This is a genomic window from Tateyamaria armeniaca, assembly GCF_045797845.1.
Taxonomy (GTDB): domain Bacteria; phylum Pseudomonadota; class Alphaproteobacteria; order Rhodobacterales; family Rhodobacteraceae; genus Tateyamaria; species Tateyamaria armeniaca.
Genome location: NZ_JBHDIY010000002.1, coordinates 1919580 through 1977064 on the forward strand (window position 1 = coordinate 1919580; position 57485 = coordinate 1977064).

Annotated in this window: 52 protein-coding genes and 1 pseudogene (2 of these 53 cut by a window edge); 21 read left to right on the forward strand and 32 right to left on the reverse strand. The window is 60.3% G+C overall.

Annotated elements, in window-relative coordinates; translation table 11 throughout:
• Positions 1-1848 carry the 3' portion of an HNH/ENDO VII family nuclease gene (locus tag ACERZ8_RS09720; RefSeq protein ID WP_407594227.1) on the forward strand. Its footprint begins 846 nt before the window's first position, so 1848 of the gene's 2694 nt are visible here — the last part of the coding sequence; its start codon lies beyond the left edge, outside the window; it ends in the stop codon at positions 1846-1848.
• Positions 1835-2290, forward strand: coding sequence for an SMI1/KNR4 family protein (locus tag ACERZ8_RS09725; RefSeq protein WP_407592006.1), 456 nt, complete (start codon positions 1835-1837; stop codon positions 2288-2290). The genes ACERZ8_RS09720 and ACERZ8_RS09725 overlap by 14 nt, the downstream gene beginning before the upstream one ends.
• 1 nt (position 2291) lies before the next feature.
• On the opposite strand, the gene ACERZ8_RS09730 is transcribed toward ACERZ8_RS09725, so the two are convergent.
• Both ACERZ8_RS09730 and ACERZ8_RS09735 read right to left on the reverse strand, forming a co-directional pair.
• Positions 2292-2963 (reverse strand): ChaN family lipoprotein, encoded by a 672-nt coding sequence (locus ACERZ8_RS09730; RefSeq protein ID WP_407592007.1) that lies wholly within the window; start codon positions 2961-2963, stop codon positions 2292-2294.
• A 128-nt stretch (positions 2964-3091) separates the two neighbouring features.
• Positions 3092-3589 (reverse strand): invasion associated locus B family protein, encoded by a 498-nt coding sequence (locus ACERZ8_RS09735; protein WP_407592008.1) that lies wholly within the window; start codon positions 3587-3589, stop codon positions 3092-3094.
• A gap of 154 nt (positions 3590-3743) precedes the next feature.
• On the opposite strand from ACERZ8_RS09735, the gene ACERZ8_RS09740 reads away from it, so the two are divergent.
• Genes ACERZ8_RS09740 through ACERZ8_RS09750 form a run of 3 tightly spaced genes read left to right on the forward strand, consistent with a single transcriptional unit; the run spans position 3744 to position 8037 of the window.
• Entirely contained in the window at positions 3744-5537 is a 1794-nt protein-coding gene (locus ACERZ8_RS09740; RefSeq protein ID WP_407592009.1) for a two-partner secretion domain-containing protein, read from the forward strand.
• Between the two features lies 1 nt (position 5538).
• The gene (locus ACERZ8_RS09745) at positions 5539-7173 is read left to right on the forward strand and encodes a ShlB/FhaC/HecB family hemolysin secretion/activation protein (protein WP_407592010.1); all 1635 of its coding nucleotides are present in this window, start codon (positions 5539-5541) and stop codon (positions 7171-7173) included.
• Positions 7174-7215: 42 nt separating this feature from the next.
• The gene (locus ACERZ8_RS09750) at positions 7216-8037 is read left to right on the forward strand and encodes a tetratricopeptide repeat protein (protein ID WP_407592011.1); all 822 of its coding nucleotides are present in this window, start codon (positions 7216-7218) and stop codon (positions 8035-8037) included.
• A 126-nt stretch (positions 8038-8163) separates the two neighbouring features.
• Here ACERZ8_RS09750 and ACERZ8_RS09755 read toward each other — a convergent pair whose 3' ends face one another.
• From ACERZ8_RS09755 to gspG, 8 genes are read right to left on the reverse strand one after another with little or no spacing between them, the layout of a single operon-like run.
• Complete coding sequence (locus tag ACERZ8_RS09755) at positions 8164-8907, reverse strand: DUF4198 domain-containing protein (RefSeq protein ID WP_407592012.1); 744 nt, start codon at positions 8905-8907, stop codon at positions 8164-8166.
• Positions 8900-9559, reverse strand: coding sequence for an anti-sigma factor (locus ACERZ8_RS09760; protein ID WP_407592013.1), 660 nt, complete (start codon positions 9557-9559; stop codon positions 8900-8902). Before ACERZ8_RS09760 ends, ACERZ8_RS09755 begins: the two co-directional genes overlap by 8 nt.
• Entirely contained in the window at positions 9537-10136 is a 600-nt protein-coding gene (locus tag ACERZ8_RS09765; RefSeq protein ID WP_407592014.1) for a sigma-70 family RNA polymerase sigma factor, read from the reverse strand. Before ACERZ8_RS09765 ends, ACERZ8_RS09760 begins: the two co-directional genes overlap by 23 nt.
• Complete coding sequence (gspD, locus tag ACERZ8_RS09770) at positions 10137-12053, reverse strand: type II secretion system secretin GspD (RefSeq protein ID WP_407592015.1); 1917 nt, start codon at positions 12051-12053, stop codon at positions 10137-10139. It lies immediately after the preceding gene.
• 3 nt (positions 12054-12056) lie between these two features.
• Positions 12057-12914, reverse strand: a complete 858-nt coding sequence (locus tag ACERZ8_RS09775) for a type II secretion system protein N (RefSeq protein ID WP_407592016.1) — start codon at positions 12912-12914, stop codon at positions 12057-12059.
• Positions 12911-13279, reverse strand: a complete 369-nt coding sequence (gene gspI, locus ACERZ8_RS09780; protein ID WP_407592017.1) for a type II secretion system minor pseudopilin GspI — start codon at positions 13277-13279, stop codon at positions 12911-12913. The genes ACERZ8_RS09775 and gspI overlap by 4 nt, the downstream gene beginning before the upstream one ends.
• A gap of 2 nt (positions 13280-13281) precedes the next feature.
• The gene (locus ACERZ8_RS09785; protein ID WP_407592018.1) at positions 13282-13752 is read right to left on the reverse strand and encodes a prepilin-type N-terminal cleavage/methylation domain-containing protein; all 471 of its coding nucleotides are present in this window, start codon (positions 13750-13752) and stop codon (positions 13282-13284) included.
• Positions 13749-14225, reverse strand: coding sequence for a type II secretion system major pseudopilin GspG (gene gspG, locus ACERZ8_RS09790; RefSeq protein WP_407592019.1), 477 nt, complete (start codon positions 14223-14225; stop codon positions 13749-13751). The genes ACERZ8_RS09785 and gspG overlap by 4 nt, the downstream gene beginning before the upstream one ends.
• Positions 14226-14299: 74 nt before the next feature.
• Here gspG and gspL point away from each other — a divergent pair, with 74 nt between their 5' ends.
• From gspL to ACERZ8_RS09825, 7 genes are read left to right on the forward strand one after another with little or no spacing between them, the layout of a single operon-like run.
• Positions 14300-15454 (forward strand): type II secretion system protein GspL, encoded by a 1155-nt coding sequence (gene gspL / locus ACERZ8_RS09795; RefSeq protein WP_407592020.1) that lies wholly within the window; start codon positions 14300-14302, stop codon positions 15452-15454.
• On the forward strand, positions 15454-15897 hold the full coding sequence (gene gspM, locus ACERZ8_RS09800; RefSeq protein ID WP_407592021.1) for a type II secretion system protein GspM: 444 nt from the start codon (positions 15454-15456) through the stop codon (positions 15895-15897). The genes gspL and gspM overlap by 1 nt, the downstream gene beginning before the upstream one ends.
• Positions 15894-17369 (forward strand): GspE/PulE family protein, encoded by a 1476-nt coding sequence (locus ACERZ8_RS09805; protein ID WP_407592022.1) that lies wholly within the window; start codon positions 15894-15896, stop codon positions 17367-17369. Before gspM ends, ACERZ8_RS09805 begins: the two co-directional genes overlap by 4 nt.
• Positions 17366-18571, forward strand: coding sequence for a type II secretion system F family protein (locus tag ACERZ8_RS09810; RefSeq protein WP_407592023.1), 1206 nt, complete (start codon positions 17366-17368; stop codon positions 18569-18571). The genes ACERZ8_RS09805 and ACERZ8_RS09810 overlap by 4 nt, the downstream gene beginning before the upstream one ends.
• A 35-nt stretch (positions 18572-18606) precedes the next feature.
• Positions 18607-19668 (forward strand): penicillin-binding protein activator, encoded by a 1062-nt coding sequence (locus ACERZ8_RS09815; RefSeq protein WP_407592024.1) that lies wholly within the window; start codon positions 18607-18609, stop codon positions 19666-19668.
• Positions 19665-20108, forward strand: a complete 444-nt coding sequence (locus ACERZ8_RS09820; protein ID WP_407592025.1) for a PulJ/GspJ family protein — start codon at positions 19665-19667, stop codon at positions 20106-20108. Before ACERZ8_RS09815 ends, ACERZ8_RS09820 begins: the two co-directional genes overlap by 4 nt.
• Complete coding sequence (locus ACERZ8_RS09825) at positions 20105-20920, forward strand: type II secretion system minor pseudopilin (RefSeq protein ID WP_407592026.1); 816 nt, start codon at positions 20105-20107, stop codon at positions 20918-20920. Before ACERZ8_RS09820 ends, ACERZ8_RS09825 begins: the two co-directional genes overlap by 4 nt.
• A 51-nt stretch (positions 20921-20971) precedes the next feature.
• Here ACERZ8_RS09825 and ACERZ8_RS09830 read toward each other — a convergent pair whose 3' ends face one another.
• Complete coding sequence (locus tag ACERZ8_RS09830) at positions 20972-21100, reverse strand: hypothetical protein (protein WP_407592027.1); 129 nt, start codon at positions 21098-21100, stop codon at positions 20972-20974.
• A gap of 105 nt (positions 21101-21205) precedes the next feature.
• The gene (locus ACERZ8_RS09835) at positions 21206-22834 is read right to left on the reverse strand and encodes a DUF4331 domain-containing protein (RefSeq protein WP_407592028.1); all 1629 of its coding nucleotides are present in this window, start codon (positions 22832-22834) and stop codon (positions 21206-21208) included.
• Positions 22835-23064: 230 nt separating this feature from the next.
• On the opposite strand from ACERZ8_RS09835, the gene ACERZ8_RS09840 reads away from it, so the two are divergent.
• Positions 23065-23526, forward strand: coding sequence for a prepilin peptidase (locus ACERZ8_RS09840; protein WP_407592029.1), 462 nt, complete (start codon positions 23065-23067; stop codon positions 23524-23526).
• On the opposite strand, the gene ACERZ8_RS09845 is transcribed toward ACERZ8_RS09840, so the two are convergent.
• The 3 genes from ACERZ8_RS09845 to ACERZ8_RS09855 all read right to left on the reverse strand — a co-directional run bounded on the left by ACERZ8_RS09845 (position 23523) and on the right by ACERZ8_RS09855 (position 25165).
• Positions 23523-24038 (reverse strand): cupin domain-containing protein, encoded by a 516-nt coding sequence (locus ACERZ8_RS09845; RefSeq protein WP_407592030.1) that lies wholly within the window; start codon positions 24036-24038, stop codon positions 23523-23525. The two genes, ACERZ8_RS09840 and ACERZ8_RS09845, sit on opposite strands and share 4 nt — an antisense overlap.
• The gene (locus ACERZ8_RS09850) at positions 24035-24577 is read right to left on the reverse strand and encodes an RNA polymerase sigma factor (RefSeq protein WP_407592031.1); all 543 of its coding nucleotides are present in this window, start codon (positions 24575-24577) and stop codon (positions 24035-24037) included. Before ACERZ8_RS09850 ends, ACERZ8_RS09845 begins: the two co-directional genes overlap by 4 nt.
• A gap of 105 nt (positions 24578-24682) precedes the next feature.
• The gene (locus ACERZ8_RS09855; RefSeq protein ID WP_407592032.1) at positions 24683-25165 is read right to left on the reverse strand and encodes a hypothetical protein; all 483 of its coding nucleotides are present in this window, start codon (positions 25163-25165) and stop codon (positions 24683-24685) included.
• 196 nt (positions 25166-25361) lie between these two features.
• On the opposite strand from ACERZ8_RS09855, the pseudogene ACERZ8_RS09860 reads away from it, so the two are divergent.
• Positions 25362-25568, forward strand: a pseudogene (locus tag ACERZ8_RS09860) (fasciclin domain-containing protein); the annotation flags it as partial.
• Between the two features lie 48 nt (positions 25569-25616).
• Here ACERZ8_RS09860 and ACERZ8_RS09865 read toward each other — a convergent pair.
• The 4 genes from ACERZ8_RS09865 to ACERZ8_RS09880 all read right to left on the reverse strand — a co-directional run bounded on the left by ACERZ8_RS09865 (position 25617) and on the right by ACERZ8_RS09880 (position 29132).
• Complete coding sequence (locus ACERZ8_RS09865; RefSeq protein WP_407592033.1) at positions 25617-26423, reverse strand: isocitrate lyase/PEP mutase family protein; 807 nt, start codon at positions 26421-26423, stop codon at positions 25617-25619.
• 69 nt (positions 26424-26492) lie between these two features.
• Positions 26493-26903 carry a hypothetical protein gene (locus ACERZ8_RS09870; RefSeq protein ID WP_407592034.1) on the reverse strand — a complete coding sequence of 137 codons (411 nt, stop codon included), beginning with the start codon at positions 26901-26903 and terminating at the stop codon, positions 26493-26495.
• A 10-nt stretch (positions 26904-26913) separates the two neighbouring features.
• On the reverse strand, positions 26914-27564 hold the full coding sequence (locus ACERZ8_RS09875) for a hypothetical protein (RefSeq protein WP_407592035.1): 651 nt from the start codon (positions 27562-27564) through the stop codon (positions 26914-26916).
• 23 nt (positions 27565-27587) lie between these two features.
• On the reverse strand, positions 27588-29132 hold the full coding sequence (locus ACERZ8_RS09880) for a caspase family protein (protein WP_407592036.1): 1545 nt from the start codon (positions 29130-29132) through the stop codon (positions 27588-27590).
• A 185-nt stretch (positions 29133-29317) separates the two neighbouring features.
• Here ACERZ8_RS09880 and ACERZ8_RS09885 point away from each other — a divergent pair, with 185 nt between their 5' ends.
• From ACERZ8_RS09885 to ACERZ8_RS09895, 3 genes are all read left to right on the forward strand, one after another.
• Positions 29318-29893: an OmpA family protein gene (locus ACERZ8_RS09885; RefSeq protein WP_407592037.1), complete on the forward strand. Its 576-nt coding sequence runs from the start codon at positions 29318-29320 to the stop codon at positions 29891-29893.
• A gap of 54 nt (positions 29894-29947) precedes the next feature.
• Entirely contained in the window at positions 29948-32140 is a 2193-nt protein-coding gene (locus ACERZ8_RS09890; protein WP_407592038.1) for a serine/threonine-protein kinase, read from the forward strand.
• A 78-nt stretch (positions 32141-32218) separates the two neighbouring features.
• On the forward strand, positions 32219-34009 hold the full coding sequence (locus ACERZ8_RS09895) for a caspase family protein (RefSeq protein ID WP_407592039.1): 1791 nt from the start codon (positions 32219-32221) through the stop codon (positions 34007-34009).
• Positions 34010-34027: 18 nt separating this feature from the next.
• Here the strand turns inward: ACERZ8_RS09895 and ACERZ8_RS09900 are convergent, their stop codons facing one another.
• The 3 genes from ACERZ8_RS09900 to ACERZ8_RS09910 are packed head-to-tail and all read right to left on the reverse strand — an operon-like array spanning position 34028 to position 36497.
• Positions 34028-34954: a hypothetical protein gene (locus tag ACERZ8_RS09900; RefSeq protein WP_407592040.1), complete on the reverse strand. Its 927-nt coding sequence runs from the start codon at positions 34952-34954 to the stop codon at positions 34028-34030.
• Positions 34951-35415 carry a hypothetical protein gene (locus ACERZ8_RS09905; RefSeq protein ID WP_407592041.1) on the reverse strand — a complete coding sequence of 155 codons (465 nt, stop codon included), beginning with the start codon at positions 35413-35415 and terminating at the stop codon, positions 34951-34953. Before ACERZ8_RS09905 ends, ACERZ8_RS09900 begins: the two co-directional genes overlap by 4 nt.
• Positions 35412-36497 carry a glycosyltransferase gene (locus ACERZ8_RS09910; protein WP_407592042.1) on the reverse strand — a complete coding sequence of 362 codons (1086 nt, stop codon included), beginning with the start codon at positions 36495-36497 and terminating at the stop codon, positions 35412-35414. The genes ACERZ8_RS09905 and ACERZ8_RS09910 overlap by 4 nt, the downstream gene beginning before the upstream one ends.
• Positions 36498-36617: 120 nt before the next feature.
• Between ACERZ8_RS09910 and ACERZ8_RS09915 the strand changes: the two genes are divergently transcribed.
• The 4 genes from ACERZ8_RS09915 to ACERZ8_RS09930 all read left to right on the forward strand — a co-directional run bounded on the left by ACERZ8_RS09915 (position 36618) and on the right by ACERZ8_RS09930 (position 42594).
• Positions 36618-36938, forward strand: a complete 321-nt coding sequence (locus tag ACERZ8_RS09915; protein ID WP_407592043.1) for a hypothetical protein — start codon at positions 36618-36620, stop codon at positions 36936-36938.
• A gap of 73 nt (positions 36939-37011) precedes the next feature.
• Complete coding sequence (locus ACERZ8_RS09920; protein WP_407592044.1) at positions 37012-39885, forward strand: caspase family protein; 2874 nt, start codon at positions 37012-37014, stop codon at positions 39883-39885.
• Positions 39878-40327, forward strand: coding sequence for a pyruvate/2-oxoglutarate dehydrogenase complex (locus ACERZ8_RS09925; protein WP_407592045.1), 450 nt, complete (start codon positions 39878-39880; stop codon positions 40325-40327). The genes ACERZ8_RS09920 and ACERZ8_RS09925 overlap by 8 nt, the downstream gene beginning before the upstream one ends.
• Positions 40312-42594, forward strand: coding sequence for a glycosyltransferase (locus ACERZ8_RS09930; protein WP_407592046.1), 2283 nt, complete (start codon positions 40312-40314; stop codon positions 42592-42594). The genes ACERZ8_RS09925 and ACERZ8_RS09930 overlap by 16 nt, the downstream gene beginning before the upstream one ends.
• A 78-nt stretch (positions 42595-42672) precedes the next feature.
• Here the strand turns inward: ACERZ8_RS09930 and ACERZ8_RS09935 are convergent, their stop codons facing one another.
• The 10 genes from ACERZ8_RS09935 to cysG form a co-directional block, all read right to left on the reverse strand.
• Entirely contained in the window at positions 42673-44571 is a 1899-nt protein-coding gene (locus tag ACERZ8_RS09935) for an alpha-amylase family glycosyl hydrolase (protein WP_407592047.1), read from the reverse strand.
• Position 44572: 1 nt separating this feature from the next.
• Positions 44573-46198 (reverse strand): alpha-D-glucose phosphate-specific phosphoglucomutase, encoded by a 1626-nt coding sequence (locus ACERZ8_RS09940; protein WP_407592048.1) that lies wholly within the window; start codon positions 46196-46198, stop codon positions 44573-44575.
• Between the two features lie 13 nt (positions 46199-46211).
• Positions 46212-48290, reverse strand: a complete 2079-nt coding sequence (gene glgX / locus ACERZ8_RS09945) for a glycogen debranching protein GlgX (protein ID WP_407592049.1) — start codon at positions 48288-48290, stop codon at positions 46212-46214.
• 47 nt (positions 48291-48337) lie between these two features.
• Positions 48338-49768 carry a glycogen synthase GlgA gene (gene glgA / locus ACERZ8_RS09950; RefSeq protein ID WP_407592050.1) on the reverse strand — a complete coding sequence of 477 codons (1431 nt, stop codon included), beginning with the start codon at positions 49766-49768 and terminating at the stop codon, positions 48338-48340.
• A gap of 4 nt (positions 49769-49772) precedes the next feature.
• Positions 49773-51044 carry a glucose-1-phosphate adenylyltransferase gene (gene glgC / locus ACERZ8_RS09955; RefSeq protein WP_407592051.1) on the reverse strand — a complete coding sequence of 424 codons (1272 nt, stop codon included), beginning with the start codon at positions 51042-51044 and terminating at the stop codon, positions 49773-49775.
• On the reverse strand, positions 51041-53260 hold the full coding sequence (gene glgB / locus ACERZ8_RS09960; protein WP_407592052.1) for a 1,4-alpha-glucan branching protein GlgB: 2220 nt from the start codon (positions 53258-53260) through the stop codon (positions 51041-51043). The genes glgC and glgB overlap by 4 nt, the downstream gene beginning before the upstream one ends.
• Before the next feature lie 127 nt (positions 53261-53387).
• The gene (locus ACERZ8_RS09965) at positions 53388-55001 is read right to left on the reverse strand and encodes an alpha-amylase family glycosyl hydrolase (protein WP_407592053.1); all 1614 of its coding nucleotides are present in this window, start codon (positions 54999-55001) and stop codon (positions 53388-53390) included.
• A 206-nt stretch (positions 55002-55207) separates the two neighbouring features.
• Complete coding sequence (locus ACERZ8_RS09970) at positions 55208-55813, reverse strand: alpha/beta hydrolase (RefSeq protein ID WP_407592054.1); 606 nt, start codon at positions 55811-55813, stop codon at positions 55208-55210.
• A 10-nt stretch (positions 55814-55823) separates the two neighbouring features.
• Positions 55824-56756, reverse strand: coding sequence for a VOC family protein (locus ACERZ8_RS09975; RefSeq protein ID WP_407592055.1), 933 nt, complete (start codon positions 56754-56756; stop codon positions 55824-55826).
• 154 nt (positions 56757-56910) lie between these two features.
• Positions 56911-57485, reverse strand: partial view of a siroheme synthase CysG gene (gene cysG / locus ACERZ8_RS09980; protein ID WP_407592056.1) — the end only. Its footprint extends 829 nt past the window's final position; the window shows 575 of its 1404 coding nt (coding positions 830-1404); its start codon lies off the right edge, out of view; the stop codon is at positions 56911-56913.

Genomic DNA, 57485 nt, shown 5'->3' on the forward strand with positions numbered 1-57485 from the left:
ATCAACGCCAACATCGCCGAGGGCAACGCACGCTATGTGGACAGCCCGTCGATGATCGACGCCTATCGCATCCTTGATGTGTATGTAGACAACACAACCTATCTGATGGGATCAGTGATCGCGAGCCGCAACGACGGCCTGTACCTCGACACCGGCTATCTGGTGCATGACAACCTGTTCAACGAACACAACAGCTATTCGGTGAATGTGGGCCTCAACATAGGGGTCGGTGAAACACTGTCATTCGATGGAACCGCGGGCTTCTCGCTGGACATCACCGAAGGGTTCACGCGCGCTACGATCTCGGGCGGCGACGTGGTTGTGCGCAACCAATCCGACTTTGACATCAGCCAGATCAACCAGGACCTGGACGCAGTCGACACGATCACGCGCGACACGCACATCAACCTGCAACTGCCAGCGCTGAACCTTGTAAAGCTGGCGGAGGATCTGGAAGCGGCCGGGAATTACATTCGGGCAGCGACAGCAGATGTGCCGGATGAGGTGCGGGCGCGGGGTGGCGCAGCAGTTTCTGTCTACCGTCGTATGGTTGCGAGCGGGATGCCGATCTCCGAGGCGATGGCGCGTACACGGCTGCCAGCCTTTGAAGCGTCGGTGAACGCCATTGAGCGGGTCATCGAACTTGAGAAACAGTATCCCAACGGCCAGGTGCCGCCGGAAGAACTGCTGCTCATGGCGCTGACCGAAGAAGCCCTTTACGACGACAATGGCGATCTGGTCCTGAGCATTGATTGTGACCTGATGGGCAACTGCGAGGTTTATGCGGATGAGCTTGGTCAGGATCACATTGAACTCCTGATAGAGCTCGTCCGGGATGGGGTTTGGCTCAACGGGCTTACGGCTGCGCCACTGTTCACAACGTTCCAGAATTTCCTGATTGCCTGTGCAGAAGAGAATCCTCAGCTGATCGTTGATTTCTATAACCAGTGGGGAGAACAGGCGTTCCGCAATATGGCGGAACTCAGGGCCGGAGGCGCTCAGGCGGACTACCGCGACCCGATCGGGTTCGATGCGGACACACTGGTCAATGCAATTGAGGCGTATCAAGCAAGCGGCGATCAGGGCACTTTGATCATGTCGATGGCGGTGTCGCAGGACATTTTCCTCGATGACTACGGCTACACCGAGGCTGAGCGAGAGGAAGCCTTTCAGCAATTCGTCGGCGTTGCCGGAGTCGTTATCGGTTTTGTACCGGTAATCGGGGACACGATGGATGTGGCTGATTTGCTTGAGGCAATCGGCGATGGAGACATTACAGGTGTGCTCATTGCGGGTGTCGGGTTCATCCCGCTCGCCGGAGACGCGGGCCAGGCCCTCGCGCGCATGGTTGGGGACGGGCGCAGAACGATACCCGTTGATGAATTGGCGCAAGTCGCAAATCGCGCTGGTGACATTCGCTTTGCAAGTCAGGCACAAGTACAGCGCAATTTTGCGCAAAACCGTACATTCTGGTCACGGTCCCCGAGTGAATTCAACGGAAACCGGGTCTATCAACGCGACGACTTGATTGATCCCGATGTTGTCTCGACCTGGCGGGAAAACGGAGTCGTTGTATCGGGAACCAACCTCGAACGCATGGCGTCCGGACGTGCGCCAATTGGTCCAGACGGGAATCCGGTAAACCTTCACCACCTCACGCAGACACAAGGCGGTGCAATCGCCGAAATGTCTCAGAGCTTCCATCAGACAAACTATGGAACTATACACATCAACACCGGTGGTCTGCCTTCTGGTATCAACCGAAGCCAGTTCAACACCTGGCGGGAAGCCTATTGGCGCAACCGAGTAACGACAAGCAATTGGGGGGCGGTTGATGGCTTCTTTTGATGAATTGGTCACCTTGATTGAGGAAAACCGTTCAAACGGGGTTGAGTTTGGCACACAGGAGCAAGACCCCGGCCTGCCTTGGATAGAGAAGGCGGAAAGTGCTCTCGGTTGTTCATTGCCACCCAGTTACAAATGGTTTTTGCAAAACTTCGGAGGCGGCGAGATATATGGCGAGGAAATCTACTCCGTCTACCCGATTGAGCCTTACGGCCAGGTTCCGGGTGGTGACGTAACATTTAATACCTTGAACAATCGACGGAATGGTTTTCTGAAAGAAAACCAGTTGGCCGTCTCTGCCAGCGATGCTGGCGAGTTGTTTTACCTGGATATGTCACATGTTGACGCGGACGGTGAGGCAAAAGTCATCCGTAAAACCGGTGATAGAACAGAGACTTATGCCGCCAACTTTGCTGAATTCCTTAAGAAGCGCATCGCCTCCTGACTCAGCAGCCATTTGTGGCTTGGTGTCCTTGTTTCCAAACATAGTCGTAGTGAGTGTGAGACGCCTGATCCGGCATGAAACCAAGGGTTTCTGCCTGCTTGCCCAGAGCTCCTATAACGCGGTCACTCCGAATGTGTTCGCCGCCGGCGACCAGTACGGCATGTCCTGGCACTGAATCGATTGAATTCGCTATGTGTTGGTCTCGCGCAATTTGTCGCAACGCCTCATGACGAACGAATTTGCTCGAAGGATCAAGGCATAGTGCTTCTGCGATACTTTTGATCCACTCTTCATACGCGATTTGAGAGTAGTCCAGCGAAGTTTCTCCAGTTCTCCGGATCAAACGCTGTTCTTCCTTTGGCAAATCCGCCGCCATAACCTCCAACTTCGCCCGGAACGCCGCGCGAAAAACCGGTTCATAAAAACTCCACGCGGGCCACCCCGTTTCCGACCAGTTGAGCGCCGCCCCAAGGCCACCGACATATTCCGGATTGTCGGCGCGATAGGTCTCCAGCGCGGGCATCTGGGCGGGTTCCAGCATTTCAAGCGCAAGCGTTGGAAAGCGGCCGCGCAGGGCAAGTTCTTCGAGGATCAGCGCGACCCGGTTCTGGTGCGGGGCAAATCCGTGGCGTTCGCCGATCAGGATCGTTTCGGCCTGTTCCAACCGGTCCATCAGGTCCTGAAACCCCAGCACGTTGCCCGTGGCAGTTTCGATGATCTCGCCGCTGGTGAGGTTTTCGGCGCGGATGGGCAGGGGCAGGGCGGCAGCCGCAGCCCCAGACAGAAAGATGCGTCGCGAGATCATTCTACGCGCGCCCCGGCCAACGCTTTCATCCCGTTGGTGAAGCCGACAAGGGACAGCGACACCGAGATTTGTTCCTGTGCGCCATCGACAAATGCGACATCCGCCTTCAGACCCCGTCTGAAATCGCGTAGCAGGCCGTCGTCCATGGGCACGCCTGCGTGGCAGCCGAATTCGTCGCAGATTTCGTAGGCAAACGCCCTTGGCGCATCGCCATCGATGGACAAGAGGATTCCCGGTTTCAAAAACGCACCCAGCGGAACCGTCAGAACAAGGGTCGGGGTCTGGCTGTCGTATACACGCGCCATCAGCACGGTGGTTTCCGAGCGCGGGGCGACCAGGCTTTGTGCCAGACGGCAGCCGAGTTCGTCGCAGATCGCCTGCCAGTCGCCGGTGCCGTCCTGGCCTTGCGAAGCAAGTGGAATACCAAACACCAAAAGGCTTGCCAAAACGCTGCTCAGAACAGGGTTTCGCACAACCTTGAATAGTCTTGCCATGGTCTGGAGTGTCCTTTAACTACTGGTGCCACCGCAGCGACTGTCTCGCTTTTCAAGGGTGTATTTCGTGAAATCGTCGCTGAGACTTTGTACCTTTACCATCGGAATCGTCGCACTGTTTGCGCCGCTATCTGCGGTTGCGCAAAGCATAACTTTGGATGGGCAAACTGCAACATCTCTTCGCTCCGGAACCGGTGGGCGGATCGAGATTGACATCGCCAATCCGAACAACGGCGTTTCCATCAATTCCTTTGACCGTTTTAGCGTGCCCGCGGCTGGTGCCGCCTTTGACAACACCACGAAAGGGGCCAGTGCCATTGTAGCTGACGTGACGGGCCCGGATGCCAGCAGGATGGAAGGCACGCTGCAGGTGCTTGGTGCGCGCGCGGATGTGATCGTGGCCAATCCGAACGGCATCACGTTGAACGGTGCCCGGTTCCAGAACATCCGTGGGCTGGCGATGATTGCGGGGCGCAGACAGCCGGGCACGCTGAACTATGACGTGGCCCCCGGCGATGGCAGCATTGACGTGGGCCGCGCGGGTGTGGTCGCTGACGTGCGCCGCATGGACCTGATCGCCCGCAGCATCCGGATCGACGGAAATGTGGGCGAATCCGGCAGTTCCCCCTTCTTGAGGTTCAATGCCACGGCGGGCGCAGGACGTGCGACTATCAACGCTAATGCTGTGTCGGTGGATTCCGACGACTACCTTGCGCTTTCCGGTCGCGGGCAACAGAACGGCCCGGCGGTGTCCCTGACCCTGACCGAAGGTTCCATCGTGTCCGGCGGTAGGTTGACGATGACGGCGGACGGGCGTGGTGCAGGGGTTGTCATGGCCGGGGAGGGGCTTGCCTCTGCCGGGGAATTCACGATGACGGCCAGTGGCCGGATCATGCTGGACGGTGCAACGGCACAGGGGCTGACCGGCGTGTCCATGGCGGCGCAGGACATCGATGTGCAAGACAGCACGCTCGGGTCGGATTTCAACGATGTCGTTCTTGATGCGCAGGACGGGCTGGACCTGGCAGGTACGGACATCGCTGGCACGGACATCACTCTGCGCGCGGGCGGCGTTGCATCCATGACTGGCGGTTCTGTCGAGGCGTTGGAAGACATCGCGTTAACGGCGCAGTCCTTCACACTCACCAGCCTGTCAGAGGATGACATCGCGATCATACGCGCACAGCGGGACGCGACCCTGACGTTCGGTGGGGACTTCACCAACAACACCGGCCTTGTCCAGAGTTTTGGCGATTTGGATGTCAGTGTTGGTGGGGCGCTTCAAAACCTTCTGAACGTCGATGGGCGCAACGAACCTGTCGCCGGGCTGAACCTTGCAACGCTGCAGGCGGATGGCGCAGTCCGTGTTTCGGCCACGACCCTCAACAACCACGGCGGCTTGATCCGAAGCGGCAGTGGTCTGACGCTGAAGGGTGGGGATATCACCAACGCATTGGTGCAGGTTGGGCAGGTACGCAGAGAGCGCAGCTGCTTTTTGTTCCTGTGCCGCAGCTACACCACCGGCGCGTTCCGGTTTTCGGGTGGCGGGCTTGAATCCGACACGCGGATCGATGTCGATCTGACTGGCGACTTTCGCAACATTGGCGGCACGGTCAGCGCGGCCTCTGGCCTGACGATGCAGGCGGCGTCCATTGATTTCCAACCTTTGCGCTATGACAATTTCTACACCCTGCCGAGGGGGCCAAGCACATTGTTCTTCGGAAAGCGCACGCGCCGCATCTCGACCTACGAGACGGGCAAGATTTTCGCCCCGACCTTTGGGTTTTCGATGATCGCGCGCAGTGGGCCATTGCGCTTTATCGGCACGGATGTCGAACCCGGCGCGCTGCTGGACAGCCTCGCTGGTGCCGAAATCGTTGCAGTGCCGCCCGAAGTCGCGGCCGCCAATGGGCGCGGGTTCGGAGTGTTCTCCGAAGTGCTGAATTGATATGCGCAAGCTGGTCTGCTTCACCTTTGCGGCGTTAGTCGCAGCGTCCTCGGTGCTCGCGCAGGGGCTTGCGTCAAATGACCGGTCGCTGGCGGACACGGTGCGCGAAGAGGCCGCGCGCGCCGCAGCGCGTGAGGCGGCTGAAACAGCAAAGCCGGGGCTTGCCATCGACATCACACCGGTCGACCCGGTAGAGGCCGAAGCGTTTTGTGTGCCCATCACGTCCATCAATGTCGAAGGCATCACGCTGATCCCGGATACGCAGGTGAACGAAACGCTGACCCTTTATGCGCGCGATTGCATCGGCCCTCTGGGTGTGGATCAGTTGTTGCAGGCGCTGACCGACCTTTATCTGGAAAGCGGCTACATCACATCCAGGGCCTATATCCCTGAACAGGATATCAGCAGCGGCACCCTAACGCTGGTCGTTGTCGAAGGGTATGTCGAGGCTGTCGCGATCAGCCATGTGGTGAATGGCAAGGCGCGCGAAGAAGTGCCTGCCAGCCGCATCTCGCGGGCCCTCGGCTTGCGGGCCGGGGATACCCTCGAACTGCGCACGCTGGAACAAGGCCTTGATCAGGTGAGCCGCCCGCCCTCGGCGCAAACTGCGCTGGATATCCAGCCGGGCACACAAATCGGCGGCTCTGTCCTTGTGCTTGAGATTGCGGACAATGACCGCGTCCGGGGTGATGTGTCGCTTTTGACCAGCATGCAGGACGGAGAGGTGGCGCCGCGTCTCAGCTTCAACTTTGCCGCCGACAATCTGCTGCAGATCAACGATATCTGGAACGTCAGCTTTTCCGGAACAGACATCAGCAACGCGCTGACAGGGCGGGTCGCCCTGCCTTTGCATCGTGCGACCATCGATGTGAATTTTGGCTTTTCCGAACAGCTTTCGCTGATTTCGCCGACGGTCGAGTTGCTGGAACAGACGCCGTCCTTTGGATTGGGATACACCTATCTGCTGCATCGTGACGCCAACACCAAGACACGGCTGACGGCAAGCCATGCCCGTGAAAAGACGTTTCGTTATGCCAACGGCGTGTCGCTCACTCCGGCCGAGGTCTGGCTGACCCGCGTCGGGCTGGAACGTGACATCATCGGCAACGGAACCTTTACGGGGTTGAGCATTGCTGCGTCACGCGGGCAGGCAGATGGTGGGGGCGGTTACAACATCCTCGAATTTTCCGCCCGACATTTCCGCAGTTTTGAAAACCAGGGTCAGCTTTATATCAGCGTGACGGGGCAGGCGGCATCGGATGAACTGCCCAGTGCGCATCGCACCTTTATCGGCGGCACCGGTACTGTGCGGGGCTTCGAGGCCGCCTCGTTTGGCGGCGACAACGGGCTGACGCTGAGCGCGGAATACTCATGGCCGCGCCTATTCGAGACGTCACGCGAGGCCAAGCTGATGATGGACTTTGCCGCTATGCGCCCGTATGTTTTCTGGGACGCGGGCGCGGTTCACCAGATCAACGGGCCGGATGCCAGCATGATGTCTGTTGGAGGCGGGTTTCGCGGCGCCATCGGGCGCATCACAATAGACTTCGGCATTGCCATGCCTGTCGCTGCCAGCGGGCTGGCGGAGTTGCAGGGCGCAAGCCTGCGCATGACGATAGGCACCAAAATTTTCTGACATAACCTGACAAACGGAAGACACCTTATGACATTCAAGCTGATGACTGCCACTCTGGCGACAGTTCTGACTGCAAGTGCTGCGATGGCTGACCTGCAACAGGGGCTGAGCGCCCTTGAGGCCGGTGACTACCCCGTCGCTGCCGAGCTTTTGGCTGTGGCCGCGGACGAGGGCGAGGCGGATGCCAATTTCTATCTCGGGCGAATGCTGGAACTGGGCATGGGCGGTGCGGCAGACATGCCAACGGCGGTTGAGCTCTACAAACTGGGGGCCGCAGGCGACAGCGCCTTGTCACAGAACCGCCTTGGCTTGCTGTATCTTCAGGGCGAATTCGTGCTTCAGGATTACGAGCGCGCCGCAGAATTGCTGTGTGGGTCTGCTGAACAGGGCGACGCGAACGGGCAGTTGAACTGTGGGCTGCTGAAACTGCAGGGGCGCGGTGTAGAAGCGGATGCCGAAGGCGGGATTGACATGCTGAAACGTGCCGCCGATCAGGAGCATATCGGCGCGATGAATGTTTTGGCCCAAGCTTTGATTGCCGGTGAAGTCGCTGAAAAGGACGAGGCTGAAGGGCTACGTCTGATCCAGAAAACCGCGTCCTTTGGCAACCCTGTCGGGCTGTTTTCGCTTGGGCAGGCTTATGTGGTGGGCCTTGGCCTCGATAAGAACCTCGTCGAAGCGCACAAGTATTTCAACCTTGCCGCTGCCAATGGCCATCCGGATGCCTTGCAGGCCCGTCAGGTGGTCGAACAGCAACTGGAACCGGCGCAGGTTCTTGAGGCACAACGTGCCGCACGGATATGGCGACCCGAAGCCGTCGAACCCAGATCGCTTTTGGAAGCGGCGGAAACTGCTTCGGAGTAAGGACGCTGGCGACAGCTATCAGACCAAAGATCCGGGCGCTGTCTCAGCCATTGCGCTGACAGCACCCGGTTACCTCCGCTGTGATACCAATCACGCATGGTGCAAAAGCTAGTTCCGCCTCACTGGCTAGCTATCCCAAAGCAACGATACCCAATCGCTTGACCAGCGCCGCCCATCTTCGTGCGGTCTCAGAAAAACGGCGTTTATCAGGCAGCGTTCGGCGGGTTTGACGGACGGCGCGACATTGCCCGTATCGTCGGTTCGCAATCTGCTTTCGCGTACCTGCATGTCGGCCTGGCGGCAAAACACATCGACGGGGTGATGCGCAGCCGGTGTGCCACCGGAGTATAGCGTGAAGCCGTCAGAGCCTTGCACCCACTCGTATTGCAGACCCAAGCGCCTGTCTTCATCTCGTCGTTCGCCAAAATGCACCAGCGTTTTCGAAAACCGGCGATAGGTTTCGCGCAGCCTCCCGTCTTCATCCGCGACTGGTGGTATTTCGCGCAACACATGGTTCGCCCCGATGCTGTCCGCAAATTCTTTGAAATCCTGCAGCGACGGGTGCCGCAGAGTTTGCCCAAAGGATGCAATGGCCAGGACGTGCAGACCCTCGCCTTGCGCCGCAAGGGACAGATCGCGCTGTGCGAGCGGTCGGGTGTGCAGCGCTTGTCTGGTTTCCGGACCTACCCAAAGGGCGGTTTCATAGGCGCGCGGCTCGAATGGAAAAACCTCGCCCTCAAAGTGTTCCCCGACATGCACCTCCACCGTGACTTGCGTGCCGGACACAGTCGGTTCGATCCAGAATTCATGGGCATGGGCGGCGTGCGTGACCACCAGACCCGCCAATGCCAGTCGGATCGGTCTAAACATCGCTTAATGTCCCAAGCGCCAGAACGGGTCCGGTGGGCGCGCCGGTCGGGGACCCACCGACAGGTTCGAGGCTAACGGCAAGGACGCTGCCGTCCTGCATCTGGAGTGCGCCGGATGCCTGCAAACGACCCGCCTGCGTAAATGTCCCAAGGGATCGGGGCACACCGTCCGGTGGGATCAGCCACAACTCGAATGTCCGGTCCTCGACCACCGCTCCCGAGGCCAATGCAATATCGACACTGCCCCCACCCGCTTCGACCTCAACTGCAAACCGATAGTTGCTCTCACTGCTCTCAAGCTGTGCAATCAGGCGTTTGCCGCTATCGAACAAGGTGAACGATCCGATCATCACCGCCACTGCCAGGACGGCTGAAACCAGACCGGCGGCGCGCCACCAAGCGCCGTTGCGCCGCGCCCGGGGAAACAGCCTGCCATCAATCGCTGCCTTGACCTGTCGCGAGGGTTGAAGCGTGCCGTAGTCGGCGTTCAGACCGGCAAAGTACTCTTCCCACGCCGCGACACGGGCGGCGAAGCCACGATCTCTGCGCAGACGGTTTTCGACGGCGGATCGCTCGGGACCGGGCAACAGGCCGACCACGTATTCCGCGGCCAAGGCTTCATCGTCGTCGTCACGTGTCGTTTGATCTGTCATTTCTGTGGCTGCTCCAGACAGGCGCGCAGGCGCAGCAAACTGCGGCGCAACCATGTGCGTATCGTGTTGAGGGGGTGTCAAAGCGGTCCGCCAATTCCTGATAGGACCAGCCATCCAGATATGCGGCCCGAACGGCCTCTGCGCGCCGGGCCTCCAATTCTTCCAGACAGGCATCGATTCTGGCTCTGTTTTCGCTTTGTGCCAGGGCCGTTTCAGGTGTCGGTCCGTCGTCGGGCACGTCCTGTGCCATCTCCATCGGGGCAATGGGTGCCGCGCGCACCCGCATCCGGTCGATGGCGAGATTGCGTGTGATCGTGATCAGCCATGGCATCGAGCGTCCCTCGCCGGGGCGGAAACTGCCCGCGCGTTGCCAGATGCGCACGTAAGCATCCTGCAGGACGTCTTCGGCCTCCGCCCGGTTTTTCATCATACGCATCGCCACCGCAAACAGCCGTGCGCAGGTCAGCGTATAGAGTTGATCGAACGCGCGCCGGTCCGCGAGCGCCACGCGGGCAATCAGCGCGTCGAGCTCCTCAGTCGCATTCGGCGTCACGCCACCCATCTTAACCTCTGTCATTCAATAAACCCCACCAAGTTCGAGCCGCACAGGCTTGCGCGCCCGTGTCACATCGCGGTCTGTCGCGCCTAGCCGTGCGTCTGAACGCGCGGTTTCCAGTGCGCTCAGGCGTTTTTCATATGTCTGTTTCAGGCTTTGATCTGATCGCAATACCGTTGGTTTGAGAAAGACAAAAAGCGTGCGGCGGGTGCTGCTGCGATTGCGCGACTTGAAGAGATTTCCGAGCACGGGGATATCGCCCGCGCCGGGCACCTTTTGCAGGCTCTTGAGGTCGTCGCGGGTGATCAGCCCGCCCAGCACGATTGTAGACCCGCTTTGTGCCAGCACGCTCGTTTCGATGGAACGGCGGTTGGTGATCAGATCGGCCGCGCCTTCGACATTCGCATTCACCAACGATGACACTTCCTGTCTGATATCAAGGCGTACGGTGTTCCCGTCATTGATACGTGGCAGGACATTCATGGTGAGGCCTACATCGCGCCGCTCGATGGTGGTAAAGGGCTGCACCGAGTTGCCGTCAGTGGCGAAAGTGCCAGTGCGAAATGGCACGTTCTGGCCCACGACGATAGATGCAGGCTGATTGTCCAGCGCCATCAGGGACGGGGTGGACAGCAGGTTGGCATTCGTGGACTGGTTCAGGGCCTGCAAGAGAATGCCAAAGTTCCCGCCGCCAATCGTGGCACTGCCCCCCGCCGTGGCCAGCGCAGCATTGGGTGTGCCCAGCGCCGCCAGAAGGGTACCAAGTGCGGCGCCACCATTGCTGAAGGAGGTGGCCGCCAACCCGGACGGCGGTGCCAGATTGCCAAGGCCCAGTTGCGCACTCAGGCGCTGGGCGGTTTCACCGGACACCTCGACAATCGCCGCTTCGATCAGCACCTGCGCCCGCTTGCGGTCAAGTTGCTGCAACAGGGCGGCGACTTCGTTCAATTGCGCCTCCGTGCCGCGCGCCACAATGGCGTTCTGCGCTTCGTCCGCCGCGACCGTGACATCGGGGATGTCAGACACGGGGGCTGCGGCGTTCAGGTCTGACTGCTGCAATTCGACTGCAACTGCGTTCGTGGCAACCGCACCCGCGCCCGTCAGTGCGGCAGTCAGGATGCCCGCCAGTTGTTCGGCCTCGCCGTAGCGCAGCGGAAACACCCGTGTTGTCAGCGCCACCTGCGGGTTGGACACTGGCGGGACATCCATCGCATTGGCGAGCATTTCGACCTCGTCGAGTTCGTCCGCAGTGCCGCGAATGATCAATGTGTTCGATCCCGGATCGACCGACAGGCGTGCCCCCGTCGGGTTTGGCCCCAGCACGTCTGCGATGGCGGCGCCGACCACGGCAGCCTGGGTGTTGCGAAACTGCAGAACGCGGGAGGATCGCGCCTCGTCCTTGTCGAGATTGCGCGCGATGCTGGTGATGCGGTTTGCGCCTTCCACTGTGTCGGTAATCAGGACGGCATTGGGATCTTCGAGCGCTTCGATGGATGCCGATGCCGCCACAAGCGGGCGCAACACGCGCACAGCTTCGCCCGCCGGCAGGTTGTCGAGCATGATGAGGCGGGTCACGAAATCCTGGCTGCCCGCGTCGCCGTCGCCGATATCCACGCGTGCTGCCGCCCGTGCAGCATCAAGTGGAATGATCTGCCAGATCGCTCCGCTTTGTACCGCATGAAACCCGCGCGCGCGCAGGATGGATTGGAACAACTCCCACGCACCCGCGCTGTCCAGCGGCTCGGCAGAGACAACCGTGATTTCGCCCCGTAACTCGGGATGCACGATCAGCGTGCGGCCTGTGATGTCGGCGATCTGCTCGGTCAGGATTGTGATGTCGGTCTGGCGCAGGTTAATGGTGTAGGTTGCTTCGCTTGTCTGCGCGGTCACCGGGGGCGACATCAGGACAAGACATAGGATCGTGAAAAATCTATACATCAATCACCTCAAGGGGAACGAAAAGGAAAGAATGCGCCCGCCACGCTCGACTTCGATCCGGGCCTGTCCCGTCGCGGCGATCTCGTCATAAAATCTGGTGTCGTTTTCGGGGTTGCCGACGGGTTTCCCGTTGACTGACCGAACAAGGTCACCGCTGCGCAAGCCAGCCAAACGCACGCCCGCATCGTGCCGCTCGGCAATCAAATATCCCCGGTCCGTGGGCTTTAACCCGATCTCGTCAAGAACGGCCTGTGGATTCTTGCGCACACGCTGGCGCCAATAGTCGATGTACTCAGATGTGGTTTCGGGCTGGCCGGGTTTCTCATAGCGTGCTGCAACGACAAAACCGCCTTGCAATCGATCCAAAAGAGCAGGGGCCACTGCTGCGTCTGCGATGACCTCAGGTGCGTTGACTTCGACGTCTTCGTCAAAGTGCAGGGTGATCGCGGTGTCACCATCCGTCAGCTCGACGCGGTCTGACGCAATGCGGGTGATTTCCAAACGGTCTGTGACCTGCATCCGCTCACGGTAAAGGCCCGGTACACCAGCCACATCCAGCAACGCCGTTGAGGTGGCCTGCTCGGCTGCGAAAATGCCGCGCAGCACCAGATCGGGTCGGGTGATCGTTGCTGCCTCTGGCCCTTGGTCCTGCACGGCTGCGCGGCCAAAAGGGGCAAGGGCGAGGATCGCGGCGAGGTCGGGAGGGTCCTCACTATGTGGAACCGGCAGATCGATCACTGCTGGCGCATCAAGGACAACAATACCGGCCATGTGGCGGGCCATCGGAACTGCCGCCCAGGCCACAGAGGCCAAAGCCAATACAGCCATGATGACCCGGATCGCTTTTTCGCTGCGGGTCATCGCGCCCGCCGATCTGCCACGTCCACTATCCCTGTCAGGCTGGCCAGAACAATGTTCGGCTCCGCCGCCGTGGCGACAGTGACATCCACACGCCCAAGGTCTAGATCGCGCGTCGGACGACGATCTACCCGCACCTGCCATGTCGTGCGTCCCATCTGCTGGATTGCTGGGACATCGCGGGCCAGCTGCAACTCGACCAAGCTATTCTGTGCGACCCAGCGCGCCAGAACGCGATCATCTACCGCAGTGATGGCGCGCGTATGGGTTTCCGTCGCCCCTAGGATTGCTGTGGCCGACACCGCCAAAACGGTCATCGCCACCAAGGTTTCGATCAGGCTGAACCCGCTTTGCCGATTGGGTTGCATGCCTAAGGCCCATCCTGCCGAACAACGCGCGCGCCATCGAACACGACAAATTGGCTGCGCTCACCGGCCCCGAATTGCACTTTAAACGGGACACTGCGGGAGGGGATCAAACGGGCGGACACGGCAAAGACCTCTTGTGGATTGATAGTGATACGAGAGGGTGGCAGGGAAAGTTTCACATCCGCCAACTGTTTGTTGCCATGCGATTTCCATTCCCCACTTGGGTCGCGCTGCACAAAGCGCAGGTCTGATCCGTCATGCAGTAACCCAAAGCCGCTGCCGGTGGTGAGGGCTGCATCGAGCGCATGTTCCAGATGCGCCCGCAACGCGCGCGCGCCCGCCTCGACCGACGTATTGCCCCGGCCAGATGGCAGGGACAGCGCAACTGCACTGGCCACCAGCGCAAACAAAGCGAGGACAACCAGCATTTCAATCAGGGTGACACCGGCAGTGGCGTCCCGCTTCTGTGTCACAATCCGGCCTGCACGCGGGTATCGCGCAACGGTATGTCCGCGTTGATCCCGTCGCCACCCAGGGCCGCATCGGCACCAAGCGAGATCAATTCAAACTGCGCGCCGTCTGCGCGATACACATAAGGTGTGCCCCATGGATCGAGCGGCAATGTACTCAGATATCCGTTTGACGGCCATGTGCGGGGCAGCGGTGGTGTGACGGGCCGCTCAGCCAGGGCTTGCAGCCCCTGCACGGTGGTTGGATAGCCCCCGTTGTCGAGGCGGTATAGCTGCAACGCCCCCGCGATGGAGCGCATATCCGTCGCTGCAACCGAAACGCGCGCCTCGTCCGGGCGGCCAATCACGTTGGGTACAATCAGGGCTGCGACGACTGAAATCATCACCAGCACCACCATCATTTCAATGAGCGTAACGCCAGCGACCGGGCTGCGGTGGTTCGGTGTCGGCTGGGTGTCAGCAGGTGGACAAGACATGAAACTATTTCCCTTTGTGGCTCGTATTGTCGGTTACATAGGCGCGAAAATTTGCATCGTAAAGGTAAAAAATTATGCTAAATCAATATGTTAGCATTGACGATATCGGTCGCCCATATTCCGGTTCGACGGCGCTGTCCCCCCAGCAGTCGCTCAATGATGACTGGGCGATCGATGCAAACCTCAAGGCGCGTCTGGTACGTGCCGCGGCGGCCCTGGCCATTCCTTCCCCGGATGTTGTGCCGGGTGCCGCCGTTCTTTTGATGCCTCTTGATCTGCCCCTGAGCAAGCACGGCAAGCGGCACGCTGCTGCCCCCTTCGCGATCGAGCCGTATCTTGCCGCTCCCCTCGAAGACACGCAGATTGCCGTGGGCCCCGTGCTGCACAGCACAGTCCATTTATGTGCGGCGATGGATCGCAATGAACTGCATTGCCGTATCGCATCACCGATGGGCTCAGGCGTGGTGCTGCCGGACCTGTGCGCCGTGCCTTTGCCGACGACAGAAGTGGCGTGGGGCATCTGGTGCGGGCAGGGGGCGATCTATCTCAGGACCTTTGATGGCGGTGGCTGTGTGATTGATGCGGACAGTTTTGCCGACCTGTGGCGCGCATTTGATCGGCCCCGGCTTGAGCTGTGGCACGGAACGCCACCGCCGGGTGTCGATGTGGCGCGGCAGCATGACGAAGTGCCCGATGTTGATCCATCTGTGTTCGCCCTTGACCTGCGCCCAGTCACCGCAACGGCGCGGCAAAAGTGGCGTGGCCGTCTGGGTTATGCTGCTGCGCTGAGTGCTGTTGCAGGTATCGCGCATGCCGCCGTGCTGTTTGCCGACGCGCATGCACTCGAAAAAACCGCGTCAGAACAGCGGTCCGGGGTCATTGCACATGTGCTTGATCGTGGTGCGCAGATCGACTTCGATTTGCCGGAATCTGTTTTGACGGCGGATCTGGCGGGTCGGGCCAACCAGAAGAATGCATCCGATCGGTTTCTGACACTTTTGGCGCGCACTGGGACGGCTTTGTCGGGCCAGTCGGACATCAACTTTCGCGACATGCGTTTTGATTCAAGCGCCGGCACGTTGGCCGTTCTGGTCAGCGCCCGCGATCTTCAATCCTTGCAGCAGGCAGAAAACGCGCTGCGCTCGATGGGTATGACCGTGACCGGTGGCGCGGCATCAAGTGGCACGGCCGGTGCTGAAATGCAGTTGATCCTGTCGGAGCCGAGTTGATGCGCAAACTGTCCCCCCGTGAAATCAATATCGCTGTTGCTGCAAGCCTGATCATCGGATGTGCGGTCTTGTGGAGCACGGTTGTTGCGCCGTCCCTGACTTCGCGGGCGGATAGTTTCGCGCAACTGCGCAAGGTCGACATTCTTTGGGAGGTTCTGGATCAACTGCCAGACACGCTGCAAGGTGCGCAACCGGTGATGCGTGACCCCTTGCGACAGCGCGTGACAGCCTCTGCACGCGCAGCGGCAATCGATATTCGTCGCCTCGACCCACAAGGCGCGGCCCTATCGGTTTCGCTCGACGATGTCGCGTTCACGGTGCTGATCGGTTGGCTGGAAACGCTCACCACCAAATCGGGGGTGCAGGTGTTTTCAGCAGAAATCGGACGCAGACCCGAGCCCGGCATCGTCTCGGCCCGGATTGTGATGGAGGACGCGCAATGACTGCATTGCCCTATGCCTTCGCGCGCGCGCACAACGTGGTTGTTGCGGACGGTCTTTGCCGCTTTGTTACAGACACTCCGTTGATCGCCCTGGCCGAAGCGCAGCGGGTTTCAGGGCACAGTCTGAAGTTTCAGGCCGTCTCGCCGACGTTCCTTGCCGATGCCGTGCAAGACACCTATCGCGACAGCGCCACTGCGGCCGCCGGGGCGGCAGAACAAGCCTCCGATCATGGCGACTCTGATCTGGCGACCCTCGCGGATACTGCCGCTGCCGTGGACGATCTGCTGGATCAGCGCGAGGATGCACCGGTTGTCCGCCTGATCAACGCCATCCTTCTTGAGGCCATTCGCGCCCGCGCATCCGACGTGCATTTCGAAGTTGAGGAATCGCAACTTGTCGTCCGCTTCCGTGTGGACGGAGTTCTGCGCGAAGCCCTGACATCCAACCGAGCGCTGGCGCCGCAACTGGTCAGTCGGATCAAAGTGATGGGCCGTCTAGACATTGCCGAAAAGCGTCTGCCGCAGGATGGGCGCGTGTCGCTGCGGGTCGCGGAATTTCATCTGGATGCGCGGATTTCCACCATCCCGACGCAGCATGGCGAACGGGTTGTCCTGCGGCTGCTCGACCGCGGCCAGACCAGAACGGGCATCACGGGCCTTGGCATGGACGCGCAGATGCAGGCGGTGTTTCAGCGCCTGCTGGAGCGTCCGGATGGCCTGATCCTCGTCACCGGGCCGACGGGGTCGGGCAAGACCACGACGCTTTATGCCGGGCTGGATTCTCTCAACGATCAGCAGCACAACATCATGACGATTGAAGATCCGATTGAATATGCGCTGCCGGGCATCGCGCAGATGCAGGTGAACACGGCCACCGATCTGACCTTTGCCCGCGGCTTGCGTGCGTTGCTGCGGCAGGACCCGAACGTGATAATGGTGGGCGAAATCCGGGACGGTGAAACCGCCCGCGTCGCGGTGGAAAGTGCGATGACCGGGCATCTTGTGATGTCGACCCTGCATACCAATTCTGCCATCGGGTCGGTCGCGCGCCTGATCGATCTGGGGGTTGAACGGTTCTTGTTGGGCCCGATGCTGCGCGGTCTGATCGCACAGAGGCTGGTGCGCCGAAACTGCCCAAGCTGTGCCGCCGTGCACACCATCACCCAAGCCGAAGAAGCATTGCTGTCTCACGCCATAGCCAAGGGCGAAACCGTACTGGCCGGGCTGGGATGTGCGGCGTGCAACAATACCGGGTTTCATGGCCGCGTGGCCTTATACGATCTGATCGAAATCACACCCGATCTGGAAAGGGCCATCACCCAAGGCGCATCGGAATCGGACTTGCTGTCGATCCTGAACCGGTCGCTGCCGGGGCTGATCAGCGACGGTGTCCGCAAGATTCGCGATGGGCTGACAACACCGCAGGAAGTCGCCCGCGTGGTCTTTGACAGTGCCCAAGAGGGTGCGACATGACCCGGTTTCGCTACAGCGCTGTGGATGCGGGTGGAAAAACACGTTCGGGCCGGATCGAGGCCACAGGCCCAGCCGCCGCGCGGGCCGCCCTGCGGGGCAACGGGTTGTTGCCGATTTCAGTGTCTCAAGCGCACAGTTGGTCGATTGATCAGGTGCTGAGTGTTCTGCAACGAAGTCGCAAACCGCTCAGTCCGACTGATCTTGCGGTTTTCACCCGTCAGATGGCCACGCTGCTCGGCAGCGGCGTGCAAGTAGAGGTGGCCCTTGCCACGATGGCGGAACAGTCAAATCCCAGATTGGGGGCGGTCTGCCGTCACTTGCGTCAGGCGATCCTTGATGGTTCCAGCCTGAGTGCGGCCTTGCAGGACTGCGGAACCGGGTTTGACCGCTTTTACCTCACCTCCATCCAGGCCGGAGAGCGTGCAGGGCGACAAGGTGCGGTGCTGGCCCACCTTGCCGATCACGCCGAGGGGCGATTGCGCAACCGCCAGAAGGTGGTGCTGGCCCTGATTTATCCTGCAATCCTGATTGTTGTGTCGATAGCTGTCGTTGTCGGCCTACTTGTATTCTTGTTGCCCGATATTGTCCGGGTGTTTGCCGCGCGCGGCGCCGATCTGCCACCACTCACGAGACTCATGATCGGCCTGAGCGACTTTTTGACTGGCAACGCCGCCCTTTTGATCGCCGCGCTCTTCGCGGTGATCGTCGGCGCGAGCGCGGCGGTGCGGCACCCGTCTGTGATGCGGGCGTGGCACGACGCGCTCTGGCGCAGCGGGCTCGCCCGTCAGATGACGATTGTGCAGTTTTCAGGGACGCTCGCGACGCTGACCCAAAGCGGTGTGCAACTGGCAGATGCGCTGGCATCTGCAACAGCGACTGTGGGGAATTTGGCGGCGCGCGAGACGTTGGCGGACGTGGCGCGCGATGTGCGCGACGGGCAGCCGTTGTCACGTGCACTGGCCCGCAAGGACGGGTTCCCGCCCATGATGATCACCATGATCGCCAGTGGCGAAGCGGGCGGCGTGCTGCCCGCGATGCTTGGCCGCTTTGCCGAGGATCAGTCCCAAAACCTGCAGGCGCGTGTCAAGACGATGGTCGGTCTTGTTGAACCGCTTGTTCTTCTTGGGATGGGCGGCGTCGTGATGCTGCTCGTGCTCGCCATTCTGTTGCCGATTGTGAACCTGAACACGCTGGTCGGGTGAGCGCCCACCCCCAGCCCAGATCCGGAGGATCGCCCGTGACACATGCAACACGCCTGAGCCGCCGCAAATGCATCGCGGTGCTGGCCGCTGCACCGCTGGTCGGGGCCTGTGCGGCAGGACCCGGCGCATCGACCCGCCGACCGTCCGCCACCTCGAACGCCCAAGTCGCCCTGCTGCTGCCGCTGTCCGGCACGCGCGCCCCATTGGGGCAGCAAATGGCCAAGGCCGTGTGGTTGGTCGAAGACCTCGGTGGCACATCCGGCAGAACCCGGGTTCTGGACGCAGGAGAAACCCCGCAGACTGCGGCAGACGCGGCACGCGACGCGGTTGCCCAAGGCGCCAACATTGTCGTGGGGCCGCTGTTTCGCGATCAGACCCCCGCAGTGATCGAGGCCGCCGGACCTGTGCCTGTTCTGTCCTTGTCCAACGACACGTCGCTGGCCGCATCGAGCGCCTGGGTTTTCGGCGTCACCCCCGCGCAGTCCGTCGACACAGTGCTGGCCTTTGCCAAAGACACGGGCGCGCGGCGTCTGGCTGTTCTTGAGACAGGAGGGCTTGTCGGGCAACGTGCCGTTGGCGCGATCAATGCGAACGCGCGCCGGTCCGGGGTGACACCCCTGCCGATGATCCCGGCCGCGACGCAACCCGCACAGATGGCCGACGCGCTGCGGCAGGCTGGCGGTGGTGCAATGCCAGATATCATCTACATCCCCGGCGCTGGTGCGCAAACGCTGCGACTGGCGGAATCTGCCGTGCAAAGCGGTGTCACCACGATTGGATCGGTGCAGTGGTCGGGTCTGGGGCAAAGTGATCTTGATCGGTTGGACAAGGCCTGTTTCACAGGCCCTGATCCTGTCCGGTTCAACCGCCTGTCTGCCTTCTTTCGCGCCCAACTGGATGAAGAGATGGGCGTGATCGCCGCCCTGGCCGTGGATGCCGTCGGCATGGCCCACGCGGCAGGGGGTGCTGCCAACCTCAGCCGCAGCGACACGTTCGAGGGGCTGCTGGGCGATACACGGTTCGACCGGGATCGCACCTGTCAGCGCAGACTGGCCATCTTGCGGATCGACGGCGGTGACGTACTGCCTGTGACATGACCGGTCGGCGATCTGCGCAGGCGGGTGTCACGCTGATCGAGATGCTTGTCGCCCTTGCGATATCGTCCCTGGTCGGCTTGGCAGGTTTTGTCCTTCTGGAAAGCGTCACCCGTACCGAAGCCGGTGTAGCAGGGCGGTTGGAGCGGCTTGCCTTGCAGGATCGCGCGTTCCATCTGTTTGCGCTGGACGTCGAAAGTGCTGGCAGCGCCAGTTTTGACGAGGCGCTGGTTTTGCAAGTCTCAGAGCAGGTTGTGACATGGATGGCATCGGACAGCGGATTGACCCGCCGTATTGAATTCACAGACCGGCCAGCCATCAATCAGCGCATTCTGGACAAACCTGCGGCGCTCATGGCGCGGGGACCGGGCGCATTGGCCCTTGTGCTGACCGAACGGGACGTGTGGCGGCTGGTCGCCCTGCCTGAAGAGGTGACGCAATGATCCGTCATCAACAGGCGGGCGTCAGCCTGTTGAACGTCCTTGCCGTCCTTGCCGTGGGCACTGGTCTGGTGCACGTGATGCTGCGGGATCAGGATGTCGCGCTGGAACGTCTGGCCCAATACAGCGATCTTGCGCAGGCCCGCGCCTTGGCGCTGGGCGGGCCGACATCTGTCGCCGTGGCTTTGCGCCGCGACTTTGACGAGGCCCCCCAAACGGATCATCCAGGCGAGGCGTGGGCCTGGTCCGCGCAAGACAGGATTGCGTTGGGCTCCGCAACCTACAAGGTCTCAATTCAGGATGTGCGCGGGAAATTCGACCTCAACGCCCTGCAACCGGCAGCGCTTGTCGAACAGCGCGTGTTTGCGGGGTTGCTGAGCGCCCTCAATCTGCCTCAGGCGCTTGGGCAAAGGATCACGCAGATCGTGGCGCAGAACGGGCCATTGGCCGCGCCTGACAGCTTGCTGCGTTTCGGGATGGCACCCGGTGATGTTGCGCGCCTTGCACCGCATGTGGCGACAGTGTCGACGCGTGGGACGTTGAACCTGAATACTGTATCAGAACCCCTGTTGGCCGCGCTGCTGCGCAACGGTGCTGCGGCGCGTGGGCTTGTCGGACGTCGATCAGCCAAAGGATTCCTTGATAACAGCGATCTCGCTGCGCTCGGGATCGCGCTGCCGCCCCTTGCCGGTTTCACCTCGGATATCTTTGACGTGACAACGGTGAGCGAGGTCGGCGAGGCCCGCGCCGTGATCAAACGCCGATTGTTGCGCGACCCTGAAACGGGGACAGTGCAAAGCGTCGCACTGCCATGAAAAACGCCGCCGGGATGAACCGGCGGCGTCTGTTGTCTTCATTGCTCACGTTCAAAGCTCGAACGGATCCTGCGTCAGTTGCAGAACCAGATCGGCATTTGCGACGTCGATCGGGGTGTCGTTCGGACCCTGTGCAAAGGCCTGCTGGAAGACCGAGCCAAGCGCGCCGACCCCCGGCACGCCCCTCCACCTCCTCCACATGCGGCCACAAGGGCCACTGCGGTTCCGATTGCGGCAAGACGCAGATGTGTGTGTGTCATGACAGTCTCTTTCATTGCCAAGGGATCAGTTCACAACCGATACGGTGCCGTTTGGCGAGCCGGGGATCGGTGCGTTGAGGTACGGAAACGCGTTCTGCAATTCGCTCGCCGAAATGGGCGCGCCATCCGTCAACGCGACATTGCCGATCGGGGCCTGATCGGGTGTGCAGAACCCGAGGTTGACCAGATCGCTTGCGGTGTTTTCCTCGGCACCTTCGACACCCAGCTCTGCACCAAGTGGTACAGGATGGCAAAGGGCACCCAAAGCGACGCGCAGAATGATGTCGATAACGTCATCACCCGGACGCCGACCATTGGGAAAGCCTGCGAGGTCCTCGGCCACTACACCGAACGAATTCTGCGCGTCCCGGGGTGTCACGGGAACCGCCGTGTTCAGGCGCATCATCTCTGCCCCGACCACGTTTTGCGGTTGGTTCAGACCGGGAAGACCGGTGAGGAAGGCAGCCACCAGGTCGGTCCGTGGCAGGTTCTTGGGGGCGACATTGTCCTCAAGACCCAGATCAGGGCCAAACAGCAGCTCGACCAGACGCGGGAATGTCGGGTTGGTGACATAGGTAGCAAAGCTGGAATCGTCGATGGGTTCGGACCCGTTGAAACGGTCCTTGTCCGGGATGCCGATCACGACCTCGTTGACCAGCGGTGTGGACAGACGGGATTGCTGCACCAGTGCGCCTCCAACACGCGATGTGTCCTCGTAGCTGGGCGATGGGTTTTCCAATTCGCCCTGCGGCAGGCTTGACGATGTCCAAGCACCGATCACCGTGTCTTCGCCTGTGGTGATGCAGTCGATGGGCAATTCGAGCGCGAGGGTCGACACGTTGACCTTGCCGAACACATCGTCGTTCACGCGGCTTTGCGTGATCCCGCCGTCAAACCCGGCACCATCGCCCGCACCCGGTGCGCTGTCGCCTTCGATGGGGACAAAGTTGATCAGATCGAACACCTCGCCCAGATTGAGCGCGAACGCATCAGAGCGTTGGCCGACGAACACACGCCCCGGCAGAGTGCAGCCCGCCATGTCAAAGTCATAGATGAACTGGTTGGCGTAACCGTCGTAATCGGGCAGCGTTTTGAGGCCCACATGGTCCAGAGGTTTGGTGAAGGTCGTCTGCCCCGAACCGGCCCGCGTGATGGCGCTGCGTGTGCCGCTGCGGCGGTCCCCTTCGATCAGGGTCAACTGGTAGCTTTCGCTTTCGTTCAGCAGCGATTGATCACCCGGCAGGATTGGGCCCGCATATTTCAGCGGTATCGCCACGTTGACGCCGCCAATGTCCAGACCGATGCCCGCGCCGTTGTTGGCCAGCTCGTTTTCGAAATCAAACTGAAAGGTTAGATCCTCGATGGCATCGCCGTCATTGTCGATGTGGATCTCGTAGATGCCGTCAGCATCCATCGTGTAATAGCTGGGGCCACCGTAGTTCACCTGCAACGGCTGATAATTGGCCAGCAGGGTCACATAGCCTTCGCGGCCCGGTTCATAGCTGCGAAATACGTAAAAGTCGGTGCCATCGACCTTGGGATGTTCCGTGATGGCAGGCGCTTCGCGGTGCGATGACGCCACAGCGGGGCCTGTTGCGGCCGCAAACACAGCGACAATCGCCGAGCTTAGGGCCAATGCGGTTTTGGTCTTCATATCATGTCCTCTCAGATCAGTTTTTCGCACGGCTTTCCCGGTCGCAAAAACAGGGTTCTTGCGTGCGAAGCCGTCCGACAGCGGAATTCAGCCCTGGCGCAGATTTGCGCAGTTGCGGGACTTCAGGTGCTGCACCCAACAAGACGGAGCGGCAGGCGAAATAGTTTCAGGTGCTGAAACAAATCTGCGAGCCGACCCGTAGTGTTTCATAGGCGTTGCAGGAGGATCATATGGCTGGCGCACTGAAATCTGTCGGCATCATTATCTGGCCCGCATCCGCTGTGCTGGGTCTGATGCTTGCGTGGATATGTGTGGTGGATTTCCAAAGGTTTGAAATCCCGGATGCCGCAAGTCTGGGCTTGCTGATCGTGGGTTTGGTGTTCAGCCTGACATCGCCGCTGGTGACACCGTGGCTGGCCTTAGTTGGGGCTGCCGTTGCCTATCTCGCCTTCGCCGCTCTGGGCGCCGTTTTCTTCCAGATCACGGGCCAAGACGGTCTGGGTCTTGGAGATGCCAAACTGTTGGGTGCTGCGGGCGCGTGGCTGGGCCCATGGGACTTGCCGCTGCTGGTCGCTGTCGCATCGTTTGGCGCGTTAGCCTTTGCCGCGCTGACCCGCCAACGCAGGATCGCGTTCGGGCCGTGGTTGGCGGGTGCGTTCTGGGTGGTCTGGATGGTCCGGATCAGCGCTTAGGCGCTGACCAGAACAAGGCATCCGGCGGGCATCGTGATTTCGGGATGTGCGCTGCCCGGCATCGCCACTTGCGCGTCACCTGCCGAATAGAGCTTGCCGTCGATCCACAACTCACCTTCAAGAATGAACAGATGTTCGGCCCGTTCGTGCACGTGTGGTTGGATCGCGGCACCCGGCAGACAGCGCAATAGATACATTGTGCGCCCAGATCGTGTTTCCTGGGCAAGTGTCTTTTTCCACACCTTCTCGCTGCGCTGCTCCCAAACGCCCTCTTCGGCGCGCACGGTCTGGAAGGGGGCGGCATCCTGTGCGTCCAACTCGGCCTCGATGGCGTCAAACAGACCCTCGGGCGGGTCCGCTTCGGGAAGCTGTTTCAACAGGGGCGACAAGTGTTCGGACAGGGCGCTCACCTCGTCTGCCAGATCGGGACGCGTGCCCGGCAGGGTCGCATCAAGACCGCCCAACAGGGCGCCAAGAACCTCGGCAGGATTTGTTGCGTCGGTCTTCTTCATATCATCGCTTCCTTCAATGCCGCGATACCACGGCGCACCCAGCTTTTGGCGGTTCCGACAGGAACGTCCATCACGCTGGCCAACTCGATATAAGTGTACCCCTGAAAATAGCACAGCAGCAGCGCCTGACGATATTCAGGGCGCAGATCGTCCAGCAGGCGGCGGATCACAATCGTGTCCAGTGTCCGCGCGGCTGGATCCGGATCACCGCCGATGTCTGGCACCTCGTCTGAAAACTGCACAAAGCCGCGTGCCCGTTCTGAGCGAAGCCGGTCAATGGCGCAATTGCGGGCGATTGACCCGATCCAGGACAGTGGGTTGCCACACTCGGCCTGAAAGTGCCCCGCCCGTTTCCAGATCCGCACATAGGTTTCCTGGGCCACTTCGCTGGCGATTTCGCGGTCGCGTAAGATGCTGAGCACCACACCAAACACGTAACGCGCGCTGACATCGTAAAAACGCCGAAACGCCACCCGATCACCTGCCGCGCACGCGCCCAGCAGTTCAGCAATCAAACGGGACTGTTCCGCCGTCCCCATTCTTGCCCTTGCGCCCCCGTGTTGTTGAGACCTGGGCACCAGCTTGGTCACACCCACTTTCGGTCCTTTCATAATGCTGTTTCATAGCACTACGGGGGCCATCGATCAAAAGATGCACTCCATCCGAATTTTTTCTTCGTCCTGCATCAGCGGGATATCATCGCCGGTGTGGCCCGTGGTTCCGGCACCAGACTGGCCATGTATCGTGATGTAGAAATGCGTATGCCCGTGGCACTTTGCCCGCACAAACGCACGCAACCCGGCGCCGTGCAAGGTGACGGCGCCAAGGGGAACCCATGCTGCATCAGTCGTGGGGCGGGCGACAATGCTCTGGCGGTCCTGTCCGGCCCATATGACCAACGCCCCAATCGCGAGACCGCTCGTGAAGGATACGAACAAGACTTTGCTGACATGAGGCAGGCGGGATGCCTTTTCGCCATCTAGGCGCGCTTCGATGCGTGCGAACAGGTCCGGCGCGGGCTCTACCTCATCTAGGAGGTGTACCAGTGGTGTTGCGGCCTCGACGTCCGGGCCGGAGGTTTTTGAAGGCTGCAACATGGCGTGTACGCGTCGGATCAGAGATTTCATGATGAGATCTGGTTGCCCGCCCTGGACGATTGTGGGTGTACTTGGTCAGTACGTGCGTCAGATCACCAGAGTTGCAGCTTCCCTAGCGTCAGCGGCGTCAGATGCCCGCGTACTATTCGTATCTGCGATCTTCCCGGTGTCCGCTGGGTTTTTTGGCGCAAACCACATTGTCGGTGGCTCACCGATGTTCGCCGACATGAGCATCACCGAAAGCGCCGTGACTTCAACGGGTCACACAAGGCTTGTTGACGTGCTGATCAGTGACCGTCGATTTACCGTGTTCGCGCCGATCAATAGCATCTTGGCCGTATTGCCGATTGGAAAGGTTGAAACCGTGCTGAGTCCAGAAACCCGATGGCAACTGACCAAAGCCCTGAAGGCCCATGTCATTGCGGGCGATTTGTCGGCACAGGAGCGCGCCCTTAGTCCGCTTACGCCGCTTCGGGGCGTTTCACGGGTTCAACATCGCATCGACCTCATCCGAGCTCGCGGCACCCTTGAGGATCGAAAAGTCGCCCCTCTCAAGCATGGCGCGCGTGCCATCAAGGATGATCTGCTGCGTCACACGTGCAAGACCCCCACCGATGGAAATGCGAGCGACGCCCAGCGCGCCCATCTGATCAAGCGTCAGGCCCTGCATGTCACCAGCGGCAAGCAGGTTCACCGGTGTCCCCGTCGCAACCAGCGCGCGGGCGGTGTCGGCATCAACCAACGGCGCATAGATCACGTCGGCCCCGGCTTTTGCGAATGCGGTGCAGCGGCGCACCGCTTCTGCCTGATCATAGCTTCCTGCAAGGTACCCATCGGCGCGTGCGGTCAGAACAATGCCAACGGAACGTGCGGCATCGATGGCCGCCTCGATCCGTGCCAATGCCAGATCAAACGGGTAAGAGTCCGCGCGTGGCACGATGGTGTCCTCAATCGAAACCCCCGCCAATCCGGCCTCTGCGGCCAATCGAACGGTTTCGGCCACAGTTTCGGGCTGGTCGCCAAATCCGTTTTCGAAATCTCCACTCACAGGCACATCGACGGCTGCACATATGTCCGCTGCGTGTTGCAGCGCCATATCGCGTGTGACCTGCCCGCCATCGCTCAGGCCCAGTGTGAAACCATGACCCGACGAGGTCGTGGCAAGCGCCTGCGCGCCAAGGTGCGCCATCACTTTTGCCGACCCCAGATCCCAAGGGTTCGGCATGACGACCGGTTGGCCAGGAACATGCAGCACCCGAAAAACGTCCGTCAATTCCTTGCGGCTCATAGCGAAGCTCTCCTATTTGGCAGACAATGCTTGATTGCCCGACGGCGAGGTGAAACCACGGGCAATCTATCAGCCCGACAGCTTCGCCAGATCCTGTGACAGGGCGCGCGCGTCGGCGATGCTTTGCTGCAGGGCGGCGAGGCGTGCGGCATCGGTGCTGCCCGTCGGTTCGGATGTCAGCACCGCATTGATGCGATTGGATGTCGCCCTGTCGGTGTTCCCGAGCGCATTGCGCTGGTTCACGATTGCCACTTTCAACCGCGCCAGTTCGGATTCAGAGCCACGGATTTGCGCCGCCAGATCGGCATTGCGTTCCCGCGATGCTGCAACTTGCGCCTCGTCGGCGTTGATCTGATCTTGGTAGGTGCCCGTCGCGATGCCTGACACGCCATTGAAAAATCCGCCGTCAGCGGGGTCCGTGCTGGTTGTGCAGGCCCCAAGGCCGACACAGGTCACGAGGATGGTCCATTTCATTGTCATTTTCCGATCCTTAAAGTGACGTTGCCAGATCGTTGGCAACCGCTCTCATCTCGGCGATGCGGTTGGCCATTGCTGCCAGTTCCGGATCAATTGGCGCGACTTCTTCCTGGCGGCGTTTGGTGAGGTCGCGGGTTTCGGTGAATTCTGCCTGCCGTTTGGTCGCGCCATCAATGGCCAGCCTCATTTGCGACAGGTTGCTGTTGGCTTCTGCCGTTTCCCGCGCGAGGTCTTCGGGTGTCGCCGTGCCTTGTGCGGCCCTGAGCTTTATCGCCGCCAGATCCTGCTTTTGCACCTGCAATGCTGCGTTCATCGCGGCAAGGGTCGCTTCCATTTCCTGCGCGTTGCGGTCCAGATCGGTCTGGATCTGTTTCAGACGTCGTGCCCGCCGCGTATATTTGCGTTGAACGAACGCAACATATGTGCCTGCGGCGGCACCCGCACCCGCACCAATCGCGATCCCGGCGCCAATACTGTCGTCACCGCCAAATGTCAGGTCCAGCAACCCGCCTGCTGCACCGCCTGCGGCGACCCCTTGCAAGATCGTCTTCTGCATGGCCTGACTGGCGCGGCGCAGCTCTTGTTCTTCGGGCTTATCGCCCTGAACAAGGCTCGCGGAAGGCGTTTCGACGGTGGTGCCTGTGTCACATGCGGTCAGTGCCATACTGCCGACCAGCAACGCGGCCGTTATCCTTGTGAAATGAGATCTGCCAGCCATTTGTAACTTCCTTTTGTTTCTTCTTCGGTTTGCGCCAGATGGCGCAGAAAAATCGAGGCGTTTTCGTTCAACTTCTGCCCGACTGCTCCCAAATCACGGCTGCGATCCGTACCCCCAAGCAGGGCAAGGGTCGCATCGTCGGGAAAGAAGGCCGAAGATTCTTCAAGAATTTCGTCATAATAGGTGCGCGTCTGATCCAATCGGCGCAGCACGATCCCTTGCGCGCGCAGGATCTCGTTGATGTCGCGCCGCGCTTGCTGAACCAGCGGCGTTGCGTCCGCGTTCGTTTTGGCGATTTCCTCCATCTGGGCCAGCGCATCTTCGGATATTTTCAGCGTACGCTCGATGCCGCGAAGGGCGACCAGATCAGTGCGCAACTGCTGCAATGTCGTTGAAGCCAGGAAAATCGACATGCGGGCCGCGTCGGCATAAAGCTGATCTTCGCTCAGCGTTGTGGGGTCGGGCAGGCGGCGCTGATAGATGCTGAGGCCACGACTGAGATTTCCATCACCAACAAGCCCTAAAACATTCAGCGCCGACGTCAGTTTTTGCGTGTTGGCAGAGGCGATCAGAACTTCGGGTTCTTCTGCCCTGGCCAAGCGGGCAGACGATTTGAGCGCGATAATGCGGTCCTGTGCGAACTGTTCAAACAGGCCGTCGGGATAGTCCTGCAAATAGTCCTCAAAGGCCGCGACATCTAGGCTTCCCGAGATGCGCCGCCACCGGCTCAACTCATCAACCTGAGCGTCCGCGACCAGACGATCGGGTGCGCTGGGATTGAAACTGTGTTCGCCCAGGACCGCCTCTTCCACCCACGGAATCTGGCGGCCTCCGGTTTCCAGCACCACCTCCTGCCGGACACGCCCCAGCATCAGGCGGGCATCCAAGGCTGGCGTTGCAAGGTGTTTTAGCAGGGCGGCGGTGTAGACCGAATTTTCGCCCAACCCGTCATAGGCCACATTGCCGGGGTCCGTGGCGTAGGCAATCAACAGCCCGGCACCACCGCTGTCGCGCACAAGGCCGGGACGCACGAGCCCGTTTGAGGTGAAGGGATTGTTCCGGCAGGCATCGAGGATTACGATGCCAATCGCCGGGGCTGCGACAGTCATCGTATCACGCACATCGCTCATCGACAGGGATGTGCGGCGCATGGCGCCCAACTCGCCCCCCGAAAAATCAACGCCCACCAGATAGTTTTCGCCGCCGATCTGCACGCCGTGTCCGGCGTAAAAGAACACTGCCATCTCGGCGCCAGTCGCAGCCCGCTGGAAATCCTGCAGCGCTGTCTGCATTTTGGGAGAGTTCGCATCCTTTATTTCGATCACGGTGAAGGAAAGGGCCCGCAAGGCTGATCCGAGCGCCTCGACATCGTTGACCGGGTTGCGCAACTCCATGTCGGGGACCGAATAGGCCGAATTCCCGATCAACAGTGCGACGCGTTCCGCCCATGCAAAATGGGGTATACCCACCAGCAGGCATGCAACGTAGATCAGGCAGCGCAATCTTGCGGTCATACACCAATAGTAACACCGTCTTGCGCAAGCGATAGTATGGTTTTCCTCCGTTGTCGTGACGCTGGTGTCCGGTTACGCCTAAAATGCACAGGGGCTGCCCGCCTCGCGAAGAGGTTGGCATCGCTGGCCCGTCGCTATAATGTCCGGCTACAACAATCTCATCTGTTCAAGAGGGAATTGCCATCATGACACGTCTCAAATCAGTGCCGGCCATCGCCATCGTCCTGATGGTCGGTTTTGCCGCTCCGGCGGTTTCGCAGGAAACCACGACGCCAAGCGTCGAGGAAATGGCAGAAAACTTCAAGAAACAGAAGACACGCGGGCTGGTGATCGCCACCCCCGGAACGGACGCGACAGCGACCGACGACACAGCCCCCACCGCGACCACCGCGATTGAGGATGACGTGGCGACGATCATTCCGAAAGACGAACAGGTCAACATCAACGTCTCGTTTGACTTTGATTCCGCCGCGCTGCGCGAAGACCAAAAGCCCAAGCTGGTCAGCCTGTGCGAAGCGTTGCAAGCTGCCGACGTTCAGAAAATCCGCATTCTGGGGCATACGGATGCCTCCGGCTCTGCCACCTATAATGAGCGTCTCTCGAAGCTGCGCGCCGAAGAAGTGAAGCGGTTTCTGATGTCCGATTGCGGCTATCCTGCTGATCGCATGGACGCGCTGGGCGTAGGTGAACGGTTTCCGTTTGACCCAAGCGATCCACTGGCCGACGTCAATCGACGCGTCGAATTCCAGGCGCTCAGCTAAGGCGACATAGAAACGCTGCGACACCATTCTTCCTGACTGAGGCGAGGCCCGATTGTGAGTTCCAACACCAACCGAGGCATCTTCCAGATCGGGGATGTGTTGAACAACACCTACCGCATCGACAAAGTGCTGGGCCTTGGCGGCACATCAGAAGTCTACCGCGCGGTCAGCGAGATTTCGGGCCGTGTTGTCGCGATCAAGGCACTGCGGACCGAGTTTTCGCGCAACGAAGACTTCCTCGCGCTTATGACCCGCGAGGAGGAGATGCGCGAAATCCGCCACGATGCGGTCGTGCGATACTATGACAATCAGCGCACCGACGACGGGCATGTCTATCTCGTGATGGATTATGTCGACGGGCCCGGTCTGGATCAAAAGATCAAAGAGGGCGGGATGTCCGCAGGCGATGTGATGACGATCTGTCAGCGCGTGGCCGAAGGGTTGGTGGCCGCACACAAGAAAAACATCGTTCACCGGGACTTGTCGCCAGACAATATCATTTTGCGCGACGGCGATCCGAGCGAAGCGGTGATTATCGATTTCGGCATCGCGAAAGACACCAATCCCGGCGCAGAAACCATCATCGGCAACGAATTCGCGGGCAAATATGGCTATGCCGCGCCCGAGCAGTTGAACGGGCAGACCGATGCGCGCGCGGATGTCTACGCGCTTGGGGCCTTGTTGCTTGCCACGTTCCGGGGCCAGAAACCGAACACCGGCAGCAATCTGATGGACGTCATCAAGATCAAGTCGCTGCCATTGGACACCAGCGGCGTACCTGAACCGCTGAAAACGCTGATTGATCGCATGACGCATCCGGATCGCGATCAGCGGCTGCAAACCGCGCAGGCGGTGCTGGATCAGGTGGCGGCCGTTCAGACAACGCCGATGTCGAGCGCCGCCGTGGACGACAGCGATGATGACCGCACCATCGTTGTGCCCCGATCGAGCCGCGAAGATGCGGCCACTGAGGTTCCAACGGCAAGGACCAATTCGCCGGTTACGGACGTACCCGACGGCCCCGCTGAACCGCCCAAGCCCACCAGGAAACGCGGCGCGCTGCTGCCCATTCTCGCGGTTTTGGTTGTGGGTGTGATTGCTGTTGGCGCTTATCTCTCAGGGCTTTTGCCCAGTCGTCTCGGGCTCGGCTACCCGCTGGCTGATCCCTACAGTCTGGTTGTCACGCGCTCGGAAAACGGCGTGCCGTCTGCTGTCGGGAATGTGCCGTCCGACACTGTGCAAGAGGCCTTGGTGGCACTGATTGCTGATCAGGGCGGTACTGCTGACCTGACGCTGGCCCGTGGCAATATCGGGGACACGTGGGGCGCTGACATCGTGCGCTTGATCGATGCCGTCGATCACCTGCCGGAATGGCAGGTCCGCGCGGATGAAACCACAGTCAGGATCAGCGGCTTGACCTATGACGCGGCCGAACAGCAATCGCTGAGCGAAGCACTTGAGCGAAAGGACCTGCGCGGCGCATTTGACGTTGTGGTCGGCATTGTCCTTGGCCCACGCATCCTGAACCCGCCCACGTTGAGCCCCATTCTCGCCAATCATCAGAACTGCGGCGAATTGCGGATCGTGAACCCACCGCCCACGGGGTATCCCAATGGCAGTCAGGTGATCGTGAGTGGACGCGTTGACAGCCCCGGAACGCGGGACTCACTGACCCAACGACTGTCAGAAGTCATCGGCGATCGCCGTCTGGTTCTGGATGTCGATGTGCTGAACCGCACGCTGTGCCTGATCGACCGGGTGCTGCCCAATGCGCCACCCGTCGGGATCGAAATAGAGTTCAGGAACGGGGCCGACAATACGCTCAACACGACAGGGGACTATTTTGTCGGCGACAACCCTGTCATCGACATCGTTCTGCCCGCCGATTTGACGGACGGTTTCCTGTTTGTGTCTGCCTTGGACGTGTCGGGAAATGTGTACCACTTGTTGCCCAACATCCTGTTTTCGGACAACAGCGTCGCCAACCTGCGCGGCGGACAGGAAGGAGCCATGTCAATTCGAGTGGCCCACAGCGTCGCAGATGCGCAGGACGGCGGCAAACTAGCTTTTGTGGTGGATGATGCATCGCTTGGAAAGACCAAGATCATCGTGATCCATTCTGATCAGCAGATTTTCGATGGGCTGCGTCCGACCACTGAATCAGCGGGTGGCTATGCAAACGCGATGGCGCAGCGGGATGGGTCGATCAATTCGCTCGACAGCCGCATTTTGACCACGGCCAGATAACATACGGCCCAGCATTTTTGTTGCGAGGGCGCGTGTTGAGGGGATAGCCTTTCCCGGACGTCACCTATGGATTTTCTCATGATTCGACTGAATTTTCAGATACTGGTTACATTTGTTTTTTTCCTTTTCTCCGTAACGGCCGCACTGGCAGAGAAGCGCACCGCGTTTCTGGTCGGCAATGGTGCGTACGAGCACGCAGGCCAGTTGCAGAACCCATCTGCGGATGTCCGGCTTATCGGAAGCGTGTTGGAGGATCTGGATTTCGAAGTCAGTCTGTACAAGGACCTGACGCGCGCCGAAATCGGTCAGCGCTTGACGCGGTTCCTTGATGCCAATGACGACGCGGACGTCACCATTGTCTACCTCGCCGGTCATGGGATGCAATTCGAGGGGCGCAACTACTTCCTTGGGACCGATGCAAAGCTGGAGACGGAATTCGACATCCTGTCGGAAACCACACCCATCGATTCAGTGATCAGGGCGGTGCAGTCAAAGTCGCGCGCGTCGCTTATCTTTATCGATGCCTGCCGTGACAACCCGCTTGCCACAGCCTTCTACAATGACAACCATTCAGAAAGCCGCGCTGTGCAAACCCGCGGGCTTGTTCCGCTGGCATCGTCCGCCAAGGGGGCGATGGTCGTGTTCTCCGCATCAGCGGGGCAGGTCGCCTATGACGGGACAGGTGCCAATTCGCCCTTTGCGGCCTCTGTAGCGCGGCATCTCGACACCCCCAACTCAGAAATCCTGAGCGTCATGAAGCGCGTTATTGGCGATGTCAGACTGGAAACCGAAAACAAGCAGACGCCGATGATCAGCAACGATCTGGCGACCGAGATTTACCTGAACATCGGTGAAGGTGAAGCTGGCCAGACGCTCGCCTTTCAACGGGAGAAGGCCTTGTTTGACGCGGTTAGTGAGATGAATTCGCTGCGTGCATGGTCTGTCTTCCTCGACAGGTTTCCGGACAGTCAGTTTGCAAGCCTCGCGCAACAGGAACGCGACAGCCTTGCCCGTTCGGACAATATCGTTGTCGCAAACCTGCAGATCGGCCAGATCGAACGCGGTGCTGAGCAGGAAAAGCTGGGCCTGACGGTCGCGGATGTGCGTTTAGTACAAACCAAACTCGGTACGCTCGGCTATGATGCGGGCATTGCTGACGGCGTGATGGGGTCGCTCACCCGCAAAGCGATTGCGGATTTTCAACAGGCCAATGAATTGCCTTCGACCGGGGTGATGACGGAATTCACCGCGCGGGCCATGGGCATTCAGGTGTCCGGGATGGAGGTGAGTTCGATCCCCATTTACTCGTCTCTGGATGCGCGCCAATGGAGCCCGGACGCCCTGGCACAGGTTGAAACCGATCCCCGTCTGCTGCGCGCGGCAGAGGTTCTGAAAGAACGTGAAATCCTGTACGGCTGGTACAACGATCACCTTTACATCGGCGTGCTTGGCTGGCGACTGGACTGGTTGGGCGCGCAGGAACTGGCCGAACGAGCGGGTGGGTATCTGGCCGTGTTTGCGGATCAGGCGGAAAACGACTTTGCCTACGAACTGGTCAGCCGGGATGATCGTTTCTGGCAAGTGAGCAATGCAGGCCAAGGGCGCCATACCTACGGGCCCACATTTGGATTTTATCAAAAGAAGGAAGGGCGCGAACCCGATGGCGGGTGGTCATGGATAAACGATCAGCCTGTGTCATTCACCAATTGGTCATGGGGCAATCCGAACAACGGTGTCGATTATGACAGCGAGTACGCGGCATTCTACCGTTGGATCAGCGACTTGAGTATCGAGAAGTTCACCGGCAACGAATGGAACGATGTCGACCTGCCGCGCACCGGCCGTGCCTTTATCATGGAAATCGAATAAATAGGGTGCTTGCGCTGCCTAGTTGATGCGCATCGCGCCATAGGCCCGCTGGCTTCGGAAGGTCGATTTAAACCTCTGTGACGCTTCGGCGTCCATCTCTGTCAGGTCCAGACCTAAATCACCATTGATCTGAGCGAGAAGGTCTCGGGACTTTGCCGCGCGGACATTGCTGTCAGCATATTTTGGGGCGATCCGGTCTTTCCAGAAATAGTCGGTCCAGCCATAGTCCGAGACTTTTTCGATATCAAAACCCTCCAACGCGGTCATGACACAGCCCAGACGCGCGCCGAAAATGGCCCAATCCCCGCGCTCAACGTCGGCGCCAATGGTGCACCAGACCTTGAGCCGCTCCATGTTGCTCGGTCCGATGTGCAGGGTCAGCGCCTCGGCGCGTGGAAGGTCAGGATAGGCCGCATAGGCCGTTTGCCCATCCGCAAGGTTCAGCTTGACGCCTTCGCGAAATCCAGCCCGAAACGCCTGATAATCTGATCCGACCACATCCGCTTCGGTCACCGGGCGGGTCACTTGGTAATAGGGGACCGTCCAGCAGAAATCGATTGCGCCCAATTCGTTCGCGGCATTTTCGTGCGTCTGCAAGGTCAGGAGGGTCGTGCGAGGCCAGATCTTGAGCCCCCCGTTGCCGTAGCGCAGTCCGTTGATCACGTTGCGTGCGCTGAAAGAAAACACGCGACCCAGATCACGGGGGGCGACATCGAAGCACGAAGACAGAAAATCCGGGTCCAGCAACACATTGTCGGCGTCAATGACGATTACATGCTCGGACGTCGCAACCGCGCCTACGCGCCGGTGCGCAGCATCGAACCCCTTGACGCCATGTACCCGCTGGACACGCGGAACAGCGGTGCGGATATCTTCGAAATGGGCATCCGCGTTCGGCTCATCAAAGCTCAGAAACACCACATCACAGCGCGCAAGGTCGATCATAGCACGTCCCATCCAGCGTTTGGCCCAAGATTGATGATGGCGGACGGGCGCCATTTCTCTCTCAAAAGTCGGCGACGATAGGCAAGATACGAAGGCCAGTCCAGATCGCGTGCAAAAGGCGCGTTGGCGGCGACATTCGGAAGGGTGTCATAGGCAAGTCCTTCGGCGATCAGGCCGCGATATTCCACAAGATCGACAATGAATATAGGCACCATGTTCTTGGCCTTTGCACTGTCGCGCACCGCGTCGAGATATCGCGCGATCTCGTCCCACCCCAGACCTGTCACATCTACAAGCATTGTCGAAAGCAACTTGTCGTCCCGCGCAACGCCATCGACTTGGGGGCTGTCGGCGTTGAAAGGCCAAGATGCTTCAAACGCATTTGCCGGGCGTTCGTCATTGTTCAACTTGGCTTGGGTTGGCTCTTCGTCCTTGGGTGATTTCTGCAAACCGAAAATCATGGCGCCAAAACCCGTGCCGGGCGGCGCATATCCGCCAGTTCATGAAACAGTGACCGCCATGTTGCCCCAATGACGGCCCAGTCCCGCGCACGGACGGCCTGTGCTGCCATTTTGCCGCGTGTGGCCCACACTTCCGGCCCTTCGGCCAAGGCGCTTTGCAACGCCTTTTCCAACGTTCCCGCAACTGTGTGATCATAGAGTATTCCGGTCGAGGGCATCTGCACCGCATCCCGCAGGCCAGCTGTATCGCTGCCCAGAACGCCACGTTCCAGCGTCTGCGCGAGAATCGCCGAGCCTGAGGTCAGGGAGTCTGTGTAGGGCAGCACCACGAAATCAGCGGCCGCATGGGCTTGCGCCAATTCCACATCGGTTGCGAAGCCGAATTTGGCCATGATCCGGGGATCATCCGGGATCGACAGATCCTTCACATCCGACATTCTGTGACCTGTGAGAACAAGACGGTCTTCTGGTCCTGCGACCTCAAGAAATGCATCGATCAACGCGTCCGGTGCCTTATTCCCGCGGATTTGCCCGGGCAGCAGAACCACGTTGAGCGCACCGTCCAGTTCAAGCGCAGCACGCGCCGCATCCCGGCGCTGCATCGGGTAGACGCCATCGTAGTTGCCATGGGCAATAACGCGCACCTTGTCCAAGGGCAGTGCGTGGTGGTCCATCGCCGCCGCCAAGGCAGGAAGGGAGTGCACATGCACAAGATCGCAAAGCGTCATCAGCCCGTTGCGGATTTGTTCGGCCACGGCCCGGTGGCGCTGATCATGCGGCATCAGGTTGTGCATGGTCCAGACAATGCGACCCCCGGTGTCGCGAAACCCCGACAGCGAATCCAGAAACGCCTGCGCAGACAGATGACCGCTGGTGATGGCGGCCGTTTCCCAATGCAGGTGCAGGACATCTGGTCCATTCCGTGCCCCAGCATCGGCAACAAGCCGCTCAAATCCGTCCAGCGGTTCGGCGGCAACTGTCGGGCCAAGGGATCGATAAAGGAGGTCCTGATAGGGATTGAATTCTCGATAATCAGGGAAAAACCGAACATTTACTGGGCGGGGCGGGGTCGAATTGAACATGTCAAAGACAATGCCACGGCCTTGAAAGCTTGGCGAGGTGCTTTGACAGAGGCGTTGCCCGACGTGTTGACTTGATAAGACATCGCTTCCTATCATCAATCATTAACAAAAGGTGTTTGCATGCGTGGATGGATTGCAGGTCAGGTCATTTTAATCGTCGGTATGCTGGGATTGCCGGGCACTGCGCGGGCGCAGGATTTCGGCAGCAGTGCCTTCACGTCAAAAGCTCAGGCAGAGGCGTACCTGAAGGCCAACCCAACCGGCCCAAGAGCAAAAGCCGCGTTTCTGGCGATCGTTGAGTTCCAGCTTGCCCAAGAAAACCCCGGGTTTTCCCGTTCGGATATCGCCAGAGGTGTGAACCTCAGAGCGCCGTCCGTACCATCGCGCCCCAGACCGACAGCCACGAACAATGATCGAGATGGCGGTGGGGATCTTTACTAGGCAGCAACATCGCGCAGGGGCAGAAAGGCCGCTTGCGCGATGGTCGTCGGCATGTTGCATGGCCGTTTTTGTGATGGCTTTTGCAACACCCGCAATTTCTCAGGACACGTCAGAAAACCAAAGCGCGTCCCGCGTCGCGCTGGTCATCGGCAACTCTGCTTACCAGAGCGTCACGGCGCTGCCCAACCCTGCCAATGATGCCCGCCTGATAGCAGAAAAACTGTGGGAATCCGGTTTCGAAGTCATCGAAAGCATCGATGCGGATCGCGAAACGATGCTGGCCGATCTGGCCACTTTCCGCAGCCGTCTGCGAGAAGGCAGCGAAGCGTTGTTTTTCTATGCGGGCCACGGCGTTCAGGTGGGCGGGCGCAACTATCTTCTGCCGGTGTCCGTGTCGCCCTCGTCGATTGAGGATTTGCGGGCGCAATCTGTTGATGCACAACTGTTTGTCGACATCATGGATGGCTCTGGTGCGCGCTTGAACATTGTCCTGCTCGATGCCTGTCGCAACAATCCTTTCGTTGCCCTGGACACGCAGGATGCAGATGAGATTGCCACGCGAGCGATCACGATTGGACAATCCCGCGAAGAGGTGCAGCGTGGCTTGGTTCTGTTGTCCGAAGCCTCGTCGGGCGGGCTGGCCGAAATGACGGCGGGCGACAGCGAAACCATGATCAGCTTTGCCACCGCACCGGGCGCAGTTGCCTTTGACGGTGTTGGCCAGCACAGCCCCTACACGGCGTCCATCGCCGAAAGCATTGATGAGCCGGGTATTGAACTGGCCGAACTGTTCCGCCGGGTGCGTGGGGGCGTGCGGGAACGCACCGACGGTCAGCAGATTGCTTGGACGACCAGCACGCTTGAAAATCCGTTTTACTTCAAACCGGATACGCCAGATCTGCGCAATTCAACGACCGGGTTGGGCGTTGAGGGCGACACCTTGGGCGCACTGCCGCCTCAGCGCATCGTGGACCGCGTGTTCTGGCGTGCGATCCGGGACAGTGACAAACTGGACGCGTTTGAGGCTTATGTCAGAACCAGCCCGGATGGCGCTTTTGTCGATGATGCACTTGCGCACATCGCGTTGCTGGGCGGCGACCCTGACACCGTGCAGGAAGTCGACCCGGTGCTGCCTGTCCTGCCGCAACAAAACGACAGCCTGCGTACAGAATACAAGGCAGACGTGGTCGATCGGCTGGCCCGCAGCCAAAACGCAGTGCCGATCGGTGTGGGGCCATCCCGGATTACCCTGTCAGAGCAAAGCGCTGATGGTTGGGTCTATGTTTCGCGCGCGCCGCGCCTCGGCGAAGTGCGCACGGCAGGTGGCAGCGCGCTTAACCAGGGCACGGTGCATTTTGTGCGCGCGGGCGAGGCGTCGGAGTTTGAACCGTTTGTCGGATCGAACGGCGGGCTTGAGGCACTTGAGGGCGATGTTCTGGGACCGGAAGGTGCCACTGATCCGGTGCGGATCGACATCGAAAGCTACGTCGATGCCTGTGACATGCTTGCGGGCAACCCCTATGACAGCGCGCGGGTCACAGCCGGTACGAGGCAATTCATTCTGGACCGTAATTTTGAAGGGGCCATCGCCGTTTGTGAACTCGCTGTCGCGCGCCACCCCGACACTGTGCGGTTCTGGGCGCAGCTTGCCCGCGCCTACCGCGCGGCTGGGCGGTACGAAGACGCGCGGGAGTGGCAGGTCAAGGCGGTTGATGCAGGTTATATCAATGCGATGGTCTACCTCGGCCAGATGCATCTGGACGGGCAGGCGGTCTCGCAGGATTTCACACGGGCCTACGAACTTTTTGAAACGGCCGTTGCGGCGGGGGACATTGCCGCCCTGACTGCCCTTGCATGGGTGCACCGTGCAGGCGTCGGTGTTCCGCAGGATTACGCCGTGGCCCGTGAGTTTTACGAACGCGGCGCGGCGCGCGGAAACGACTGGGCAATGACAAATCTGGCCGAATTCTATCATAAGGGGCTGGGCGTCGCGCGCGATGCGCAGGAGGCGGAGCGCTGGTACATCGAGGCGGCAAAATCCGGCGAGCTGACTGCACAGACCCGGTTGGCGCGCATGTATCAGGATGGTGACGGCATCCCGCAGGATTTTGAGCAGGCACGCTTCTGGTTTGAAACGGCGGCCTCGCGGCAAGTGCCGAACGCGTTGACGCGTCTTGGGATCATGTATGAAAAAGGTCAGGGGACAAGCCCGGATATCGAGGCTGCGGCACGTCTCTACGTGCGCGCCGCACAAGCCGGTGACGGCGAAGCATATTACCGGCTTGGGCTGCTATACGGGTCGGGAGCGCCGCTGTTTGATGATCCGTCGCGGGCCGCATTGCTGCTTGAGCGAGCCATAACCGAACAGGTCTATGGTGCAGAACGGGCACTGGCCAAGCTGTATGAAACCGGGCGCGGCGTCACCAAGGACATCGCCAGGGCACGCGCGCTTTACAGTGTTGCAGCACAAGGCAATCCATGGGCCGCACGCGATGCTGGTCGGGTGTTTGCGTCAAGCGATGGTGTCGATGCGGACTTCGCCACAGCGGCAAACTGGTATCGGCAAGCCGTTGACGGGGGCGTGCCATGGGCGGCCCTTGATCTTGCAAAAATGACCGAGGCCGGGCGCGGGGTTGCGCAAGATCGGACCGAAGCGCTGATTTTCTATGCCAAGGCGCGCAGCCTTTCGGAAGATGCCAATCTTGCGCGGTTGGTGGATGAGGCCATGGCGCACTATGACAATGCCGAGTTGGTGAAGGCCGCACAGGTTATGTTGGCACGCATGGGCAAGGAACCCGGCGTGGCCGATGGGCAGCTGGGTGCCGGAACCCGGCGCGCCCTGGATCAGGCATTCACAGAACAGGGCGCGGACCTACCGTCCGGGCCCATCACGATCGAAACTCTCGCCGTACTTGCAGCATCAATTTTGGAGACCGAAAATGATTAAGAAACGCCTTGTCGCCATCGCTATGTCGCTGCCGCTTTTGCTGGCGGCCTGTGACGAAATACCGGTCTCATCGGGTGCTGCCGCGGGTGACGTGTCGCGGCTGCAATCCCTCGGATACGATGTTACGGGGCGCAGTGCTGATGGGTCGACCACAGTTCTGCGCTATTCTGGACCGGTCAATGCGTCAGTGCGGTGCGGGACGCCGTCCGGCCCCCGGGGCACACTGAAGCCACGCGTCGTTGCGGCCAATGGAACAGTGCTGGAATATGAACTGAACACTCACCTCGTTGTGTCGGGGGGTGGTGCTGTGCGCGATGGCCTGTATGTCGTGAGCCAGATCACACGTCCGTCCGGGCGGGGGGCAAGCAAGGTGGAATCCATCGCCTTTGAACCCGGCACGCGTGGGACATTCGTCTCGGGTCTTTCGTGCCAAGCGACCTGATACCGGGATCACGATCCATCAAGGTCGACATTGCCATCATCGCTGACATTCGCGTCGGCGATGTGGCAGCGCCATGCCATGCAGCCGCCGCGTCTGCTTTGGTTGGTGCAGGCTACAGCGTCGCAATTGTGCCCGTGATCACCGGTGCGATCCCTGCTGATCCTTACCGAGTTGATCCAGACATGGCGGACCTTCTGCAAGCCGGGACTGTTCGGCGGGTTGCACGGGGCGCATCAATCGAGTGCAGTCTGGCACTGGCCTTTGATGCCCGCATTTTCGCAGCCCCCCTCACCGGATGTCCGCAGATCCACGCGACACATCGCCTTGTCACAATCGAGCGACCCGCGGCGCTGGCCATGCAGGCACGGTCTGATCTGGATCGGTTGCGCGCGCGGGCAGAGATCGCAATGGGCGGTTCCGTCAACTGGTGCCCGACGTCAATCACGGCACATGATGCGATGGCTTTTGCCGTCCCGGACTGGCCCGTGACGGATGTTGTTTGGGCACCGGTCGCACCGGATTTGTCGCACGTGCAGGCCGACGCTGCGGATCGGGCGCGCCCAACGATTGGCCGCACACGCATCGCGCGCACGCGCCCCACGGACGTGTGGCCGGATGTTTGCCTGTCCTCACCCCTCGTTGCTTTGCGCGCGCGCGGTGAGCCGACATTGGCAAGCGACGTGTGGCCCCGGGCCGCCCCAGTCGAAAATTGGTCCGACAAGACGCTGAATATGGCCGACTTCTTTGCCAAGCTGGATTTGCTGTTCAACCCGGACGTGGCGGCGAATGACCCCTATCCGGTTGAGGCCTTGATGGCGATTTCCGCGGGCGTCATTCCCTGCCTTCCCGAATCCTACCGCGAGTTGTTCGGGGGAGCGGCCATCTATGGATCGGACGAAGAACTGTTGCAGGCCGCCATCAAACTCAAACTGGACAACCAGGTGATGACATCGGCGCGACAGGCGGGCGCGGCATTGATGAAGGTGGTGTTTTCGCGTGACGTGTTCGTCGCGCGGGTCAAGGCGCTTGTCGGTGCGCCTGAGCGTGCAACTTTTGCCCCCGCAGTCCATGCAGAGCCGAACACACGCGTACTGTTTTACTCCACAAACGGGATTGGCATGGGTCATCTCACACGGCAATTGGCGATCGCACGCCGCCTGCCTGAACGCATTCAGCCGGTTTTTGTCAGCCACTCGCGCGCGGTGGATACGGTGCGCAGATTTGGTTTTGTTGGCGAACACCTCCCGTACCACGCGACGTACGGCGAGGTGAAAGCGCATTGGAACACCGGCCTTGCTGAGGCGCTGAATGCGATGTTTGCATTCTACAAACCGCGCGTCGTGATTTTTGATGGCAACATGCCGTTCATCGGGATGCTCATGGCGCTGTCAGACAATCCCGCCATAACATCGGTATGGATCAGGCGCGCCATGTGGGGGTTGGGCAGAGATATGGAGGCGCTCGACCGGGCCGAGGCGCTCGATCTTGTTGTCGAACCGCTGGACCCGGCATGGTCGCGTGATGACGGGCCAACAGTGGCGCGTGCATCGCAAGTGCGTGCGGTGCCGCCTGTCCGCATTCTCGATCAAGCCGAGATGCCCAGCCGCGTCGAAGCATGTGCCGCCCTTGGCCTTGATCCATCGGACACGAACGTTCTGGTCGCCACCGGGGCTGGCAACAACTTTGATATGGCGCGGATCACCGGACAGGTCATTGACCGGGTCCATGGGCGTGCTGGTCTGGGCTGCGCCCTAGCCGAGTGGCAGATTGCGCAAGATCGCCTTGACGTGCCGGACAGCATTGCCCGACTGTCAGGCTATCCGTTCTCGCAATACCTGTCCGCATTTGACGCTGCCGTTGCGGCCCCCGGCTATAACACCTTCTGTGAACATCTCGCGGCTGGTTTGCCGACCCTGTGGGCTCCTAACGAAAACGAGCAGATGGATCAGCAGATAGAACGTGCACGCTATGCGGTCGATCAGCGATGTGGCCTGATGGTGCGCCGTGATGCGCCGTTTGATGTAGCGTCGGCCTTGTCCGATCTGCTACATTCAAAGACGCGCGGCGCAATGGCAAGAGCCGGGGGTCGGGTGGCCGCGGAATGCATGGCGCAGAACGGGGCCAGCGAAGTTGCGCAAATTGTAACAGACCTTGCCGTGTCGTCCGTCGCGCGAATGCCATATGCATACGCGTCGGATACCGAAGACGACCCCAGCACGGATCAGCCCGGGCATCAGGAACATGACGGTGCGACGACCCTGAGTTAGCCGGGCGAGGCACAACGCCGATGGCGTTCTTGCGCCTGCGTGGAATAGACCACGGCGGCACTACGCCGTTGCAATACATCAGTCCGCCGAAATCCACAGCATTTGATAGGGCGTCAAAGTGATACGTCCCGCCTCGACCGGAACCTGCATTTCGCTAAGCAGGTCATGCAATTCGGGCTGACCGTCAATACCAAGGCCCGAAAGGCTTGCATACCGCGCCCCCGCCGCGAAATTCGCAACACATGTCAGCGTGCCTGTATCGCCCAGGCGGGCAAAGGCGAACACTCCGTTGTCCGGCGCTTCTAACACGCGGGTGGGGACATAAGAGGCAAGGCGCGCCGTGCCTTTGCGCCGCTGCATGACGTGGCGCACGCGCGCCAGCAACCGTGCAGAGGGTGTCGTGGCATTGTCATCGGCTGTCTGCGTCCAGTCCATCGCAGGCCGTTGCATCCAGCGCCCGTCATCGGCCTGCTCTGGATCGTCGAGGAATCTGTGATCGTTCAGCAGCCCCAACTCATCCCCCATATAGATCAGCGGTATGCCCCCAAAGGATGCGATCAGCGCAAAACCCAGTGCGATCCGGTCAAGCGCAAGATCAACAGCGGTCGCATCGCATTGTTCGAGCGCGGATTCCAGTCCCGCAAGGCTGGCAAAGCTGCCATTGGTGCGCCGATCTCCCGTTTCGGGGTTGGACTGGAAATCGGCGCCACGCGCAAAACTGCCAGCGAAACTTCCATTGTAGAAATCGGCCAAATAGTTGCGATGGGACGGGGCATTAAGATGCGGAATATGAGCGGCATCTTCCTCCGTGATGGCCCACCCGATGTCGTCATGACAGCGGATATAAGTGGCAAAGCACGCCCGCCGCATGGATTCCGGAAAATGGCTGCGCAACACGTGGGTCATCAGGCGGGTGTCTTGTGAGGCCAGCGCCGACCAGTACTGCACCATCAGGGAATTGTGATAGGCCAATTGGCTTTCGCGCCCCGCATGGCTGCCCGTGCCAAGGTAGGGGACAAGGTCAGCCGGGCCCACAATCGCCTCGGCCTTGTGAATGACCGCAGGGGCCGCAACGCGGGTGGCCTGCGTGATCAGTTGCAACAGATCGTGGACAACCGGAAGGTTCTGGCAATTCGTGCCCATCTGCTTGCCCATGAACGCCACAGCGTCCAACCGAAACACCTCGACCCCCTTGTTGGCAAGGAACAGGATCGTATCGAGCACGGCCAGCAGGACTTCGGGGTTTTCCCAGTTCAGATCCCACTGGTATTCATTAAACGTCGTCCAGACCCATTTGCCCATGTCCGGGTAGTAGGTGAAGTTTCCCGGTGCCTGATCGGGAAAGATTTCGGTCAGCGTGCGTTCATAAAGCTTGGGCAGTGTGTCGTCATCAAACATCCGATAGAATGCCTGATAAAACGGATCGCCGGCCTGTGCTTTCAGCGCCCAATCGTGATCCTTGGCGGTGTGGTTCAAAACCATGTCGATGCAGGTGCTCATGCCCGCAGCCCGCAGCATCATCGTGGTTTGCTGAAAATCGGCCATGGTGCCCAAGGTGGGGTTGATCTCGCGGTAATCCTGCACCGCATAGCCGCCGTCATTGGCCCCTTCGCGGGGTTTGAGGCATGGCATCATGTGCACGTAGGTGACGCCAAGTGATTGCAGATAGGGGATGTGCGCAGGCACATTCGCCAACCGGCCCGCAAACTTGTCGATGTAAAAGATGTAGCCGACCATCTCTTCGGACAGGAACCAGTCGGGGTTCAGGTCTCGCTCAAGGTCGAGTGCACGCAGGGACGCGCTGCGCTGCTTCCAGTGGCGCAGCAGCATGTGACGCAAGCGTTCGGACAGCTCTTCGACTTCGTGTTGCGCCCCGAACAGGCGCGCCATGGGCCCGATCAGGTCCTTGTGCCCGCGTTTCCAGCGCAGATCGAAAAGCTGCTGGTTCGTGATGCCGGGGCGGGCACGGGTCGCCATGTCAGGTGATAACGTCCGGCGACGTGCGCCCGGTGTGCTGTTCGAGGCACGTGATGGCATGCGCCGCAGCGATCACCGACATCAGCGCAGCTTGGGGCTCAAGGTCCAGTTTTTCGGTCTCAAGGCTTTCAAGATAGAGGCGCAGCGTCGCCCCGCTTGTGCCTGTGCCGGAGAGGCGGACCACAAAGCGCGCGCCGCCTTCGAACACGACCCGCACGCCTTGCTGTGCTGACGTGCTGCCATCCACCGGGTCGAGATATTCGTAATCATCCGCCTCGGCGACTGTAAGCGGCCCCTCGACATGGCCTTTGAGGCTGTCGAGCTTGCCGCGCAGGTCGGCCATCAGCGCGTCGGCCTTTTCGGTTTCAATCGCTTCGAAATCGTGACGGGAATAGTAGTTGCGTCCAAAGCGCGCCCAGTGTTCTTCCATGATCTCGGGTACGGATTTACCGGTCGCAGCCATGATGTTCAGCCACATCAGCACCGCCCAGACGCCATCCTTTTCGCGTACGTGATCGGACCCGGTGCCAAAACTTTCCTCACCGCACAGGCTGACCCGCCCGTCATCCATGAGGTTGCCGAAGAACTTCCAGCCCGTCGGCGTCTCGTAACAGTCAATGCCAAGCGCTTCGGCCACCCGGTCCACCGCCGCCGAGGTCGGCATGGAGCGCGCCACGCCTTTGAGCCCGTCACTGTAGCCCGGCGCCACATGCGCGTTGGCCGCGATAACGGCCAGCGAATCCGACGGGCTGACATAACAGCCCGGACCGACGATCATGTTGCGGTCCCCGTCGCCATCGGACGCACAGCCAAAGCCCGGGGCGTTTTCACCCATCATTTCGTCCATCAACTCATGCGCCCATGTGGGGTTGGGGTCGGGATGCATGCCGCCGAAATCGGGAAGGGGGGTCCCGTGTACAACCGTGCCGTCAGGTGCCCCAAGTGCGCCTTCCAGAATGGCGCGCGCGTAAGGCCCGGTGATGGCGCACATCGCATCAAACCGGATTTTCAGCCCATCCTTGATCATGTCTGCAATGGCGGGGAAATCGAACAGGCGTTGCATCAGGTCGACATAGGCCTCGACCGGATCGACGATGTTGACCTGCATCTCACCCAGCTTGGTCACGCCAATCGCGGACAAATCGACAGGCGCGCCTTGCCAGATCCGATATTGCGATAGTGTCTTGGTGCGCTCAAAGATCGCGTTTGTGACGGATTCCGGGGCAGGGCCACCGTTGGGCATGTTGAACTTGATGCCAAAGTCTTCGTCGACGCCGCCGGGGTTGTGGCTGGCCGACAGGATCACGCCGCCATCCGTTTCAAGCGTGCGAATGAGGTTCGAGGCGGCGGGGGTCGACAAAAGGGCGTTCTGGCCCACGATTGCACGCGCAGCACCATTGGCCGCCGCCATCGCCAGAATGGTCTGGGTGGCGACATCATTGTGAAAGCGGCCATCACCACCCACAACAAGCGTCTTGCCCTCAACGCCGCCGATCCCGTCAAACATCGCCTGCACGAAATTCTCAAGGTAATGCGCGCCCATGAACACCTTGCACTTCTTGCGCAAACCCGATGTGCCGGGTTTTTGTCCGTCAATCGGGGCGGTCGCAATCGTTGCTATGCTCATGGGGTGGCTCCTTTCAGGTGATGGCAGTCAATGTGAACACGGACACCGAATGTGCCTGCACCGGCACCGTGTCGCCCATCACGCAATACGGCCCCTCGTCCGGGGCGGCGGTGTTCAGGATACGCTCCCATGTCTTGTGGGGCACGCAAGGCGGCAGCACGACGTCCTGATCCGCGCCGTTGTTGAATACCAGAAAGATCACGTCGTCAGAGGCCGCGTAATAGGGTGTGGTCGACGATGTGCGCAGCTCGACCCCGATGGTTTTGGTTTTCGGGTCTTCCCATTCTTCGCGCGTCGGCGCGGCACCATCGGGCAGACGCCAGAACACGTCCGGTTTGCCGTCTGCACTGCGCGGGCGCGAATGCAGGAAACGGGTCTGGCGCAGCACTTTGTGTTCGCGGCGCAGGCAAGCCAGTTTGCGCACAAACGCAAGCAGTTCGTCATCCGCATCGGCCCAGTTGACCCAGCCCAGCGGGTTGTCCTGACCAAAGGTGTTGTTGTTGCCCATCTGCGTGTTGCCGATCTCGTCCCCGGCCAGCAGCATCGGTGTGCCCTGAGACAGGAACCCGGTCGCAATCAGATTGCGCTGGCGCTGGGCACGCGCAGCGTTGATCTCAGGGTCGTCGGTTGGCCCTTCGACCCCCATGTTGTCGGACCAGTTCGCATCCGTGCCGTCGCGGTTGTTTTCGCCGTTCGCGTGGTTGTTTTTCCTGGAATAGCTGACGACGTCGCGCAGCGTCATACCGTCATGGCAGGTGATGAAGTTGATCGACGATGTGGCCGCGCGTCCTGAATGATCGAAAGTGTCGGCACTGCCCGTCAGACAGCGGCCCAGCTTGCCGGTTAGGCCATCATCGCCGCGCCAGAACTTGCGGATGCCATCGCGGAACTTGTCATTATACTCCAGAAACGGGTGGGGCCAGTTGCCGAGCTGATAGCCGCCGGGGCCAAGGTCCCACGGTTCGGCAATCAGTTTTACACGGCTCAGCACCGGGTCTTGCCCCAACGCATCAAGAAAGCCGCCATTGCGGTTGAAGCCTTCTTCCTCGCGCCCCAGCACGGTCGCCAGATCAAAGCGGAAGCCATCCACATGCATGACCTCGACCCAATAGCGCAGAGAATCCATGATCATGCGCAGCACCATCGGGTGCCGTACGTTCAGCGTGTTCCCCGTCCCGGTGTCGTTGATGTAATAACGCCCGTCGCCCTCGAGGCGGTAGTAGGATTTGTTGTCCAGACCGCGGAAACACAAGGTCGGACCCAGATGGTTGCCCTCGCCCGAGTGGTTGTAGACCACATCGAGGATCACCTCGATCCCGGCGGCATGGAAACGCCGGACCATGGCCTGAAATTCCCAGATGCCCGCCTGATCCATATAGCGCGGTTCAGGGGCAAAAAAGCCGATGGATTGATAGCCCCAGTAATTGCTGAGGTTCGCATCCACGAGAAACTTGTCATCCAGAAAAGCGTGGACCGGCAGCAACTGTACCGTGGTCACGCCCAGCTTGTTGAGATGTTCAAGGACCGGTTCGCTGGACATCCCAAGGAAACGGCCACGCTGGGCGCGGCGCAGGCCGGGGAATTCCGCAGTCATACCTTTGACATGCGCCTCGTAGATCAGCGTCTCTGAACTGCTGATCTCGGGCGGGGCGTCCTTGCCCCACTCAAAGCTTGGATCAACCACCACCGAACGCGGCACATAGGCCGCACTGTCGCGTCGATCAAAGCTGAGGTCGGCGGTCTTGGCCCCGATGGAGTACCCCATGACCGCGTCGTTCCACGCAACCTCGCCAATGATGCGCTTGGCATATGGGTCCAGCAGCAGCTTGTTGGGATTGAACCGATGTCCGTTTTCTGGATCGTAAGGCCCGTGCACGCGGTAGCCGTACGTCGTACCCGGCGTCAGGCCCGAAATATAGATGTGCCAGACATCACCGTCCCGCTCCATCAGAGGAATACGCGCGATCTCGATCCAGCCGTCGTGATCGAACAGGCACAATTCGACCCGTTCGGCATGTTCTGAAAAGACGGCAAAGTTGACACCCTCGCCATCGAAGGTGGCACCAATGGGCGACGGGCGGCCCGCAGACATCGAGTGATGTTTAAGCACCTTGGGTAAGTCGTGTTGAGCGGAGACGTTCACGCCAATAGCCTTTCATAGAGTGCAGCATATGCCGCGGAAGAGGCCTCCCACCCCAGTTGTTGCTTCATTCCCCGTTTTTGCAGGCGGGTCCAGCCCGATTTGTCGCCAAACTGGTCGGTGACGTTGCGCAGGCAGTGGCCAAAGGCCAGTGAGTCGACGGGATGAAACTGGAATCCCGTTGCCGCGTTCGATGTCTGCGCCATGACATTTGCGTTGATCACGCTGTCCGCCAGCCCGCCCGTGGCCGCCACGACCGGGACAGTGCCATAGCGCAGGCCATAAAGCTGCGTCAGCCCGCAGGGTTCAAAGCGTGAGGGCACCAACACCACGTCACCGCCGCCGAACATGCGGTGCGACAGTGCCTCGTCATAGCCGATGCGCAAGCCAATCCTGCCCGGATGATTGCGCGCCAGCATCCGCATCTGGTCCTCGATGGCCGGATCGCCACTGCCTAAGATGGCCAGCCCGCCACCCATGGCCACGAACTGATCGGCTGTGTCGGCAATCAGGTCCATCCCCTTTTGCGAGGTCAGGCGGCTGACGACGATGGCCAGCGGGCCGTCGATCTTCGACAGTCCAAACTCGGCCATCAACGCCTTGCGGTTCTTGGCTTTGCCTTTCAGTGAGGTGGCGGAATAGGCCGTGATTTCCTGGTCGGTTTCGGGGTTCCAGACGTCCATGTCGATGCCGTTCAGAATGCCGCTCAGGTCGGCGGCCCTGTGCGCGATCAACCCGTCCAGACCCATGCCGAATTCAGGCCTCATCAACTCGGCGGCATAAGTGGGGCTGACTGTCGTGATCGCGTCGGCATCAACCAAACCCGCCTTGAGCGTGCTAATCTGCCCCCAATATTCCAAGCCTTCCGAGGTGAACTCGGAAATCGGCAGTTGCATTGCACCCAGCATGGCCGCAGGGGCGAGGCCCTGAAACGCGATGTTGTGCACCGTCATGACAGTTGCGACATCGTGATCACCGCCAAGTTTCAGATAAGTCGGGGCCAGTCCCGCCTGCCAGTCATGCGCGTGCAGAACCTGCGGTGTCCAACCATCCGAAAGCCCGTCGCGCGCGATTTGTGCGGCGGCATAGGACAGCGCGGCAAAGCGGACCGGGTTGTCGGGAAAATCGGTCGGATTGCCGTAAGGCCCGCCAGGCCGGTCGTATAGGTGCGGCGCATCCAGCAACAGGACATCGACGCCCCCCGCTTGCCCGGCCATCACGCCGGCCGGTCCGCCCATCAGATCCTTGAATGCAAACACCTTCTTTTTGGCGGCGGCCTTTTCGATCAGTCCGGGATAGGCGGGCAGCAACGTGCGCATCTGCCATCCCGTCTGCGCGAGCCCTGCGGGAAGGGCACCGGCCACATCGGCCAGCCCCCCCGTCTTGATCAGGGGGACGCATTCAGACGTGACAGACAGAACCGTGCGCATCTGCTCACTCTCCGGCAGCGGCGCGCGCGGCGATCATCTTTTTGGTGATCAGGACAACGCCGCTGTCGGTCACGCGGAACCATTTTGCATCCTCGACCGGGTCCTGCCCGACGACAAGGCCATCCGGGATTTGTACACCGCGATCAATCACGCATTTGGACAGCTTCGCCTCGCGGCCCACGTCGACATAGGGCAGGGCCACCACTTGATGCAGCGAGGAAAACGAATGGCTGTGCACGCCCGTGAACAGCAGCGATTCACTGATTTCCGAGCCCGAGATGATACATCCGCCCGACACCATCGAAGACACCGCAGCCCCGCGCCGTTTCTCTTCATTGTGAATAAACTTGGCCGGGGGCACACTTTCCGCATAGGTCCAGATCGGCCAGGAGTTGTCATAAAGATCAAGCGGCGGGGTGAATTTGGTAAGGTCAATATTGGCCTGCCAGAACGCGTCGATCGTACCGACATCGCGCCAGTAAGGCTCTGTCTCAAGCCCTGACTGCACGCAACTGTCAAGGAAGCGGTGCGCCTGCGCTTTGCCGTTCTTGACGACGTAAGGCACGATGTCATGGCCGAAGTCGTGGCTGGAGTTATCATCCGCCATGTCGTTGATCAGCAATTCACGCAGGAAGGACCATTTGAAGACGTAGATCCCCATCGAGGCGAGCGCATTGTCCGGATCACCGGGAATGCCGGGCGGATCAGCGGGTTTTTCGAGAAAGTCGGTGATCCGGTCCGTTTCATCGCAATGCATCACGCCAAAGGCCGTCGCCTCCATCCGGGGGACGGTCAAACAGCCGATGGTCACATCCGCGTCGGTGTTCACATGCTGCTGCAGCATGATTTCGTAATCCATCTTGTAGATGTGATCACCGGCCAGAACGACAATGTATTCAACATCATAGCTGTCGATGATGTCGATGTTCTGGGCCACGGCGTCGGCAGTGCCGAGGTACCACTTTTCCTCGTCCATTCGCTGGCTGGCGGGCAGGATATCGAGGTATTCGTTCCGTTCCGCCCGCAGAAAACCCCAGCCGCGCTGGCAGTGACGGATCAGGCTGTGGGCCTTGTATTGCGTCGCGATGGCCATCTTCCTGATGCCGGAGTTGAGGGCGTTGGACAGGGCGAAATCCACGATCCGGGTCTTGCCGCCGAAGTAGACCGCCGGTTTGGCCCGGTTGTCGGTCAATTCCTTCAGCCGGCTGCCACGCCCGCCCGCCAGCACAAAGGCCATCGTGCGGTTGGACAGCCTGTCGTTTGGTGTCGGTTTCATGTGTCGTCCTCCCCTTCAATCAATATGACTGCCGAAAGCGGGGGCAGTGTGACGTTGGCGGATTGGTCCTGACCCATCCATTCCACGTCTTCGGCGCGCACTCCTCCCAGATTGCCACGCCCACCGCCGCCATATTCGGCGCCGTCCGTATTCAGTGCCTCACGCCAGAACCCCGGCCCCGGCAGCCCGATCCTGTGATCTGGCCGCTCTACCGGTGTCATGTTCAGCACCACGACAACGCGCGGATCACCGGGCGCACCGTGGCGTTGATAGACATAGATCGAATTTTCCATGTCGCCCCCGTCAATCCACGCAAAGCCAGATGGGCGGCAGTCGTTGACGTAAAGGGCGGGCGTTTCGCGGTAGAGCGCGTTGAGGTCGCGCACCAGTGTCTGAACGCCTTTGTGCGCAGGCGCATCAAGCAGATGCCAATCGAGGCTCTGGTTGTGGTTCCACTCGTCCCGCTGTGCAAATTCCTGCCCCATGAACAGCAGCTTTTTGCCCGGATGGGACCACATGAACCCGTAGTACGCGCGCAGGTTGGCGAACTTTTCCCAGTCATTTCCGGGCATCTTGTTCAGCATCGACCCTTTGCCATGGACCACCTCGTCATGGCTGATAGGCAGCACGAAGTTTTCCGAGAACGCATAGTGGATGCCGAAGGTCATCAGGTGGTGGTGGTATTTGCGGTTGATCGGGTCTTCTTCCATGTAACGCAGGGTGTCGTTCATCCACCCCATGTTCCATTTGAACCCGAACCCGAGACCGCCGTGATAGACAGGGCGCGACACGCCGGGAAAGGCGGTGCTTTCCTCGGCCACGGTCATGACACTGGCATCCTCGCCATAAACAAAGGTGTTCACGCCCTGCAGGAATGAAATGGCCTCGAGGTTCTCGCGCCCGCCATGGTCGTTGGGCACCCACTCGCCCTCTTTGCGGGAATAGTCGCGGTACAGCATTGAAGCGACCGCATCCACGCGGATGCCGTCCAGATGGTATTCCTCCAACCAGTAAAGCGCGTTGGAGGTCATGAAATTCACCACCTCGCGCCGCCCGAAGTTGAAGATCAGGGTGTTCCAGTCCTGGTGGAACCCCTCGCGCGGGTCGGCATGTTCATACAAGTGCGTGCCGTCGAATTGCGCCAGCCCATGTTCGTCCGTCGGAAAATGCGCAGGCACCCAATCCAGCAGCACACCCAACCCCTTGTTGTGGGCGGCGGTGACCAGCGCGCGGAATTCATCCGGCGTGCCGTGGCGGATGGTGGGGGCATACATGCCGATGGGCTGATAGCCCCAGGATCCGTCAAAAGGGTGTTCGGTGATCGGCATCATCTCGATATGGGTAAAGCCCATGTCAGCGACATAATCGATCAGGTCACTGGCCAGTTCCTCGTAGGACAATGGGCGATTGCACTCGGCACGTTTCCAACTGGCGAGGTTCACCTCGTAGATGCTGATTGGCACGTCGGTGTTGTGGTGTTCGGCACGGCTTTTCATCCATTTGCCGTCGGCCCAGTCGTGGCCCGCGATGTCGCGCACGATCGACCCCGTCTTGGGCGGATGTTCTGATCCGAACCCGACCGGATCGGCCTTGAGCGGCAGATCATGGCCGCCCGCACCCCGGATCGCGTATTTGTAGACGTCACCGGGCATCACACCGGGGACAAAGATTTCCCACACACCCGAGGCCCCCAGCCGTCGCATTCCATGACGGCGCGCGTCCCATGTGTTGAAATCACCAACGACCGCGACCCGTTCGGCGTTCGGTGCCCAGACGGCAAAATGCACGCCCGCGACGCCGTCGACGTTCATCACATGTGCGCCCAGCACCTTCCAAAGACGCTGCATCGACCCTTCGCCAAAGTAATAAAGGTCATCATCGCTCAGCACCCGGTCAAAGCGGTAGGGGTCCTCGAACGTCCATTTGTTTTCGCCCGCAACTGCGGTGAGGCGATAGGGCTGGTCTTTTTTGAGCAAAGTGCAAAACAGGCCCGGGGCGTCCGGCACGGGTTCAAGCGCGGTCTTGGTCGCTTTCCCGGTGACACAGGTGACACTGTCGGCACCGGGAACGAACACGTTCAGCGCAAAACCGTCCGGATGCTCGCGCAGCCCAAGGAAATGGAAGGGATCGGTCAGATGCCCGGCAAGAAGGGCGCCAATCACCTCGGCGGGTGGGGCGGCCTGCAAGGCCATGTCGCGCGTCAGTGGTTTTGCCATGCGATATTGGTCTTTCCAGTCTGGTGCGCCGTGCAGGATGTGTGCAGGACGCCGTCGTTCATCTGGGTGAGTTTAACCCCAAGTCGGGCCGGATGACACGGCCCTTCTTGGGAACGCCTGTCTGGCGTCACCCCACCGGGCTCTGATCTCCTCGGGTTTCGACATAGGCATAGCCGAAAGGCGGCAGTTTCAGACGGCCTTTGGCGAGCTGCGCATGGGCGGCACCTGCGAGGGTCGCGTCGCTGTTCACGCGCACCGACTGCGCCTTGTCCGACAGGTTAAAAACACCCGTCAGACTGACACCGTCGTGAGTGCGGCACACGGCCAACAGCGGATTGCGCACCTTCGGGAAGGTGGTTTCACCCAGGCTCAATTCCGGGCGCGATTTGCGAAACGCGAGGGCGGCGCGATAGGTCGCAAGCACCGAGTCGTTCTTACCCTCTTGCCCCGCAACTGCGTGCGCTGCCTGAGGCGCCTTCACGGGCAACCAAGGCTCCCCGGTGGAAAACCCTGCATTGGGCTTGCTTTCATCCCAGACCATTGGCGTGCGACAGCCATCGCGGCCCTTGTTGTCCGGCCAGAAGTCGATGTTGCCCAGATCCTGCAACTCGTGGAATTCGATGTCCGTCTCGGTCTGGCCCAGCTCTTCACCTTGATAGATGCCCAGCGTGCCGGGAAAGCTGACCAGCATGTTGATGGATTGACGGGCAACTGCCTCTTCCCACTCCGGGGCGGGCGCCCAGCGGGTGACGTGGCGCTGCACATCGTGGTTCGAAAACGACCAACAAGGCCAGCCATCGGGGGCGTCGCGCATGAACCCTTCGATGCAGTCGCGGAAATGCTTGGGCGTATGTTCGTGGCTGAGCATCGCAAAGGAATAGGCCATGTGCAGCTTGTCCTGACCCGAGGTGTATTCCCCCATGATCTCGATCTGGCGCAACCCGTCTTCGCCCACTTCCCCGATCATCATCCGGTCGTCGTATTTGTCCAGCAGCGTGCGCAGGCGTTTCAGCACCTCGATATTCTCGGGCTGTGTCTTGGAATGGATGTGGCGTTGCGCGCCATAGGGATTGCCCGGGAATTCCTTGTATTTGCTGGCCGGATTGTTGCGCAACTGCTTGTCGTGCACGTAGAAGTTGACCGTGTCGAGGCGAAAGCCGTCCACACCACGCTTGAGCCAGAAATCCATCGCTTCGAGCAAAGCGTCGACCACCTCGGGATTGTGGAAATTCAGGTCAGGCTGCGAGGTCAGGAAGTTGTGCATGAAATACTGACGGCGGCGCGGATCGAACATCCAAGCCGAGCCGCCAAACACGGATGGCCAGTTGTTGGGGGGGCTGCCATCCTTCTTGGGGTCAGCCCAGACATACCAGTCGGCCTTGCGATTGGTCTTGTCCTGACGGCTTTCCTCGAACCACGGATGCTGGTCGGAACTGTGCGACAGCACCTGATCAATGATGACCTTGAGACCCAGATCATGGGCGCGCGCCGTCAAAGCATCGAAATCCTCGACCGTGCCGAACAGCGGATTGACCCCGGTGTAATCGGACACGTCGTAGCCCATGTCCTTGTCGGGCGACGTAAAGAAGGGCGACAGCCAGATCGCGTCCACACCAAGCGAGGCCACATGATCCAGACGGCGCGTGATGCCGGGTAAGTCGCCGATCCCGTCGCCATTGTCGTCCTGAAATGACCTTGGGTAGATCTGATAGATCACCGCGTCTCGCCACCATTCACGCATCATCGGTCTCCTGAACCTATGAAATATGCCCATGCCGGGCGTGTTCTGTTAGCGCTAGCTACGCTTAACAACAGGTCCAAGACAACCGTTAAGGTGGGATACGCGGCAGATCGGTCACAGGTTTTGCAGCCATTCCGCGGCGTGCACTGGGTCTTCGTCGGAAACCAGCAAAACGCCGCTGGTTTTGGTGCCAGCAGCGTTGTTGATCAGGCGGCCATGAACCGTGCCAGTGCGTCCGCTTCGCTGCGGCGCAGTTCGTGCCCGCCATCGTGGATTTCACGGGTGACCTGAGCGCCCTGATCTTTGAACCATGTCATCAGCGCTTCGCTTTGCGGCCACGGACAAATCGGGTCGTTCTGGCCCGCTGAAATCAGAACGGCGCGGTCTGCAAGTGCGGGAACGGGTGCGGGTTGCCATGGGATCAACGGATGCAGCAGCGCGATACGATCAAACAGGTCCGGACGCTGCATGACCACCGCCGCCAGAATGTTTGCCCCGTTCGAATAGCCAAAACCATAAATCGGCGCGTCCGAATGCGTTGCCTTATGGGTCGCAATGAACCCCGCCATCTTCTCCGTCGCCCGCGCCAGATCGTCCATGTCGTAGACACCCTCGCCCGTACGGCGAAAAAACCGCGCCGCCCCGCCTTCAGACACATCGCCGCGGGGCGAGATTACGCCCGCCCCCGGCACAAGTTGTCTGGAAAAGTCAAAGAACTGGTGTTCGTCCCCGCCCGTGCCATGAAAGGCAAAGATCAGTGGCGCACCGGGTGCCGGGTCCGAGGTCAGTGCCGTGTAGGATTGCGTCGACATATGTGCCTCCTTAATCCGCGATTGTGGGCAACAGATCTTCAATCTGCGCGCGATGCGCCTCGTAGCGGGTCGGCAGTTTCAACGCTTGCCCAAGGTTTGCGGTATCCTCATCGCGATCAAAGCCAGGTTCGTTCGTGGCGATTTCGAACAGCACACCGCCGGGTGTGCGGAAATAGATCGCCCAGAAATAGTCGCGGTCGATCACGGGTGTGACCTGGTATCCGGTATCCAGCAGCGCCTTGCGCACGTCTTGCTGCGCTGCGCGATCCTCTACTGCAAAGGCGATGTGGTGGACGGATCCCGCCCCCTGATTGGCGGCTTTGCCCGATGATATCTCCTCAAGGTCGATGGTGTCAGCAGCATTGCCGCCTTCGATCACATAGCGGGTTGTGTTGCCTTCGCTTTCAGCCTTCTGGTAGCCCATATAGGTCAGCAACTCGCCCGTCGCGGCAGCATCCTGCAACCGGAACCGAGCCCCGCGAAAACCAAGAATGCCTGCGTCTTCGGGCACGTCCGTTCCGGCCCAGGGCGTGCGTCCCTGGGGCGCGCTTTCGACAAGCGCAAAGCTGTCGCCATCGGGTCCGTCAAAGCCAAGGCGCGCCTCGCCAAGGAAGGTGTCTTGTGTCAATCCGGTGACGCCTTTGGCGGTCAGCCGGTCACTCCAATAGGGCAGGGAGCCTGAGGGCACGGCAAATTCTGTTACGCCCACTTCGCCCACGCCGCGCGTCCCACGTGGCATCTGACCGAACGGAAAGTAGGTCATGACCGACCCCGGCGTGCCTATCTCGTCCCCATAATAGAGGTGATAGACCTCGGGCGCGTCGAAGTTCACGGTCTTCTTGACACGGCGCAGACCAAGCGTGTGCGTAAAGAACGCGTTGTTTTCATTGGCATCCGCCGCCATCGAGGTGACGTGGTGCAACCCTTTGATATCCTTGATCATGCTGATCCCTTTCGGCGTGTCTGTCTTTGGCTGAGAGACATCTAAGGCCTTTGGGGCGTTTCAAGAATAGACAGGCATGGGCATTCACTATTGCGATAGCGACAATAATCAGTCGATCTTGCGCAACAATTGCGTTATCCGCTGATGTGAGGATTTAGCCTGCAACGGCGTGCAACGCAGGGGCATTCTGCGCGACTGTCGCTTGGGCCACATCCGTGCGCCGCAAAAACAGGATTGCCGGACTGACAAGGCCATGCGCTGTGATTTGTCCAACCAGTTCAGTTGCGGCGCACTCCAGCACCCTTTGGTCCGCTCTTTGTGCGTTGCTGACGACCGTGACACGCACTTCGTTCAGCAGCCCCGCGTGCCCGAGAACATCAACGATCTGTGGGGCCGTCTGCATCCCCATGTACACAGCGACATTGCTGCGCGCACTCAGATGCCGCACCCAATCGGGACGCTCTTTGGCTTGCGCCTTGCGCCCAGTCGTCAGAACCAATGTGTCGGTCTCGCCCCGTTCAGTCAGAAAACCGCCGATCGCCGCTGCTGCGCCACTCGCCGCCGTTACGCCGGGTACGATCTCGTAGGACAGGCCTGCCTCCACCAGTGCCTCGGCCTCTTCCGCGCCGCGCGCAAAAACGCCCGGATCGCCGCATTTCAGACGCACAACCCGTTGCCCGCGCAACGCGGCCGACACGGTCAGGCTGTTGATACGGTCCTGCGGCCAGC

Coding starts and splice junctions, on each gene's coding strand:
- ACERZ8_RS09975 (WP_407592055.1), bottom strand. CDS start 56,756: ATGATCAAGGATATCAAAGGGTTGCACCACGTCACCTCGATGGCGGCG.
- ACERZ8_RS09875 (WP_407592035.1), bottom strand. CDS start 27,564: ATGGCACTGACCGCATGTGACACAGGCACCACCGTCGAAACGCCTTCC.
- ACERZ8_RS09965 (WP_407592053.1), bottom strand. CDS start 55,001: ATGCGTGAATGGTGGCGAGACGCGGTGATCTATCAGATCTACCCAAGG.
- gspL (WP_407592020.1), top strand. CDS start 14,300: ATGCTAAATCAATATGTTAGCATTGACGATATCGGTCGCCCATATTCC.
- ACERZ8_RS09880 (WP_407592036.1), bottom strand. CDS start 29,132: ATGACCGCAAGATTGCGCTGCCTGATCTACGTTGCATGCCTGCTGGTG.
- ACERZ8_RS09870 (WP_407592034.1), bottom strand. CDS start 26,903: ATGACAATGAAATGGACCATCCTCGTGACCTGTGTCGGCCTTGGGGCC.
- ACERZ8_RS09805 (WP_407592022.1), top strand. CDS start 15,894: ATGACTGCATTGCCCTATGCCTTCGCGCGCGCGCACAACGTGGTTGTT.
- ACERZ8_RS09735 (WP_407592008.1), bottom strand. CDS start 3,589: ATGGCAAGACTATTCAAGGTTGTGCGAAACCCTGTTCTGAGCAGCGTT.
- ACERZ8_RS09835 (WP_407592028.1), bottom strand. CDS start 22,834: ATGAAGACCAAAACCGCATTGGCCCTAAGCTCGGCGATTGTCGCTGTG.
- ACERZ8_RS09910 (WP_407592042.1), bottom strand. CDS start 36,497: ATGTTCAATTCGACCCCGCCCCGCCCAGTAAATGTTCGGTTTTTCCCT.
- ACERZ8_RS09850 (WP_407592031.1), bottom strand. CDS start 24,577: ATGGGGACGGCGGAACAGTCCCGTTTGATTGCTGAACTGCTGGGCGCG.
- ACERZ8_RS09765 (WP_407592014.1), bottom strand. CDS start 10,136: ATGACAGAGGTTAAGATGGGTGGCGTGACGCCGAATGCGACTGAGGAG.
- ACERZ8_RS09760 (WP_407592013.1), bottom strand. CDS start 9,559: ATGACAGATCAAACGACACGTGACGACGACGATGAAGCCTTGGCCGCG.
- ACERZ8_RS09905 (WP_407592041.1), bottom strand. CDS start 35,415: ATGATTTTCGGTTTGCAGAAATCACCCAAGGACGAAGAGCCAACCCAA.
- ACERZ8_RS09900 (WP_407592040.1), bottom strand. CDS start 34,954: ATGATCGACCTTGCGCGCTGTGATGTGGTGTTTCTGAGCTTTGATGAG.
- ACERZ8_RS09730 (WP_407592007.1), bottom strand. CDS start 2,963: ATGGACCGGTTGGAACAGGCCGAAACGATCCTGATCGGCGAACGCCAC.
- gspM (WP_407592021.1), top strand. CDS start 15,454: ATGCGCAAACTGTCCCCCCGTGAAATCAATATCGCTGTTGCTGCAAGC.
- ACERZ8_RS09970 (WP_407592054.1), bottom strand. CDS start 55,813: ATGTCGACGCAATCCTACACGGCACTGACCTCGGACCCGGCACCCGGT.
- gspI (WP_407592017.1), bottom strand. CDS start 13,279: ATGCAACCCAATCGGCAAAGCGGGTTCAGCCTGATCGAAACCTTGGTG.
- glgA (WP_407592050.1), bottom strand. CDS start 49,768: ATGCGCACGGTTCTGTCTGTCACGTCTGAATGCGTCCCCCTGATCAAG.
- gspD (WP_407592015.1), bottom strand. CDS start 12,053: ATGTATAGATTTTTCACGATCCTATGTCTTGTCCTGATGTCGCCCCCG.
- ACERZ8_RS09755 (WP_407592012.1), bottom strand. CDS start 8,907: ATGTTTAGACCGATCCGACTGGCATTGGCGGGTCTGGTGGTCACGCAC.
- ACERZ8_RS09855 (WP_407592032.1), bottom strand. CDS start 25,165: ATGAAATCTCTGATCCGACGCGTACACGCCATGTTGCAGCCTTCAAAA.
- ACERZ8_RS09775 (WP_407592016.1), bottom strand. CDS start 12,914: ATGACCCGCAGCGAAAAAGCGATCCGGGTCATCATGGCTGTATTGGCT.
- glgB (WP_407592052.1), bottom strand. CDS start 53,260: ATGGCAAAACCACTGACGCGCGACATGGCCTTGCAGGCCGCCCCACCC.
- ACERZ8_RS09865 (WP_407592033.1), bottom strand. CDS start 26,423: ATGAGCCGCAAGGAATTGACGGACGTTTTTCGGGTGCTGCATGTTCCT.
- ACERZ8_RS09745 (WP_407592010.1), top strand. CDS start 5,539: ATGCGCAAGCTGGTCTGCTTCACCTTTGCGGCGTTAGTCGCAGCGTCC.
- ACERZ8_RS09895 (WP_407592039.1), top strand. CDS start 32,219: ATGATTCGACTGAATTTTCAGATACTGGTTACATTTGTTTTTTTCCTT.
- ACERZ8_RS09940 (WP_407592048.1), bottom strand. CDS start 46,198: ATGAGCATAGCAACGATTGCGACCGCCCCGATTGACGGACAAAAACCC.
- ACERZ8_RS09810 (WP_407592023.1), top strand. CDS start 17,366: ATGACCCGGTTTCGCTACAGCGCTGTGGATGCGGGTGGAAAAACACGT.
- ACERZ8_RS09825 (WP_407592026.1), top strand. CDS start 20,105: ATGATCCGTCATCAACAGGCGGGCGTCAGCCTGTTGAACGTCCTTGCC.
- ACERZ8_RS09845 (WP_407592030.1), bottom strand. CDS start 24,038: ATGAAGAAGACCGACGCAACAAATCCTGCCGAGGTTCTTGGCGCCCTG.
- ACERZ8_RS09925 (WP_407592045.1), top strand. CDS start 39,878: ATGATTAAGAAACGCCTTGTCGCCATCGCTATGTCGCTGCCGCTTTTG.
- ACERZ8_RS09750 (WP_407592011.1), top strand. CDS start 7,216: ATGACTGCCACTCTGGCGACAGTTCTGACTGCAAGTGCTGCGATGGCT.
- ACERZ8_RS09885 (WP_407592037.1), top strand. CDS start 29,318: ATGACACGTCTCAAATCAGTGCCGGCCATCGCCATCGTCCTGATGGTC.
- gspG (WP_407592019.1), bottom strand. CDS start 14,225: ATGTCTTGTCCACCTGCTGACACCCAGCCGACACCGAACCACCGCAGC.
- ACERZ8_RS09725 (WP_407592006.1), top strand. CDS start 1,835: ATGGCTTCTTTTGATGAATTGGTCACCTTGATTGAGGAAAACCGTTCA.
- ACERZ8_RS09840 (WP_407592029.1), top strand. CDS start 23,065: ATGGCTGGCGCACTGAAATCTGTCGGCATCATTATCTGGCCCGCATCC.
- ACERZ8_RS09915 (WP_407592043.1), top strand. CDS start 36,618: ATGCGTGGATGGATTGCAGGTCAGGTCATTTTAATCGTCGGTATGCTG.
- ACERZ8_RS09935 (WP_407592047.1), bottom strand. CDS start 44,571: ATGGCGACCCGTGCCCGCCCCGGCATCACGAACCAGCAGCTTTTCGAT.
- glgC (WP_407592051.1), bottom strand. CDS start 51,044: ATGAAACCGACACCAAACGACAGGCTGTCCAACCGCACGATGGCCTTT.
- glgX (WP_407592049.1), bottom strand. CDS start 48,290: ATGTCTGCGGGCCGCCCGTCGCCCATTGGTGCCACCTTCGATGGCGAG.
- ACERZ8_RS09920 (WP_407592044.1), top strand. CDS start 37,012: ATGGCTTTTGCAACACCCGCAATTTCTCAGGACACGTCAGAAAACCAA.
- ACERZ8_RS09820 (WP_407592025.1), top strand. CDS start 19,665: ATGACCGGTCGGCGATCTGCGCAGGCGGGTGTCACGCTGATCGAGATG.